At 74.3% G+C, this 56,690-nt stretch carries 47 protein-coding genes, 1 tRNA gene and 1 pseudogene (2 of these 49 only partly in view); 25 read left to right on the top strand and 24 right to left on the bottom strand.

The features are described 5' to 3' along the window. The 7 genes from ACLJT4_RS10655 to ACLJT4_RS10625 all read left to right on the top strand — a co-directional run. On the top strand, positions 1 to 194 hold the final stretch of the coding sequence (locus ACLJT4_RS10655; RefSeq protein WP_411122049.1) for an NAD(P)/FAD-dependent oxidoreductase. The gene continues 1,213 nt to the left of window position 1, outside the view; the window shows 194 of its 1,407 coding nt (coding positions 1,214-1,407); the start codon falls outside the window, past its left edge; it ends in the stop codon at positions 192 to 194. A 594-nt stretch (positions 195 to 788) separates the two neighbouring features. Beyond that, positions 789 to 2,000: an MBL fold metallo-hydrolase gene (locus ACLJT4_RS10650; RefSeq protein ID WP_411122048.1), complete on the top strand. Its 1,212-nt coding sequence runs from the start codon at positions 789 to 791 to the stop codon at positions 1,998 to 2,000. 213 nt (positions 2,001 to 2,213) lie between these two features. Continuing rightward, positions 2,214 to 4,163 (top strand): ATP-binding protein, encoded by a 1,950-nt coding sequence (locus ACLJT4_RS10645; protein WP_411122047.1) that lies wholly within the window; start codon positions 2,214 to 2,216, stop codon positions 4,161 to 4,163. Then, positions 4,153 to 4,602, top strand: a complete 450-nt coding sequence (locus ACLJT4_RS10640; RefSeq protein WP_411122046.1) for a roadblock/LC7 domain-containing protein — start codon at positions 4,153 to 4,155, stop codon at positions 4,600 to 4,602. Before ACLJT4_RS10645 ends, ACLJT4_RS10640 begins: the two co-directional genes overlap by 11 nt. Further along, positions 4,599 to 5,009 carry a DUF742 domain-containing protein gene (locus ACLJT4_RS10635; protein ID WP_411122045.1) on the top strand — a complete coding sequence of 137 codons (411 nt, stop codon included), beginning with the start codon at positions 4,599 to 4,601 and terminating at the stop codon, positions 5,007 to 5,009. Before ACLJT4_RS10640 ends, ACLJT4_RS10635 begins: the two co-directional genes overlap by 4 nt. Then, positions 4,987 to 5,607, top strand: a complete 621-nt coding sequence (locus ACLJT4_RS10630) for a GTP-binding protein (protein WP_411122044.1) — start codon at positions 4,987 to 4,989, stop codon at positions 5,605 to 5,607. The genes ACLJT4_RS10635 and ACLJT4_RS10630 overlap by 23 nt, the downstream gene beginning before the upstream one ends. After that, positions 5,604 to 6,263 (top strand): GAF domain-containing protein, encoded by a 660-nt coding sequence (locus tag ACLJT4_RS10625; RefSeq protein WP_411122043.1) that lies wholly within the window; start codon positions 5,604 to 5,606, stop codon positions 6,261 to 6,263. Before ACLJT4_RS10630 ends, ACLJT4_RS10625 begins: the two co-directional genes overlap by 4 nt. A gap of 91 nt (positions 6,264 to 6,354) precedes the next feature. Here ACLJT4_RS10625 and ACLJT4_RS10620 read toward each other — a convergent pair whose 3' ends face one another. Continuing rightward, the gene (locus ACLJT4_RS10620; protein ID WP_411122042.1) at positions 6,355 to 7,608 is read right to left on the bottom strand and encodes an acyl-CoA dehydrogenase family protein; all 1,254 of its coding nucleotides are present in this window, start codon (positions 7,606 to 7,608) and stop codon (positions 6,355 to 6,357) included. Positions 7,609 to 7,882: 274 nt separating this feature from the next. Beyond that, on the bottom strand, positions 7,883 to 11,098 hold the full coding sequence (locus tag ACLJT4_RS10615; protein WP_411122041.1) for an amidohydrolase family protein: 3,216 nt from the start codon (positions 11,096 to 11,098) through the stop codon (positions 7,883 to 7,885). A gap of 169 nt (positions 11,099 to 11,267) precedes the next feature. On the opposite strand from ACLJT4_RS10615, the gene ACLJT4_RS10610 reads away from it, so the two are divergent. Beyond that, positions 11,268 to 12,182 (top strand): alpha/beta fold hydrolase, encoded by a 915-nt coding sequence (locus ACLJT4_RS10610; protein WP_411122040.1) that lies wholly within the window; start codon positions 11,268 to 11,270, stop codon positions 12,180 to 12,182. 94 nt (positions 12,183 to 12,276) lie between these two features. Here the strand turns inward: ACLJT4_RS10610 and ACLJT4_RS10605 are convergent, their stop codons facing one another. Then, positions 12,277 to 12,570, bottom strand: a complete 294-nt coding sequence (locus ACLJT4_RS10605; RefSeq protein WP_411122039.1) for a YiaA/YiaB family inner membrane protein — start codon at positions 12,568 to 12,570, stop codon at positions 12,277 to 12,279. A 174-nt stretch (positions 12,571 to 12,744) separates the two neighbouring features. On the opposite strand from ACLJT4_RS10605, the gene ACLJT4_RS10600 reads away from it, so the two are divergent. The 6 genes from ACLJT4_RS10600 to ACLJT4_RS10575 all read left to right on the top strand — a co-directional run bounded on the left by ACLJT4_RS10600 (position 12,745) and on the right by ACLJT4_RS10575 (position 18,057). Then, positions 12,745 to 12,818 (top strand) — tRNA-Pro (locus tag ACLJT4_RS10600). Between the two features lie 374 nt (positions 12,819 to 13,192). After that, on the top strand, positions 13,193 to 13,699 hold the full coding sequence (locus ACLJT4_RS10595; protein ID WP_275461847.1) for a helix-turn-helix domain-containing protein: 507 nt from the start codon (positions 13,193 to 13,195) through the stop codon (positions 13,697 to 13,699). A gap of 61 nt (positions 13,700 to 13,760) precedes the next feature. Next, entirely contained in the window at positions 13,761 to 14,333 is a 573-nt protein-coding gene (locus ACLJT4_RS10590) for a hypothetical protein (protein ID WP_411122354.1), read from the top strand. Further along, positions 14,326 to 15,546, top strand: a complete 1,221-nt coding sequence (locus ACLJT4_RS10585) for an MAB_1171c family putative transporter (protein ID WP_411122038.1) — start codon at positions 14,326 to 14,328, stop codon at positions 15,544 to 15,546. The genes ACLJT4_RS10590 and ACLJT4_RS10585 overlap by 8 nt, the downstream gene beginning before the upstream one ends. Positions 15,547 to 15,671: 125 nt before the next feature. Beyond that, positions 15,672 to 16,895 (top strand): cytochrome P450 family protein, encoded by a 1,224-nt coding sequence (locus ACLJT4_RS10580; protein ID WP_411122037.1) that lies wholly within the window; start codon positions 15,672 to 15,674, stop codon positions 16,893 to 16,895. Positions 16,896 to 17,103: 208 nt separating this feature from the next. Continuing rightward, positions 17,104 to 18,057, top strand: coding sequence for a D-alanyl-D-alanine carboxypeptidase family protein (locus tag ACLJT4_RS10575; RefSeq protein WP_275461845.1), 954 nt, complete (start codon positions 17,104 to 17,106; stop codon positions 18,055 to 18,057). Positions 18,058 to 18,109: 52 nt separating this feature from the next. On the opposite strand, the gene ACLJT4_RS10570 is transcribed toward ACLJT4_RS10575, so the two are convergent. From ACLJT4_RS10570 to ACLJT4_RS10535, 8 genes and pseudogenes are all read right to left on the bottom strand, one after another. Then, on the bottom strand, positions 18,110 to 18,664 hold the full coding sequence (locus tag ACLJT4_RS10570) for a DUF309 domain-containing protein (RefSeq protein WP_411122036.1): 555 nt from the start codon (positions 18,662 to 18,664) through the stop codon (positions 18,110 to 18,112). Positions 18,665 to 18,718: 54 nt separating this feature from the next. After that, the gene (locus ACLJT4_RS10565) at positions 18,719 to 18,877 is read right to left on the bottom strand and encodes a hypothetical protein (protein WP_411122035.1); all 159 of its coding nucleotides are present in this window, start codon (positions 18,875 to 18,877) and stop codon (positions 18,719 to 18,721) included. Between the two features lie 612 nt (positions 18,878 to 19,489). Further along, positions 19,490 to 19,822 (bottom strand): DUF427 domain-containing protein, encoded by a 333-nt coding sequence (locus ACLJT4_RS10560; RefSeq protein ID WP_411122034.1) that lies wholly within the window; start codon positions 19,820 to 19,822, stop codon positions 19,490 to 19,492. A gap of 393 nt (positions 19,823 to 20,215) precedes the next feature. Then, positions 20,216 to 20,329: pseudogene (locus ACLJT4_RS10555) on the bottom strand (GNAT family N-acetyltransferase); the annotation flags it as partial. 146 nt (positions 20,330 to 20,475) lie between these two features. Then, positions 20,476 to 20,991, bottom strand: a complete 516-nt coding sequence (locus ACLJT4_RS10550) for a thioesterase family protein (RefSeq protein ID WP_411122033.1) — start codon at positions 20,989 to 20,991, stop codon at positions 20,476 to 20,478. Beyond that, positions 20,991 to 22,016, bottom strand: coding sequence for a 3-hydroxyacyl-CoA dehydrogenase NAD-binding domain-containing protein (locus ACLJT4_RS10545; RefSeq protein WP_411122032.1), 1,026 nt, complete (start codon positions 22,014 to 22,016; stop codon positions 20,991 to 20,993). Before ACLJT4_RS10545 ends, ACLJT4_RS10550 begins: the two co-directional genes overlap by 1 nt. An 83-nt stretch (positions 22,017 to 22,099) precedes the next feature. Continuing rightward, on the bottom strand, positions 22,100 to 22,996 hold the full coding sequence (locus ACLJT4_RS10540) for a 3-keto-5-aminohexanoate cleavage protein (protein ID WP_038523433.1): 897 nt from the start codon (positions 22,994 to 22,996) through the stop codon (positions 22,100 to 22,102). Between the two features lie 124 nt (positions 22,997 to 23,120). Further along, positions 23,121 to 23,987 carry a TetR family transcriptional regulator C-terminal domain-containing protein gene (locus ACLJT4_RS10535; RefSeq protein ID WP_411122031.1) on the bottom strand — a complete coding sequence of 289 codons (867 nt, stop codon included), beginning with the start codon at positions 23,985 to 23,987 and terminating at the stop codon, positions 23,121 to 23,123. A 260-nt stretch (positions 23,988 to 24,247) separates the two neighbouring features. On the opposite strand from ACLJT4_RS10535, the gene ACLJT4_RS10530 reads away from it, so the two are divergent. The 5 genes from ACLJT4_RS10530 to ACLJT4_RS10510 all read left to right on the top strand — a co-directional run bounded on the left by ACLJT4_RS10530 (position 24,248) and on the right by ACLJT4_RS10510 (position 32,227). After that, positions 24,248 to 26,311, top strand: coding sequence for a SpoIIE family protein phosphatase (locus tag ACLJT4_RS10530; RefSeq protein ID WP_411122030.1), 2,064 nt, complete (start codon positions 24,248 to 24,250; stop codon positions 26,309 to 26,311). A gap of 79 nt (positions 26,312 to 26,390) precedes the next feature. Further along, positions 26,391 to 27,773 carry a glutamine synthetase family protein gene (locus tag ACLJT4_RS10525; protein ID WP_411122029.1) on the top strand — a complete coding sequence of 461 codons (1,383 nt, stop codon included), beginning with the start codon at positions 26,391 to 26,393 and terminating at the stop codon, positions 27,771 to 27,773. Between the two features lie 68 nt (positions 27,774 to 27,841). Next, positions 27,842 to 28,987, top strand: a complete 1,146-nt coding sequence (locus ACLJT4_RS10520) for an amidohydrolase family protein (protein WP_411122353.1) — start codon at positions 27,842 to 27,844, stop codon at positions 28,985 to 28,987. Positions 28,988 to 29,045: 58 nt separating this feature from the next. Next, a complete protein-coding gene (locus tag ACLJT4_RS10515; protein WP_411122028.1) occupies positions 29,046 to 30,353 on the top strand; it encodes an MFS transporter in 1,308 nt (435 codons plus the stop codon). Positions 30,354 to 30,829: 476 nt separating this feature from the next. Next, positions 30,830 to 32,227 carry an NADP-dependent succinic semialdehyde dehydrogenase gene (locus ACLJT4_RS10510; protein WP_411122027.1) on the top strand — a complete coding sequence of 466 codons (1,398 nt, stop codon included), beginning with the start codon at positions 30,830 to 30,832 and terminating at the stop codon, positions 32,225 to 32,227. Between the two features lie 37 nt (positions 32,228 to 32,264). Here ACLJT4_RS10510 and ACLJT4_RS10505 read toward each other — a convergent pair whose 3' ends face one another. The 5 genes from ACLJT4_RS10505 to ACLJT4_RS10485 form a co-directional block, all read right to left on the bottom strand. Next, complete coding sequence (locus ACLJT4_RS10505) at positions 32,265 to 33,830, bottom strand: caspase, EACC1-associated type (RefSeq protein WP_411122026.1); 1,566 nt, start codon at positions 33,828 to 33,830, stop codon at positions 32,265 to 32,267. A 129-nt stretch (positions 33,831 to 33,959) separates the two neighbouring features. Next, on the bottom strand, positions 33,960 to 36,107 hold the full coding sequence (locus ACLJT4_RS10500; protein ID WP_411122025.1) for a SpoIIE family protein phosphatase: 2,148 nt from the start codon (positions 36,105 to 36,107) through the stop codon (positions 33,960 to 33,962). Positions 36,108 to 36,250: 143 nt separating this feature from the next. Further along, positions 36,251 to 37,480 (bottom strand): metallophosphoesterase, encoded by a 1,230-nt coding sequence (locus ACLJT4_RS10495; protein WP_411122024.1) that lies wholly within the window; start codon positions 37,478 to 37,480, stop codon positions 36,251 to 36,253. 71 nt (positions 37,481 to 37,551) lie between these two features. Beyond that, positions 37,552 to 38,337, bottom strand: a complete 786-nt coding sequence (locus tag ACLJT4_RS10490; protein ID WP_411122023.1) for a crotonase/enoyl-CoA hydratase family protein — start codon at positions 38,335 to 38,337, stop codon at positions 37,552 to 37,554. Further along, positions 38,337 to 39,986, bottom strand: coding sequence for an acyl-CoA dehydrogenase family protein (locus ACLJT4_RS10485; RefSeq protein ID WP_411122022.1), 1,650 nt, complete (start codon positions 39,984 to 39,986; stop codon positions 38,337 to 38,339). The genes ACLJT4_RS10490 and ACLJT4_RS10485 overlap by 1 nt, the downstream gene beginning before the upstream one ends. Before the next feature lie 128 nt (positions 39,987 to 40,114). Here ACLJT4_RS10485 and ACLJT4_RS10480 point away from each other — a divergent pair, with 128 nt between their 5' ends. Both ACLJT4_RS10480 and ACLJT4_RS10475 read left to right on the top strand, forming a co-directional pair. Beyond that, positions 40,115 to 40,864: a PaaX family transcriptional regulator C-terminal domain-containing protein gene (locus tag ACLJT4_RS10480; protein WP_411122021.1), complete on the top strand. Its 750-nt coding sequence runs from the start codon at positions 40,115 to 40,117 to the stop codon at positions 40,862 to 40,864. A gap of 691 nt (positions 40,865 to 41,555) precedes the next feature. Next, positions 41,556 to 42,296 (top strand): transglycosylase family protein, encoded by a 741-nt coding sequence (locus ACLJT4_RS10475; RefSeq protein WP_411122020.1) that lies wholly within the window; start codon positions 41,556 to 41,558, stop codon positions 42,294 to 42,296. Positions 42,297 to 42,515: 219 nt separating this feature from the next. On the opposite strand, the gene ACLJT4_RS10470 is transcribed toward ACLJT4_RS10475, so the two are convergent. Together ACLJT4_RS10470 and ACLJT4_RS10465 are read right to left on the bottom strand one after the other, a co-directional pair. Next, entirely contained in the window at positions 42,516 to 43,952 is a 1,437-nt protein-coding gene (locus ACLJT4_RS10470; RefSeq protein ID WP_411122019.1) for an amino acid permease, read from the bottom strand. 90 nt (positions 43,953 to 44,042) lie between these two features. Beyond that, positions 44,043 to 45,233, bottom strand: a complete 1,191-nt coding sequence (locus ACLJT4_RS10465) for a lactonase family protein (protein WP_411122018.1) — start codon at positions 45,231 to 45,233, stop codon at positions 44,043 to 44,045. Between the two features lie 254 nt (positions 45,234 to 45,487). On the opposite strand from ACLJT4_RS10465, the gene ACLJT4_RS10460 reads away from it, so the two are divergent. After that, positions 45,488 to 46,576, top strand: coding sequence for a tetratricopeptide repeat protein (locus ACLJT4_RS10460; protein ID WP_411122017.1), 1,089 nt, complete (start codon positions 45,488 to 45,490; stop codon positions 46,574 to 46,576). Here the strand turns inward: ACLJT4_RS10460 and ACLJT4_RS10455 are convergent. After that, positions 46,470 to 47,894, bottom strand: a complete 1,425-nt coding sequence (locus tag ACLJT4_RS10455; protein WP_411122016.1) for a lipase maturation factor family protein — start codon at positions 47,892 to 47,894, stop codon at positions 46,470 to 46,472. The two genes, ACLJT4_RS10460 and ACLJT4_RS10455, sit on opposite strands and share 107 nt — an antisense overlap. A 425-nt stretch (positions 47,895 to 48,319) precedes the next feature. On the opposite strand from ACLJT4_RS10455, the gene ACLJT4_RS10450 reads away from it, so the two are divergent. Next, positions 48,320 to 48,490, top strand: a complete 171-nt coding sequence (locus tag ACLJT4_RS10450) for a hypothetical protein (RefSeq protein WP_157846778.1) — start codon at positions 48,320 to 48,322, stop codon at positions 48,488 to 48,490. 75 nt (positions 48,491 to 48,565) lie between these two features. Here the strand turns inward: ACLJT4_RS10450 and ACLJT4_RS10445 are convergent, their stop codons facing one another. Continuing rightward, the gene (locus tag ACLJT4_RS10445; RefSeq protein ID WP_411122015.1) at positions 48,566 to 49,141 is read right to left on the bottom strand and encodes a TIGR03086 family metal-binding protein; all 576 of its coding nucleotides are present in this window, start codon (positions 49,139 to 49,141) and stop codon (positions 48,566 to 48,568) included. 172 nt (positions 49,142 to 49,313) lie between these two features. On the opposite strand from ACLJT4_RS10445, the gene ACLJT4_RS10440 reads away from it, so the two are divergent. Further along, positions 49,314 to 50,876 carry an AMP-binding protein gene (locus ACLJT4_RS10440; protein ID WP_411122014.1) on the top strand — a complete coding sequence of 521 codons (1,563 nt, stop codon included), beginning with the start codon at positions 49,314 to 49,316 and terminating at the stop codon, positions 50,874 to 50,876. 21 nt (positions 50,877 to 50,897) lie between these two features. Here ACLJT4_RS10440 and ACLJT4_RS10435 read toward each other — a convergent pair whose 3' ends face one another. The 4 genes from ACLJT4_RS10435 to ACLJT4_RS10420 all read right to left on the bottom strand — a co-directional run bounded on the left by ACLJT4_RS10435 (position 50,898) and on the right by ACLJT4_RS10420 (position 54,935). After that, positions 50,898 to 51,737 carry a nitroreductase/quinone reductase family protein gene (locus tag ACLJT4_RS10435; protein ID WP_411122013.1) on the bottom strand — a complete coding sequence of 280 codons (840 nt, stop codon included), beginning with the start codon at positions 51,735 to 51,737 and terminating at the stop codon, positions 50,898 to 50,900. Positions 51,738 to 52,553: 816 nt separating this feature from the next. Beyond that, positions 52,554 to 53,567: a zinc-dependent alcohol dehydrogenase family protein gene (locus tag ACLJT4_RS10430; protein WP_411122012.1), complete on the bottom strand. Its 1,014-nt coding sequence runs from the start codon at positions 53,565 to 53,567 to the stop codon at positions 52,554 to 52,556. Between the two features lie 61 nt (positions 53,568 to 53,628). Next, positions 53,629 to 54,090 (bottom strand): RpiB/LacA/LacB family sugar-phosphate isomerase, encoded by a 462-nt coding sequence (locus tag ACLJT4_RS10425; protein WP_037634123.1) that lies wholly within the window; start codon positions 54,088 to 54,090, stop codon positions 53,629 to 53,631. A 53-nt stretch (positions 54,091 to 54,143) separates the two neighbouring features. Continuing rightward, positions 54,144 to 54,935 (bottom strand): triose-phosphate isomerase family protein, encoded by a 792-nt coding sequence (locus ACLJT4_RS10420; RefSeq protein ID WP_411122011.1) that lies wholly within the window; start codon positions 54,933 to 54,935, stop codon positions 54,144 to 54,146. Between the two features lie 255 nt (positions 54,936 to 55,190). Here ACLJT4_RS10420 and ACLJT4_RS10415 point away from each other — a divergent pair, with 255 nt between their 5' ends. Further along, positions 55,191 to 56,690: the 5' portion of a restriction endonuclease gene (locus tag ACLJT4_RS10415; RefSeq protein WP_411122010.1), read on the top strand. 585 nt of this gene lie beyond the right edge of the window; 1,500 of the gene's 2,085 nt are visible here — the first part of the coding sequence; its start codon is at positions 55,191 to 55,193; its stop codon lies off the right edge, out of view.

The following is a 56,690-nucleotide window of genomic DNA, read 5'->3' as shown; positions in this document are numbered from 1 at the left end:
TGACGACGTGGTACCTCGACCGCCTCGCCGCCCGGGCCGCCGTCGACCGCATCGTCGGCGCCGCCTTCCGGGACGTCTTCTGCCTCACCGCCCCGCCCTCCCGGCTGATGGCCCCGCGCGTGGTCCTGCGGACCGTCCTCCTGCCCCGCCTGCCGGGCCTGTCCCGGCCGCCGACCGCGGTGGAGCCGATCTGACCGCACGTCAGCCCGAGGTCCGAGGCCCCGCCCCGCGCCCCCGACCGACCGGGGCCCGGTGCCCCCGTGGCCGTCCTTGCGCAAGCCTCCGGCTCCCGGCGTCGTCGCGGGCCCCTCTTCACGGTCCTCGCGCGACGGACCCCGCGCATCCGACGGCGAATGCCGCTCCACCGGCGGATCGGCTGCCGGCCGGTCGGGGCCACCCGCGTCGTCGGGCTTGGCGCGGGGCGAGGTTTCGTGACGGGTGGGTCGGAGGAGAAAGCAGGGGCGGAAGGAGGCGCGGTGCCGGGGCGCGGGCCGGAGCACGCCGTGCGACGGACGTCCTGCGCCGCACGGCCGCGGCAGCTTCCGATTCACTCGAACGGATGCTTTCGGCTGGCGCGGCCGTTCACCCGGGCGTAGGGGCCCGCCCCCTGCCGTCACCGGCCGGTGCACCTGCCCGTCACCCGCACCGGGAATGCACCGACGGGCTGCGCCGTTGCCCCGAAGAGTGCCCGGTGCTGGTCCGTGTCGCCGCCCGGCGGCCCGGCGGTACCGGAACCCAGCGTTCGCGCGGTCCGTTCACTTCGCGACTGCCCCGACCATGGAGGTGCCGTGACCGCATCCCGTCCCCGTCCCACGCCCCTGTCCGCGCTGCGCCCCGCGGCGTTCGGCGCCGAGCCGACCGGGGAGCGACTGGTGCGGATGCGCAGATCCCCGCAGTTCGTCGACGGGCAGTTCCGCAATCCGGCACCCACCCGGCAACTGCTCCGGGGCGCGGCCCTGCCGATGGCTCGCACGCAGCTCAGCCGCGAGGGGCGTCTGCGGCGGGCGCCGGTGGGACGGATCCCGGTGCACCGCCCGACCGGCGAGGACTGGGGGCGCCCGCCGGCTTCCGGACTGCGGATCACCTGGATGGGACATTCCAGCGTGCTCGCCGAGATCGACGGGCAGCGGGTGCTCTTCGACCCGGTCTGGGGCGAGCGCTGCTCACCGTTCAGCTGGGCCGGGCCGAAGCGGATGCACCCGGTGCCGGTGGAGCTCGCGGACCTGGCCCCGGTCGACGTCGTGGTGATCTCGCACGACCACTACGACCACCTCGACATGCCCACCGTCAAGGGTCTGATGAGCTCCGGCGCGCGCTTCGTGGTGCCGCTCGGCATCGGCGCCGACCTGGAGTTCTGGGGCGTGCCCGCGGCCCGGATCACCGAACTGGACTGGCACGAGTCGACCCAGGTCGGCGGGCTCACCCTCACCGCGACGCCGGCCCAGCACTTCTGCGGCCGGGGGCTGCGCGGTGCCCAGCACACGCTCTGGGCCTCCTGGGTCGTCGCCGGACCCGAGCACCGCATCTACCACAGCGGTGACACCGGCTACTTCTCCGGATTCGCCGAGATCGGCGCGGCCCACGGCCCGTTCGACGCGACGATGGTCCAGATAGGGGCGTACTCCGACTTCTGGCCTGACATCCACATGACCCCGGAGGAGGGGATGCGGGCTCACCTGGACCTCCAGGGCGGGGAGCCGCGCGGGGTGCTGCTGCCGATCCACTGGGGGACCTTCAACCTTGCACCGCACCCGTGGGCCGAGCCCGCGGAGCGCACCGTCGCGGCAGCGCACCGGGCCGGCGCGGAGGTGGCGGTGCCGCCGCCGGGCCGGCCTTTCGAGCCCGCCGACGCGCAGGTCGTGGAGCCGTGGTGGCGGGCGGTGGCGGTGCCGCCGGTGCAGGGGTGGCCGAGCTGGCCGCCGGCGGGCCCGGAGGTGGCGCGGTCCGGTGCGGTCGTGGAAGGGGTGGCGGCCGCGGTCCCGGTCGAACTGCCGGAGTGAGGCGGGACCGGTGGTGCCGCTGAGGCGGCCGAGGCCGCCCCAACGGCGCTTTCCTGTACGGAGGTTCGGATCTTTTCGCACCTCCGTACGGGGCGTGCCTACCCACGGAGGTGGCGCGGGGTAGCGAAACCCCGAAGGGGGTCCGAACCCCACCCCCGCAACAACTAGCGTGCGTGCTCCGCGAACTGCCAACGGCCGATCCGGAGGGCGCCGATGCCTACCGCAACCCCGCCGAGGACCGAGACGTCCCTGGAGGCTCCCAGGTCCCATGGCGGCCGGCGCGGCCGGGCGGTTCCCTCGGAGCCGGTCACCGACGCCGCCATACGGTCCCGCCTGGTCCGGCTGGCCGCCGTCCCCGCTCTGCTGACGGCGGTGGTCTGCGCGGGCGTCACCGCGTTCGTGGTGCGCAGCGGCGGCGCCAGGCTCACCGGCCGCGAGTGGCCGGTGCTGGCCGGCGGCCTCGTCGCGGTCTGCGCCGTCGTCCTGGTCGGTGGCCTGGTCGCGAACGCCGAGGCGCGGGCCCTGGCACACCGCTGCGCGCGGCTGCGCCAGGTGTGCGCCCGCGCGCAGGCCGACATCGCCGACCTGCTCGACCGGGTGCGCAACGACGCATGGCTGCACGCGCGTGAGGAACGGGAGCCGTTCCCCGGGCCCGGCGGTGACCCGCTCGGGCAGCTCGCGCGGGAGGTCGCCGCCACCGGCCGGGCCGCCGAGGCCGCGCTCATCGAGGCGGTGGGGATCGTCCGCAGCGACGCCACCGGCAACGAGCAGAAGCTGGAGGTCTTCGTCAACCTGGCGCGGCGCCTGCAGTCCCTCGTGCACCGTCAGATCCTGACCCTCGACGAGATGGAGCACCAGGTCGAGGACCCGGACCTGCTCAAGGGCCTGTTCGTGATCGACCACCTGGCCACCCGGATCCGCCGGCACGCCGAGAACCTCGCCGTGCTCGGCGGTGCCATCACCCGCCGCCAGTGGACCCGTCCGATCACCCTGACCGAGGTGGTGCGTTCCTCGACCGCAGAGGTCGAGCAGTACACCCGGATCAAGCTGGTGTCGCCCTTCGAGGGCACCCTGCGCGGGCACGCGGTCGCCGACGTCGTGCACCTGCTCGCCGAACTCGTCGAGAACGCCACCGAGTTCTCCGACCCGGAGACCCCGGTCACGGTGCGGGCCCGGCACGTCACCGCCGGGCTCGCGGTGGAGATCGAGGACCGCGGTCTGGGCATGCCGGCGGAAGAGCAGGAGCAGATGAACCGGCTGCTCACCGACCCCGCACGGATCGACCTCACCCAACTGCTCGACGACGGCCGGATCGGCCTCTACGTGGTCTCCTCGCTCGCCCAGCGGCACGGCCTCGTGGTCCGGCTCCAGAGCAGCATCTACGGCGGCGTCCAGGCCGTCGTGATCGTGCCGCCGGAACTGCTCGGCGACGACTCCGCCGAGACCCGGGAGGAGTTCTCGGACGGCATGGAGGAGGACGAGGGGGCCCCACCGGTCCCGGCTGGCGGCCAACGGGCCTACGGCCACCGCCTCGACGGGCCCGCGGGGCGCCGCGCACCGGCCGCCGCCCCCCTCGCCGCCGCCGACGACCGTCTGGCCCGCGCGCTGCCGCCCGCCCCCGGGCGCACCGCCGGACCCGACGAGCCGCCGGCCCGCCGGCGCATCGTGCGCACCCCCGCCGCGACCACCATCGCCAGCGTCGAGGCCGCGGCGCTGACCCCGCAACACGGCGGCGGCGCACCTGACGGCCCGTCCGCCGGCGTGCCGTTCGGCGGGCATCCCGCCGACCCCGGTCCGGTGCTTCTGCCGCCCCCGCCGCCGCCTCTCGACGACGCCAGCCGCCCCCGACTGCCGCGCCGCGTCAAGCAGGCACACATCGCCCCGCAACTGCGCGACGTGCCGGCCCACCCGCCTCAGCGCACCGGCCCCGAACGCCTCCATGACCCGAACCTGATGGCCGCCTACCAGCGCGGTTTCAGCCGTGGCGACCCCAGCTACGCGGCCGGCCTCACCGCCGCCGGCCACCCCACCACCGCGCCTGCCACCACCCCGGGCCAGGACCGCGCACCCGGCAGCCGGCAAGACCCCGAACTGCTCCTTGCCCCCGATCACGACGCCCCGATGGCCCGCCCCCAAGGAGACGACCCCGACCATGGTGAGTGATGTGCGCGCGCAGACGACCGCGGAGTTCAGCGGCACCCAGCACACCGACCTTTCCTGGCTGCTGACCGGACTCGTCCAGCGAGTGCCGCACACCCGCAGCGCCGTCCTGCTCTCCGCCGACGGCCTCGTCAAGGCCGCGCACGGCTTCGAACCGGACGTCGCCGACCACATGGCGGCGCTCTCCTCCGGCCTGTACTCCCTGGCCCGCAGCGCCGGTTCCCGGTTCGGGGAGGGCAGCGACATCCTCCAGGTCGTCGTCGAGATGGAGCAGACCTTCCTGTTCGTCGCCGCCGCCGGTTCCGGCGCCTGCCTGGCCGTGCTGGCCGGCCGCGAGGCCGACGCGGGGGTGCTCGGCTACGAGATGGGGATGCTGGTCAAGAGCGTCCGGCCGTACGTGTCGACGCCTGCGCGCCATCACGTCCCGGCGGGTGGCCGTTGACCGTGGCCCTGCCGCGCCGGCAGCGGTCGTGCGGGCCGGACGCGCCGTGGATCGACGAGGTGGCGGGCCGGCTGGTCCGCCCCTTCACCGTCAGCAGGGGCCGTACCCGGCCCACGGCCGACTTCGACCTGATGACCATGGTGCGGGCGACCGGCCGGCGACCCGCCGGCCTCCAAGGCCCCGACTACGACCGGGTCCTGGGGCTGTGCGGCGGGCCCGTCCCGGTCGCCGAGGTCGCCGCGCACCTCAGGCAGCCCGCCGCGGTGACCAAGGTGCTCCTCGCCGACCTCGTCGACTGCGGGGCGCTCACCGCGCGGACCCCTCCGGCCCTCTCGGCCGGGTCCGCACCCCGTACCGACCGTGCCCTGCTGGAGGCCGTGCTGCATGGACTTCGTCAACGACTCTGACGCCCGGCTCCCGGAGCGTCCCGCGCCCGACTCCTTCCCGATCGCGCTGAAGGTCCTGGTCGCGGGCGGCTTCGGCGTCGGCAAGACCACCTTCGTCGGTGCGGTCAGCGAGATCGCACCGCTCAGCACCGAGGAGCTCATCACCCAGCTCAGTGCCGGCACCGACGACCTGGCGGGTGTGGAGGACAAGACGACCACGACCGTCGCCCTGGACTTCGGCCGGATCACGCTCGGTCCGGAGCACGTCCTCTACCTCTTCGGGACGCCCGGGCAGCACCGCTTCTGGTTCCTGTGGGACGAGTTGTCCCGCGGCGCGCTGGGCGCGGTGGTGCTCGCCGACACCCGACGGCTGGACCAGTGCTTCGCCGCGGTCGACTTCTTCGAGGGGCGGGGCATCCAGTTCGTCGTCGCGGTCAACGAGTTCGACGGCGGACACCGCTACGCGGTCGCGGAGGTCCGCGCCGCCCTTGACCTCGCCCCGCGGGTCCCGGTCGTGCTCTGCGACGCCCGCCGGTGCGCCTCCGGCACCCAGGTCCTGGTGTCCCTCGTCGAACACCTGCTCAGCCCCGTCCGCACCGCCTCCCCGGAGCCGTCATGAACGTCCCCTCCGTCCGCTTCCCGTTCCCCTTCCGCCATCCGTCCTGGCGCTATCCGCAGTCCGAACTCCCGCACCTGACAGACGCCTTGACGCGTCGCCTGGTGATCACTCCGGAGGACCACGAGGCGCCGGCGCGGGTGGCCCGACTGCGCGAGCTGGGCATCGGCAAGAACCCGCTGCCCGCGTTCGACGACTTCGCCCGCAAGCTCGCCCGGACCACCAACACCCCTTTCGCGATGGTGAACTTCATCGACGAGCGCGAGCAGTACTTCGCCGGGCTCTACGCCCCCGACCTCGACACCTCCGTCGAACTGGGTCCGGCGCCGCCCAGTGGCCGCCCGGAGCGCGTCATGGCCCGGGACCACGGCTACTGCCCGTATGTCGTGGTGCGGCGCAAGGCCCTGGTGCTGGAGGACGTTTGCGACTATCCGCGGTTCGCCGGCAACCCCGTCGTCGACGGACTCGGCATCCGCACCTACCTCGGCGCTCCGCTGATCGACCGCACCGGCACGACCCTGGGCACCGTCTGCGTCGTCGACCGCGAGCCCCGGCCCTGGGGGCGCGAGGGGCTGCACACCATCAAGGCGTTCGCCGCCGAACTCGTCGAGCAGGTGCACGAGATGGAACGGCGGCAGCAGGAGGTCGACGCCTCCTGACGGGCACGCCCGTCCATGGTGGAGCCCCGTGCGGCCCGTACGACCGAGCGGGGCTCCCCTGCGGACGGGTGCGCACGCCGGCACCGACCGCTCAGGACACCCGGGCCAGCGCCTCGCGCCCGCCCGGCAGCGCCGCCTCCTCCTCCGGCCGTTCCACCGGGGCGGGGCGCAACAGCGCCGCCAACCGCTCCGACCACTCGCCCTTGCCCTGCCCCAGCGCGAGTTCGCCCAGCCGCAGCAGTTGCACGTCGGAGGTGCCGGCCGGCGCGAAGACGTGGTGCGCGTCGCGCAGGAAGCGCTCCACCGGACGGTCGGTGAACAACCCGCAGGCGGCGTGGACGTCCATCGCGTCCTGCGCGGACTCCAGTGCCGACTCCACGTTCACCAACTTGGCGTTCATCAGCTCCGCGTCGCACGGCAGCCCCTGGTCCAGCAGCTGCACCGCGTGGTACGCGGACAGCCGGGCGAGCAGCAGACGGGACTGGATCCGGCCCAACTTGAGCTTGACCGTGGGGAGTTCCGCGAGCGGCTCGCCGTAGCGCCGCCGCTCGGTGCAGAACGCCGTGGTCTCGTCCAGGACCGCCTGGTGGATGCCGAGCGAGACCGCGGTCAGGTTGGGCCGGCCGTAGAGCACGCTGGAGGAGTACGCCACGGACAGCCCGTCGCCCTCGCGGCCCAGCAGGTGCGTCGCCGGCACCCGGCAGTCGTCGAAGAACAGCTCGCCGAAGCCGAAGCCGTGCAGGCCCATCGCGGGCCGCTGCGGACCGACCCGGAGGCCGGGCGTGCCGGACTCGACGAGGAAGGCCGACAGGCCCCCCGAGCCCTCGCCGGTGCGGACCACCACCCCGTGCAGGTCGCCGATGTGGCTGTTGCCGACGTAGGTCTTGCGGCCGTTGAGGACGTAGTCGTCGCCGTCGCGCACGGCGGTGGAGGTCATGCCGAGCACGTGGCCGCCGGACTGCGGCTCGGTGACCGCGATGGTCGGGAGGCAGTCGCCCGAGGCGATCGCCGGCAGCCAGGTCTTCTTCTGCTCCTCGCTGCCGAAGTGGACGATCTTCGCGACGCCGAGCTGGGACGCCTGCACCATGGCGCCCATCGCGGCACTGACCCGGGACAGTTCCTCGATGATGACGGTCTTGGCGACGTGGCCGGCGCCCATCCCGCCGAGCGCGCGGTCCACCGTCGCGCCGATCCACCCCTGCCGGGCGATCAGCCGCGAGAGGTCGGGGCGGACGGTGCGGCTCGCCTCCATCTCGGCGATCCGGGGGCGGACCTCGTGCTCGGCGAAGTCCCGCACCCGACGTCGGAGTGCTTCATGCCGCTGGTCGATGAAGTAGCGATGCAAGACGGGCCCTCCTCCGCGAACCCCCGCGTGCCGACCGCTCCTTGCCTCGGGGCGACACGTGCGGTGCCGCCGAGATCGTATCGGAAATGATCTTGAACCTACCGCGTGCAATACCCGTTGGCATACCAGGTGCGGGTCGCGCAAAACGTCGACCAGGCGCATCCATACGCGCACTTGGAGTGCGTGAACGCGCCGCACAACCCCCGCTCGCGGAATGCCGGAACGCGCGGTTCCGGAGCGTCCCGGAACCGCGCCACCCCGCGCCTCCCGTCCCTCAGCGCCCGGTGTCGCAGCAGGACTCGCGGCGCTGCTGCCGGCCCACCGCCAACCAGTCGGTGCCCGCCGCCGCGCGGAGCGCCGGCCCGCCCGGCGCCGGGAACGACTCCACCAGCGCCCGCTGTTCGAACAGCCGCCCGCCCTTGAGCACCGCCGAGGTCCGCACCAGCGCACCGAGGTCGTGGAACGGATCGCCGTCCACCAGCACCATGTCGGCGAGCTTGCCCACCTCCAGCGTCCCGAGGTCCCGCTCGGCACCGAACACCCGGGCCGGCAGCACGGTCGCGGTGCGCAGCGCCTCGACGACGCTCAACCCGCCCCGGTGCAGCGCCCGCAGCGACAGGTGGAGCGAGAGGCCGACCGGCACCAGCGGCTGGTCGGTGCCCAGCGCCACCCACCCGCCGCCGTCCAGGATCCTTCGGTACACCCCCACCTCGGTGGCGATGTCCGCCAACTGCGCGGGCGTCGGCCGGCGCGCGGCGCCCTCCCGCACCACCGCACCGTCCCACGGCGGCATCAGCCGGCTCACCCGCACGTCCTCGGCCAGCGCCGGATCCTCGCCGATCAGCGGCGCCGACGAGAACGGCGTGGCCAGCATGTGCATCCCGCCGGCCGTGTAGACGTCCTCGACGTCCTGGTACGCGTGCCCCGAAGCCGACACCGCGTGCCCGAACTCCAGCCGTTGGGTGGCCTGGAGGTGGGTGGTCAGGTCCTGGCCCAACTGGACGCCGGGGCTGAGCAGATGGCTCCCCGAGCGCACCCCCAGCTCACCGTGGGCGAAGCGGGCCGCCTCCGCCATCACCCAACCCGGCGCCCGGACATAGGTCTTGACGAAGTCCCAGTCCAACGCCGCGCCCCGGGCCAGTGACCGGCGCAGCCCCGCCGCGGTGCGGTGCGCCCGACCCATGCTGTACGCCACCCGCCCGCCGTCCAGCAGCTCGCCGCAGGTCAGCAGCCGCGGACCGGCCAGCACCCCGGCGGCCAGCGCCTCCCGCAGCCGCGCCTGCTCGTACGAGAAGCCGCCGCAGGACACCGTGGTGGTGATGCCGTACGCCAGCTGCAACGCGGTCTGCCGCCCGCCGTACGTCGTCTGCCAGGGGTGGGTGTGCGCGTCCCACAGCCCCGGCAGCACGGTCCGTTCCGCGGCGTCCACCCGGCGGGCGGTGCCGGCGCGGGACGTCCGGTGCGGCTCGACGGCCGTGATCCGCCCGTCGCGGACCAGCACGTCGACGTCCTCCCGCACGGTGTCGCCGGTGCCGTCCCAGAACCGGCCGGCGTGCACCACGGTGTCCCGGGCGCGCGCCGGCCGCCGCTCCAGGGCGACCGGCACGGTCCGGGCCGGACCGCCGGACACCGGGACCAGTCGCAGCGTGCCCGCCGAGAGGTACAGCAGCGTCGTGGCGTCCCCGGACCACGACGGGTGGTCCGCGGCCTCCTCGGTCAACTGCCGTGCCGCACCGTCCGGCGTCCCGTCCGGCCGCACCGGCAGCACCCACAGCGCCGACTCGGCGATCAGCGCCAGCCACTTCCCGTCCGGCGACCACACCGGCCCCGAGTCGTAGCGGTCCGCGATCGAGACGTGCTCGGCCACCTGGTGGAGCCGGTCCTTCCCGGTCTCCGCGTCGACGATCCGGATGACGTTGTAGCCCTCGCGGAACCGGCGGTTGAGCCGGTTGCGGTCGCACAGCGCCAGGTACCTGCCGTCCGGCGACCAGCTGGGCCGCCCCGGCAGGCCGCCCGCCCCCATCGGCGCGGCCAGCGCCTTCTCCGCGCCGTCCGCCAGGTTCCGCACGACGAGGTTGCCCATCATGTCCAGCGCCGCCAGCCGCGAGCCGTCCGGCGACAGCGCCGGCTGCACCCGCCCGCCGGAGGCCAGCACCGTCTCCGCACCCGAGTCCAGCTCCCGCCGGCGCACCGCGAACAGCCCGTCCCGGTCGTCGGCGTACACCAGCGCCCGGCCGTCCCGCGACCAACTCGGTGCGAGCACGTAGCGGGTGGGTGCGGCGGCGGTGATCCGGCGCGGTGCGCCGCCACCGGAAGTGGGCGCCAGCCACAGGGAGTTGAGCGCCGCGAAGGCGACCCGGCGACCGTCCGGGGAGAGCGCCGGCAGGTGGATGCCGCGGACCGGCCCGCCGGCGGTCCGCTCGAAGCCGTAGTCCTTGACGCGGTACCGTGGACGGTCCAGGGGCAGCCGCGCGGCGAACGGGATGGTCTCGACCCGCTGCGGGGCGTCGGGCCGGACGATCCGGAACTGGCCCCCGACCGTCACCAGCAGCGCGTCCCGCGACACCCAGCGCGGTGGCACCGGCTCCACGTCCCCGTCCACCGCCACCGCCGCGCCGTCCACCACCAGCGTGCAGGTCGGTCCGGGCGCCTCGGTGGTCCGCAGGTACGCCAACCGCCCCGCGGGGGACAGCGCGGGCACCATCACCTGCGCCACGGCGGTCTCGGTGTGCTCGGTGCGCACCGCGCCCCGCCCGTCGGCCGGCACCGACGCCACCGTCCGCGAGACCAGCGCCGTGCTGTCCAGCCGGCCGCGCACGAACACGATCCGGGCGCCGTCCGGCGACCAGCAGGGGTCGAAGTCCTCCCAGGCGCCGGTCTGGTGGGGGCCGTCCTGATCGGGGAGCCCGGTCACCCGGGTGAGCCGCCCGGACGCCACCTCCAGGACCCATAACCGGTACGGGCTGCCGGTCACCGGGTCGCCGCCGCGCTCCGAGGCGAACGCGAGCCGGGTCCCGTCGGGCGACCAGGCCGGCCCCTGGTCGTCCCACGGGCCGTCGGTGACCTGCGTCAGGCCCGAGCCGTCCGGGGCCAGCGTCCACAGGTGGAAGTTCCCGCCCCGGTAGGCGCAGACCGCGATCCGGCGGCCGTCGGGGGAGTGCACCGGACGGGTGGGCTCCAGGTCGGGCGGGGTCAGCGCCCGCGCGTCGCCACCGGCCCGGGGCAGCGACCACAGGACGTTCTGCACCTCGGCGACCAGCCGGTCGCCGGACGGTGCGAGGGAGGCGGCGCCGTTGGTGGCGGCGGTGAAGGACAGCGCCGCGGGCGTACCGGCCGCGACGCCCGGCAGGGGCGCGGCCGTGGCGGGCGATGCGGCCACGCCCGCCAGGCCGGCCGCGGCGGCGGCCGAGGCGGTGCCCTGGAGGAACCTGCGGCGGGAGAGCGGCGAACGGGGGGACGGAACGTGCTCGGGGCGGTCTGCGGTGTCCAACGTTCCTCCTGCGAAAGGGGGTTGCGGCACAGTGCCGGCACAGAACCGACCGATCGTGTCACGCCGGGCCGGCCGCGGACCATCTCCACCACGCGCGCCCCGTGGCCAACCACTGCCCCACGGTTCAGAGTGGGCGCGACCGACGATCCGTCAGCCCCGGGAGAGCACCATGCAGCAGGACGTCCACCAGGCCCCCGACGGCGCCCGCATCGCCACCTACACCTGGCTACCGGAGAGCGGCACCCCGCGCGCCCTGGTCCAGATCGCCCACGGGGCCGCCGAACACGCCCGCCGCTACGCCCGCTTCGCCCGCTTCCTGACCGGTCACGGCTACGCTGTCGTCGCCTCCGACCACCGCGGCCACGGCGCCACCGCCGCCTCCACCGGCGGCCGCGGGGTCACCGGCGAGGACGCCTGGCGGGCCACCGTCGGCGACCTCAAGGGCATCGGCGACCGCGCGGCCGCCGCCCACCCGGGCCTGCCCCTCGTCCTCCTCGGCCACAGCATGGGGGCGATGCTGGCCCGCGACTACGCCCAGGAGTACGGCGCCGACCTCGCCGGACTCCTCCTCACCGGCGTCTTCCGCACCCTGCCCGGCCTCGACGTCGACACCGCCGCGGCCGCACTGGAGGCGGAGATCGCCGCGGACGGCCGGGCCCACCTCTCCCCGTTCCTGCCGCGCGTCTTCGGCTCCTTCAACGACGCGTTCACGCACCGCACCGGCTACGAATGGCTCTCCCGCGACACCGCCGAGGTCGACCGGTACGTCGCCGACGCGGACTGCGGCTTCCCGTTCGGCGCCGGCCTGGCCCTGGACTGGGTCCGCGCCGTCCGGAAGGTCAACGACCCCGCCCACCTGGCGCGCATCCCCCGCGGCCTGCCGATCCACGTCGCGGTCGGCGACCAGGACCCCTGCCACCAACGGATGACCCTGGTCCACGAACTCCTGGAGGACTTCCGCTACCTCGGGATCCGCGACCTGACCTGGCGCGGCTACCCGGGCGCCCGCCACGAGATCCTCAACGAGACCAACCGCGACGAGGTCCAGGGCGATCTGCTGGCCTGGCTCGACGCGCACCTCTGACCGCCGGGTGCGCACCAGCTGCGGAAGGCGCCGGTCCGGGCCCGCAGGCTCCGCGGGGCCCGGACCGGCGACCCGGGTCCGCGGCGGCCGGACCTCAGACCTGGCCCGGCTTGAAGGCGTCCTGCTCGATGAGGAGCTTGTCGATCCGGGCCTTGTCCACCCGGTTGGTCACCTCCGTGGCCTCCTGCTTGTCGCGGACGCACTTGGCCAGGGTGAACGCCGACGAGACCACGAAGACCAGCCCCAGCCCGAGGAACCCGCGCTCCCAGGCGCCCACCGGGAGCTTGAGGATCCCGATCACCAGGGCCACCAGCGACAGGCCGAACGAGAGCGCGGCCTGCACGAAGAAAGCCGTGGTCGTCGGCCGCTGAATCGTTGGAGTACTCATGCGCGTAGCGTGGCGGCACGGTGACGCCGCCGCATGAGTACGGGTACTCATCCCGGCCACGCCCGCCGCCCGCTCCGTCGCCCACCCCGGCCGGAAATGGCGACGCGCACCCTCTGACTTGGGGTATTGTTCTCGTGCACGACCACTCGGGGAGATCCCCGCAGGATCGGGCAACGGGACGTGGCGCAGCTTGGTAGCGCACTTGACTGGGGGTCAAGGGGTCGCAGGTTCAAATCCTGTCGTCCCGACTTACGGAAACGTGAGTCAGAGGCCGTGTCGGATTCACCGACACGGCCTCTTCTCGTTGTTCCCCGGCGTTCGCGGCATCCCCGGCGTCTCTGGCATCCCTGGCGTTCGCGGGTCGTTTCCCGCGCTCCGGGGTGCCTCCGGAGTCCGCCCTCTGTGCGTCCGCTCCCTCCCGCCCCCGCCTGCTGCCCCCTCTCGCCCCAGACGCCCCGACCGTTGCACGCACAGTTGTTTTCTCCTCACTCAACTCGCGGTTAAGTTCGACCTTCCTCACTGTCCGTATGTGGACTGGTGCGGCCTGTTCCCTGCGTGTCAGGATGGGGACGTAACTTCGACGGCCTTAACTGCGCGTTGGGCCGGCCTGACGGACGGGGGAATGGCAGTGGGGGGCGACAGCCGGCCCAAGGGGGAGGGCAGCGTGCTCGCGGAGCGGCTCAACCACCTCTTCGCGCACATGCACCCACCGGGCGCTCCGTACACCAACGCCCACGTCGCGGACGAGATCAGCCGCGGGGTGGCGGAGTACGGCGGCGTCAAGGTCACCGAGCAGTACCTGTCGATGCTGCGCAACGGGCGGCGGACCAACCCGGGTCCCGAACTCCTGCGCGCACTGGCGAAGTTCTTCGCCGTACCGGTCGGGTACCTACTGGGGGACCTCTCCCAGCCGCAGGCCGCGCGGGTGGAGGAGGAGGTCCGGTTCCTCGCCGCCATGCGGGACCAGCGGGTGCGCGCCATCGCGCTGCGCTCGGTCGGGCTGCCCCCGGAAGTGCAGGACAGCCTGACGACGATCATCTCCCAGTTCCGCCGGCAGATGAACCTGCCGGACGGCCCGCCGGAGCAGGGTGGTGATCGGCGTGGCGCACGGCCCGATACGGACCGCTGAGCGCGACCGGATCTTCACTACCTGGCGGCGGGCCGGACACGAGGACGGGACGAGCATGCGAGTGGGGCAGATGCGCAGGCGGTGCAAGCAACTCATCAAGGAGTTGCAGTTGCCCGCCTCGACCGATCTGCGGGGGATCTGCGACGTCGTCGCGGCGCGGGTGGCACGGCCCGTCCACCTCGTGCCGATGAGCCTGGGCGGCGTGGTCTCCGGGATGACCGCCACCACCGACGACGGCTACTGGGTCTTCTACGAACTCAAGACCTCCCCCTGGCACCAGATCCACATCGTGCTGCACGAACTCAGCCACCTCCTCCTCGGGCACGCCCAGGACCCGGCCGTCACCGAGGACGCGCTGCGGATCTGGACCCCCTCCGTCGACGTCGCCACCGCCATGCAGCGGATGGGCCTGACCATGGGCTTCGCCCGCCACCACGGCTACGACAACCTCGCCGAGCGGGAGACCGAGGTGCTCGGGACGCTCCTGATGGAGCACGTGGTGCCCGCCGCCGCGGAACGGGAACTCCCGCTGGAGGGACCCGCCGCCGAGGTCGCGGCCGCGCTGGGCCCCGCGCTCCAGCACATCCGCCGCCAACAGGAGGCGGCCGGACCCGCGGGAGGCCCCGGTGTTTGACGTCGTCTACCTCTGCTTCGCGGCCGCCGCCTGGGCGTTGGTGGCCTACAAGGCGGTCGCGTGGTTCCGGGACCGCCGCAACACCGACCTGGGTCTCGCCTGCCTGATGACCGGCGGCGTGGCCACCGTCTTCCTCTTCTCCGCGCCCAGCCTCTACCGGGGATTCGACCGGCTGGTCGGCGTCGCCAACCTCGCCATGGTCTTCCTCTACTCCTCCGTCATGGTCTTCGCCGCCGGGGCGCTGGTGCTGCTGCTCCGCTGGACGACCGGTGAGGGCGAGGCGGCCCGGGCCAGGGCGCGGAGCAGGGCGCGGGCCGTGGTCGCCGCGGTGGCGTTCCTGTGGGCGGTGGCCGTCACCGGCTTCGCCGTCGGCCGCCCGGACGCCGTCGAACACCCCCGCGACTTCAGCACCGCGTACGCCGACGCCCCCGGCGTGATGGTCTTCCTGGTGCTGTATCTGGCCATCTTCGGGGCGAGCCTGGCGGGGCTGGGGACGCTCTGTCCGCGCTACGCCGCCCGGGTCGGCGCCTCGTGGCTGGCCCGCGGGCTGCGGGTGCTGGCCGCGGGCTGTTGGCTCGGCCTGCTCTATTGCGCCTGCAAGGTCATCGGCTTCGTGCTGTCGTGGACCGGGCACCCCGCGCCCTGGCTCTCCAACGGCGTCGCCCCGCTCAGCGCCTCGGTCGCCGCGATCCTGGTACTCGTGGGCTTCAGCCTGCCCGCGGCCGGCCCGCGCGCCGCGGCCTGGCGCCGATTGCGCCGCCTGACGCCGCTCTGGCGGACCGTCACCGCACAGGCCCCGGAGGTCACCATGGACGGTTCGCGGTGGACCGGCCGCTGGCCCTTCGCCGACCTGGAATGGCGCGCCAACCGCCAGATGGCCGAGATCCGCGACGTGCAGCGCGGCCTGCGCCGGCACGTCGAGTCCGACGCCATCGACATCGTCCTCGAACGCGCCCGTGCCGTCTCGCTGGACGACCGGCAACTGGCCGCGGTCGCCGAGGCGGCGGCCCTGCGGCGCGGCCTGGAGAACCGCGCGGTCGGTCACGTCCCGGATCACGGCGCCGACAGCGTGGTGGTCGCCGAAGGTCGACAGGCCGCCCGACTCTCCTCCGAATACGAGCACTTGGCGCTGGTCGCGGACGTCTACCGCTCGCCGCTGATCGAGACCGTGCTCACCGAGTTGCGACAGCGCAGCGCCACCGCGCACAGCTGATCGCAACACCACAGACGGGTGGCCCGGTACGGGGGTCCGGGCCTCCCGCACCGCGCACGGCGGCACCGGCCCATGTGGCCGGTGCCGCCCGGCGCCCCGTCCCCGGTGATCTAGGCTCGGGCGCCATGCAGAACACCGCCGAGACCGGCCCCGTAGCACCCCTCGACACCACCGCCCTCCTGGACGACCCGTACGCCGCCTACGCCGCGCTCCGCGAAGCGGGCCCGGTGCACCGGATCACCGGCACCGACGGGCAGCCCGCCTGGCTGGTCACCCGCTACGACGACGTCCGCAGCGCGCTGGCCGACCCCCGGCTCTCGCTCGACAGGCGGCACGCCACACCGGGCAACTACCGCGGTTTCTCACTGCCGCCCGCCCTCGACGCGAACCTGCTCAACATGGATCCGCCGGACCACACCCGGATCCGCCGGCTGGTCGTCAAGGCGTTCACCCCGGGCCGCATCGAGGCGCTCCGGGCTCCCGTGCAGCGCATCGCCGACGATCTGCTGGACGCCATGGCCGCACGGGGCCGCGCGGAACTCGTCACCGACTACGCCGGACCGCTGCCGATCACCGTCATCTGCGATCTGCTCGGCATCCCCGTCGAGCGCCGGCGCGACTTCCTGGCCTGGTCGGACGCGCTGATCACGCCCGACCCCAGCCGTCCCCAGGCGATGAAGGAGGCGATCGGCGCGATGCTGGAGTTCTACACCGGGCTGATCGCCGCCAAGCGCGCCGAGCCCGGTGACGACCTGCTCTCGGACCTGATCGCGGTCCGCGACGACACCGCGGACGAGCCGGCCGGCGACCGCCTCAGCGAGGACGAACTGACCTCGCTCGCCTTCCTGATCCTCTTCGCCGGCTACGAGAACACCGTCCAGCTCATCGGCAACGCCGTCCTCGCCCTCCTCGACCACCCCGAGAGGCTCGCTGCGTTGCGCCGAAATCCGGCCGAACTGGCGCCCGCCGTCGAGGAGTTCCTGCGGTACGACACCCCGGCCTCCCTGGCCATCCGCCGCTTCCCCGTCGAGGACCTGGACATCGGTGGCGTCCGCATCCCGGCCGGCGAGAGCGTGCTGCTCTCGATCGCTTCCGCGAACCGCGACCCCGAGCGGTTCCCCGACCCGGACCGGTTGGACCCGACCCGCGAGCTCTCCGGCCACCTCGCCCTGGGACACGGTATCCACTACTGCCTGGGCGCACCGCTGGCCCGCATGGAGGCGGAGATCGCCATCGGCACCCTCATCAGCCGCTTTCCCGAGCTGCGCCTCGACGTGGCCCGGGACGAAGTACGGCACCGTCGGACCATCCGGGCGCGTGGCCTGATTTCGCTGCCCGTGGCCTGGTAATCCGGGAACGCACAAGTTTTTGATGCGTAACCGTTCAGTCATGCGGTAGAAAAGTGCTGTGACCCGCCCGGTGTGCATCCCCCGTCGCACCGGGCGGGTCCTTCTTTGCGAGTGCGCACATCGGCGACACGCCGGGCGCAGCACCCTTCGGTGGCCCGTCTGGCGCATCCGCGCTGCGCCCGCCGCCGCCCCTCCTTAGCGTGACCCCATGGCATTTGACGCGCTTGTGTCCAAGAAGGCCGGTGCGCTGGCACTCATCGCCGCCGCCGGAGTGTCCCTGAGCCCGATACCGGCCGATGCCCGTCCCGCAGCACCGACGGGACGTCAGGCCGCGGCCCCCGCCCGGAAACTGCCCGGCGGCCTCAGCGCCCTCGCCTGGATGGTCGCCGACGCCGACACCGGCAAGGTGCTGGCCGGCCGGAACCAGCACCGCAGACTCGCCCCCGCCAGCACCCTGAAGACCCTCTTCGCCGTCACGGTGCTGCCCAAGTTCTCGTCCGGCAAGGTGCGCCAGGTCAGCGCCGGCGACCTCGCCGGACTCGGCTCCGGCAGCAGCGTCGTCGGCGTCCGCCAGGGCCAGCGCTACACCGTCGCCGACCTGTGGCGCGGTGTCTTCCTGCGCTCCGGCAACGACGCGGTGCACGTCCTCGCCGCCATGAACGGCGGCTGGTCGGCCACCGCCCAGGAGATGCAGCAGACCGCCCGCCGGCTCGGCGCCCGCGACACCACGGTCAAGTCGCCGGACGGCTACGACACCCCCGGGCAGGTGTCCTCCGCGTTCGACCTGACGGTCTTCGCCCGCGCCGGCCTCGCCAACGCGGACTTCGCCCGCTACTGCTCCACCACCCGCGCCGGGTTCCCGGCGGCCGGCGGGGGCACCCTGCAGATCGAGAACACCAACCGGATGCTGGTCGGCTCGCACGGCCTGCCCCGGTACCCCGGCATCATCGGCGTGAAGAACGGCTACACCAGCAAAGCCGGCAACACCCTGATCGCCGCCGCCCGCCGCCACGGCCACACCCTGATCGCCACCGTGCTCAACCCCCAGTCGGGCGAGGCCAACGGCGTCTACAAGGAGGCGAGCGCCCTGCTGGACTGGGGCTTCAACACCGTGACGGGCCCCGAACCGGTCAGCCGCAGCGAGTCCGACGACGAGGAGTGACGCCGCTCCCCGCCGCCGGCCCGCCACACCGGCGGGCTCCCCGGCCGAGCGCCTACCGGGCGCGCAGTCGGGGAGCCTCCCCGGTGGCCGAGACCGGACCGGCCGCCCCGTCCTGGGGAGTTCCGGCCAGCCGACCGATCAGCTCCCGTGCCCAGGCCGTCAGCCCGTCGACGTCGATGCCGTACGGGGCGGCACCGGCGTACCGGGCCAGCGCCGCCGCACCCCGCCCCAGCAACGCCGCACCCCCGGTGGCGTTGCCGCGTGCCGCGTGCGTGAGCCCCACGGCCAGCTGCGCCAGACCGCGCCACAGTTCCCGCTCGGACTCCGGCGCGGCCTTCCATGTGTCCTCCAGGACCTCGTGGGCGTGGAACGGCATCCCGGCGTCCAACAGTCGCTGCGCCTCGGCCAGCGCTGCGTCGGGCGTGCGGTCCACCCCCTCGGGCTGCCGGGCGACGCCCGGTGCCCCATAGGGCAGCGGACGGCCCAGGCCGTCCCGGGGGCGGGCGTTGCGGGCCCGGCCCTGTTCGTCGCGGTCGCGGGCGCGGGAGGCCGGGGCGCCGCCCTCCTCGTGCCGGGTGGGGTCTGGGTGGTCCTCTGGGGCGTTCACCCTTCGATTGTGCGTCGTGGGTCGTCGTGCCGTCGCCGCGGGGCCGCGGCGGGGTCAGGGTGCGAGGACCGGGGACGACGCGTCCGGCACGCGCAGCGACGGCGTGCCGGAGCCGTCCGCCGGGACGGTCCAGACGTCGCTCGGCCGCCCGTCCCGACCGGGCAGCGCGTACGCCAGGGTGTGGTCGTCGAGCCAGGCGGCCTGGTCGTCCACGCTGCGGGTCTCGGCGACCGGATGTTCGTGCCGGGTGCGCAGGTCCAGGACGGACAGCCGCCACGGATCGGGACGGACGTGCGGGTGGAGGACGACGTGGTGGCGTAGGAGTCGCCGGTGGCGAACATCGTCCAGGCCGGCATCCGTCCGGAGGCCGAGACCCGGGCCCGGTTGGGGATGCCGGTGAGGGCGATCCGGCGTCGTTCGCGGAGCCGGTCGTCCAGGACGACCGCGTACGACCTGGGCGGGATGCCGGGCCGCCGCTGGAGGCAGAGGCCGGTGCCGCCGGCCGCGTGGCAGCGCTCGCACGCGGGCCCGCCGGTCGCCCGCCGGTCGTCGCCCGGCGCCGTGCCGCGCCCGCCCGGTGTCCGGGCCGGCACACTGGCCACCCGACCGGCGCCGGCGCCCGTGCTGCGGAAGTAGAGCCGCCCGTGGTCGAGGCCGAACGCCGAGACGGTGTCGGTCGGTTGGGTGCGCCGGGTGGCGGCGACGGTGTAGCCGACGGCGACGGTGGCCAGCAGCGCGCCGGCGACCGTCACGGCGAGGGCCCGGTGCGGCATTAATTGTCAGGAACTTTCCTCACGTGGCCGTGCGCGGTCCCGGCGGTGGCCCTCACTCCCCCAACTGCACCTCGTAGAAGCAGAGATGATCCTTGATCTCCGCCACCCCGGCGTGCGGCTCGGGGTAGGCCCACACGAGGTCCTCGGGGCCCTGTTCGAGCGACCAGTAGGAAGCGGTGCCCTTGAACGGGCAGACGGTGTGGGTCGCGGACGGCGTCAGCAGGTCGGTGCGGACGTCCTCCGGCGGCAGGTAGTACCGCACCGGACAGCCGGTCTCCAGGAGCAGCAGCGGTCGCCGGCTCTCGGCGAGCAACTGCCCGTTCACCACGACCCGGACGTGTGCGGTGCCCTGCTTGATCTCGATGCGGTGGCCTTGCGTGGACATGACCTTGATCTCCGTTCGCGTGTCGGACGGCTACCCGCTCAGGGTCGCATCCGGGACGGGTTCAGGGTGATCCCTGAGGCCGGCGCGCCCCGAGAGCGGCACAGCGGCGACCTCCTGCCGTCCGCGTTCCCGCGCCGCAGCATCACCCACCTGCTGAACCACACCAGCGGCCTGCCCGACGAGGCGCGCGACGGCGCTCCGGACCTCTCCACCCCGAGGGCATCGCTCGGCACCGCTACGACAGCGCCACGACAGATGGACCCCGCGGCAACTGGTGTCCCTGGTCTCGCACGGCCCGATGACGTTCGCCCCCGGCAGCAAGCAGGAGTACCGCGGGATCAACTACGTGCTCCTCGCGCTGCTGATCGAGCGCCTGACCGGCCGTCACCACAAGGTGTCGTCGGCGAGGCCGCTGTCCGCGACGAGGAGGTCGGCGGTCTCGGTGACGGCCGCGTCCGGGAGATTCCGGTGCAGATGGCAGGCGTGCTCGGCCAGGTTCCGTTCGATCCTGGCCGGCAGCTCGCGCGGGTGGCGAAGAGAGGGGTGCACATGACGCATGATCAGTGACCAGAACACCGCCGCGGCCGAGGGGCAATGCCATTTCGGGCCGGTGCCCGGCCGCGCGGGCCGGGCACCGACCCGTGGGCCGACGGTCAGGTGCCGACCGGGCGGATCCCGCGGCCGGCCCAGTCCGGCGCCGGGGTGGTGAGGGCGGCCAGCTGGTCGCGGGCGGCGTCGGGGAACGGGACGGCGGACCCCTGTTGCTGGTCGACGTGGAGCAGGAAGAGCTCCTCGGTGGCCACCGGGGCGCCGTTGGGAGCGCCCGCGGGATCGCAGCGGTACATCTCGTGGACCACGCGGAGCTTCTTGGCGGCCGCGCCGAGCACCGTGGTGCGGACGGCCAGTTGGCTGCCGCGGGGGACCTCGTCGAGATAGCGGACGTGGGCCTCGACGGTGTAGAGCGAGCAGCCCGTGCGCTCCCGGTACGCGGCGTCGAGACCGCACGCGTCCATCAGGGCGTCGGTGGCGAAGCCGAAGACCAGGACGTAGTACGCCTCGCTGAGGTGGCCGTTGTAGTCGATCCAGTCCTCCTGGACGACCTGGCGGAAGAGGGGGAGGGGGAGGGGAGCGGGGCCCCCGGCCGGCGGCGTGGACGGAGCGGGGGCCATCAGGCGGCGCTCCCGGGCGCGTGGGGGCGCTGGCCGGGGACGGCCGGGTCCGGGGCGGCGGCCCGCTCGCTCCGGGGGAGGCGGCCGGTGGCGCGGAGGACGTCGATGACGCCCTGATCGCGTTCGGCCACCAGGTCGGCGTAGGTGCGGTCCCCGGCGGCGGTCGCGCAGCCGTCGACCATGGCGTCCCGGAGCTCACGGTCCAGTTCGGGGGCCTCCAGGCGGGTCCAGGGGGACTTCAAGGAGGGGCCGAAGTGGTCGAGCATGTGGGCCATGCCGCCCTCGCCGCCGGCGAGGGCGAACGTCAGGCAGGGGCCCATGAACGCCCACCGCAGGCCCGGCCCTTCGGTGATCGAGGCGTCGATGTCCTCGACCGTGGCCTCGCCGTTGGCGACCATGTGCAGTGCCTCGCGCCATAGTGCCTCCTGGAGGCGGTTGGCGATGAAGCCGGGCAGTTCGCGGTCCATGGTGATGACCGACTTGCCGGCGACGTCGTAGAAGCGGGAGGCCCACGCCACCGCCGCGGCGTCGGTGTGCGTGCCGCCGACGACCTCGACGAGCGGGATGAGGTACGGCGGGTTGAAGGGGTGGCCGACGACCAGGCGGGACGGGTCGGCCGCCGTGGTCTGCATGTCGGTCATCGGGTAGCCGGAGGTGGAGGAGGCGATGACCACGCCGGGGCGCGCGGCGGCGTCCAGCTCGGCGAGGAGCGAACGCTTCAACTCCAGCTTCTCCGGGGCGCTCTCCTGCACGAAGTCGGCGTCGGCGACGGCCTCGGCGAGGGTCGGGGCGACCGTCAGCCGGTCCGGGGAGGCGCCGTCGGCGAGCCCCAGTTGTTCCAGGGCGGGCCAGGCGGCGGACACCAGGCGGCGGAGCTTGTCCTCGGCGTCGTCGGCGGGGTCCCAGGCGGTCACGTCGTAGCCGCGGGCGAGGAAGTGGGCGACCCAGCCGCCGCCTATGACGCCGGCGCCGATGCAGGCCACGCGGCGGACGGCCTCGGGGGTGGTGGAGGGGGTGAAGGGCATGGGGTGCTGCCTCCTGGGCGGGAGTTCGCGCAACGGATCGGGGCGGTTGCGGGGCGTCGGTGTGGCGGTTGCTCGTGGCGGTCTCAGCCGCGGGGCTTCAGGCCGAGGCGGGCGCGGGCCTGGTCCGGGGTGGCCACGGTGGAGCCGAGGAGTTCGGTGATCTGGACGGCGCGCTCGACGAGTTGGGCGTTGGTGGCCTTGACGCCGCGGCTCAGGTAGAGGTTGTCCTCCAGGCCGACGCGGACGTTGCCGCCGAGCAGGATGGACTGGGCGACCCAGGGCATCTGCATCCGGCCCAGCGCGAAGCTCGCCCACTGGGCGCCCTCGGGCAGCATGTTCACCATCGACTGCAGGACCCCGGGGTCGGCCGGGGCGCCCCACGGCACGCCCATGCAGAGCTGGAAGACGCTGGGGTCGTCCAGCAGGCCCTCGGCGAGCAGCTGCTTGGCGAACCACAGCTGGCCGGTGTCGAAGATCTCCAACTCCGGCCGGACGCCGAGCTCCTGGATCCGCTTGGCGCCGGCGCGCAGCATGTCAGGCGTGGAGACGTAGAGCGTGGAGCCGTCGCCGAAGTTGAGGGAACCGCAGTCCAGGGTGCAGATGTCGGGGAGCAGGTCCTCGACGTGCGGGAGCCGTTCCAGGCCGCTGACCAGGTCGGTGCCGGGCAGCTGGGTGAGCGGGCGCTCCGGGTCGATGACCAGGTCGCCGCCCATGCCGGCGGTGAGGTTGATGACGACGTCGGTGCCGGTCTGCTTGATGCGGTCGACGACCTCGGCGTACAGGCGGGGGTCGCGGGACGGGGCGCCGGTCTCGGGGTCGCGGACGTGGATGTGCACCACCGCGGCGCCCGCGGCGGCCGCCTCGACGGCGGACTGTGCGATCTGCTCGGGCGTCACGGGGACGTGCGGGGAGCGGCGGACGGTGTCACCGGCGCCGGTGAGCGCGCAGGTGATGATGACGTCGCTGGTGGGGGTGGTCATGGGGTCCCTTCGGGTCGGATGAGTGGACGTGCAGGGGCGGCGAGCGAACGGGGGACGGGGCACGCACCGTCGCGGGGCGCGCGGGGTCATCGGCAGGGGCGGTGGCCGCCCGGTCGCGCGGTCGTCAGGGGCGGTGCGCGTCGAGTTCGTTCTCCACGAACGTCAGCAGGGCGGCGTGCATGGTGTCGGGGCTGGTGCTGTCCGGGGCGGTGGCCAGCACCTGGGTGGCCAGGCCGTCGATGAGGGCGGTGAGCCTCAGGGCGGTCACGTCCGGGTCGACGGGACGGAAGACGCCCTGCTCGGTGCCGCGCCGGAGGACGTCGGCGACGGTGGTGCGCCACTGCCGGTAGTAGTGCTCGTGGAGTCGTCCCACGGCGGTGTCGCGGGCGGCCTGCGCCCACAGGTCCAGCCAGACCAGCCACTGCCGGCGCTGCTGCGCGGTGCGCGGCGTCTGCAGGGCGATCAGGTGCAGGAGTTCGGTGCGGGCGTCGGGGGCGGCGGCCAGTCCGGCCGCGCGGCGGTCGGTGTCCTCGTCCATGCACCAGCGGACGGCGGCTTCCAGGAGTTCGTCGCGGCCGGGGAAGTGGTAGTGGACGGCGGCCGGGCTGGTGCCGCAGGCGGCGGCGATGTCGGCGACCCGCACGGCGTGGAAGCCGTGCTCGGCGATCAGCCGGACGGTCTCCCGGACGATCTGGAGCGGCCGGCCGCCCTCGGGGACCGCGGCCGGCTCGCGCTCCGGCGGCGCCGCGGGGCGTTCCGGGGCGCCCAGCAGCCAGCCGGTGTCCACTCCGCCCAGGTCGGCGATGCGGACGATCTCGGCGAGGGCGAACCGTCGGGTGCCGCCCAGGGACCGGGAGAGCTTGGAGGGGTCCATCACGATCCGGCGGGCGAATTCCCGGTGGCTGCACCCGAGCCGTGCGATCACCTGCCGGACGCGGTCGGTGACGTGTCCGGCGTCGTCGGCGATCCGGTCCCCGGGGTCTGCGTTCATGGCCGGGGACGCTAACAGGGTGTTGAGAACATCGCAACGCCGTCAGTGGTCGATCGTAGGGAAAAGTCCTGTTCTGTGGGTATCTTCCGGGCGGTGTTGTGGGATTACTGAGCCTTGAGTCAGTGGTGTTGCGGAGGGGGTGGGTGGATCCGCCGGCAGGCGCGGGGCCGGTCGGTGCGGGGCGCGCCGGAAGCGGGAACCCAGGGAGGGTGGCGGTGCTGGACAAGCCGCAATACGGGTGAATGTGGCAAAGTGACGGCATGGCTGACCGGGGAGCGAAACGGCCCACCGTGTCGGTGCCGGACGACTGGCCCGCCCACCCGGACCTGACCCTGGCCCTCAACGGGATGGGCGGCTTCGACTGGGACCTCGACAGCGGGCTGATGCACCTGGATCCGCCCGCACTGGAGGTTTTCGACCTCCGGCCGGCGGAGTACGACGACCGCCCGGCGAGCCTCGGCTCCCGCGTGCCGGGCCACGAGGTGGCCCGGCTCGACGCCCTGGTGGCCCGCGCGCTCAAGGACGGCAGCCACTCCTACGGCGCCTACTTCCGGATCCGGCTGCGCGACGGCGCACTGCGCTGGACGCACGCCCAGGGCAGCATCCGCCGCGACCCCACCGGCCGGCCCCGCCGCGTCATCGGCGTGGTCCGCGACGCCAGCGACGAGTACGCCCAGGCCGCCGAACGGATCGCGGTCACCGAGGAGCGCCGCCGGCACACCAGCGTCGTCGAGCGCACCACCGCCGCCCTCGCCCACGCCCGCACCGTCGGCGAGGTCATCGGCGTGCTCGCCGACGAGCAGGGGCTGAGCCGGCTGGGCGCCGAGAACGTCATCCTCGGCCTGGTCGAGGCCGGACGGATCCGGCTGGTCTCCGAGGGCAAGGCCGGCAGCTTCGTCCCGGACCTGGAGTACACCCGGATCGGCGACGAGTTCCCGATGAGCGAGGTGGTGCGCACCCTCGCCCCGCGATTCGTCCACAGCCGGGAACAGTTCCGCACCCACTACCCGCGGCTGTGGCCGGCCATCGAGCCGCTCAACGTCAGCTCCGCCGCGTATCTGCCGCTGATCGCGCAGGGCCGCCCGATCGGGGTGATCGGGCTGTTCTTCGAGCGCGAGAGCGACTTCCGCGACCAGGAGCGCAACGTACTGCTCGCGCTGGGCAGCAGCATCGCGCAGAGCCTGGCCCGGGCGATGCTCTACGACCAGGAGCACGAGATCGCCGCCGGCCTCCAGCAGGCCATGCTGCCGCGCCGGATCCCCGGCTTCCCCGAGGCGCAGATCGCCGTCCGCTACCGCTCCGCGCGGATGGGCCGGGACATCGGCGGCGACTGGTACGACGTGATCCCGCTGCCGGACGGCCGCCTCGCCGCGGTGATCGGCGACGTCCAGGGCCACGACACCCAGGCCGCCGCCCTCATGGGACAGCTGCGGATCGTGCTGCGCGCCTACGCGGCCGAGGGGCACGCGCCGGCCACCGTGATGGCCCGGGCCTCCGCGTTCCTCAACGAGCTCGACACCGACCGCTTCGCCACCTGCACCTACGTCGACGCCGACCTGACCACCGGCGCCGCCCGGTTCGTCCGGGCCGGCCACCTCGACCCGATGGTGCGGCACGCCGAGGGCATCTGCCGGCGGCTCCCGGTGGCCGGCGGCCTGCCGCTCGGCATCTCCTCCGAGTTCCGGCTGCTGGACTACCCCGTCACCACCGTCCACCTCGCCCCCGGCGACACCCTGGTGCTGTGCACGGACGGGCTGGTCGAGGAGCCCGGCGCCGATCTGGACGCCGGGCTGCGGCACTTGGCGCGGGAGGTCCGGGACGGCCCGCAGGACGTCCAGCAACTCGCCGACCGGCTCTGCGAGTCGGCGGACGACCGGCGGGGCGAGGACGACATGGCGCTGCTCCTGCTGCGCCGCCTCGGCGCGCCCGAGCACGACACGGCCGGCCGCTTCCGGCAGCACATCGCCCCCTCCGACCCCGCGGGACTCTCCGCCGCCCGCCACATGATCCGCGCCGCGGTCCGCGCGTGGGGCGCCCGCGAACGCGCCGACGAGATCGAACTGGTCGCCGACGAGCTGATCACCAACGCCCTGTTGCACACCGACGGCGAGGCCGTGGTCAACATCCGGATGCCGCACGGCGCCGAACGCCGACTGCGGCTGGAGGTCGAGGACGGGTCCAGCAGCCTGCCGCGCCGCCGGGAACCGGGCGAGGCCGGGGTCTCCGGCCGCGGTCTGCTGCTCGTCGATCGGCTGGCCGATGTCTGGGGAGTGGAACCGCGCGGCGGCGGAAAGTGCGTATGGTGCGAGTTCAACTGCCCCTGACCGGGAAGGCCCTGGCCGACCCCGGCACTCAGCGGGAACGAGCGCCGAGGGATCGGCACGGCCAAGTGAGGACTGCACTATGGGATCGCGGGCGGAACAACGCGACAGCGCCCGCCAGTTGGCGGCGCGCCTCGACGCGGAAGGCGTCGGCAACGTGGCGCTGACCTGGGTGGACAATGCGGGCATCACCCGCGTCAAGTCGGTTCCGGCGCCCCGACTGGCCGACGTCGTCACCCGCGGTGTCGGCATGTCACCCGTCTTCGACGTCTTCACCTCCGACGACGCCATCGCGGTGTCCGACCACCTCGGCGGCCCCGACGGCGACCTGCGGCTCTTCCCCGACCTGGACCGGCTCACCACACTCGCCGCGCAGCCCGGCTGGGCCTGGGCGCCCGTCGACCGCTACGACCAGCTGGGCCAGCCGCACCCCGCCTGTCAGCGGCTCTTCGCCCGCCGGATGGTCGACCGGGCGGCCGCCGCCGGCCTGGAGCTGCGGATGGGCTTCGAAACGGAATGGGTGGTCACCCGCACCCCGCAGGGCCCAACCGACGCCGCCGCGCTCGACTACCCCTGCCCCGGCCCCGCCTACGGCATGACCCGGGTCGTCGCGCTCTCCGACTACCTCCGCGACGTCACCGAGGCCCTCACCGTCCAGGGCGTCGAGGTGCTCCAGCTCCACCCCGAGTACGCGCCGGGCCAGTTCGAGGTCAGCACCGCCGCCGGCGACCCGCTGCGCGCCGCCGACGACGTCGTCCTGGTCCGCGAGACGATCCGCGCGGTCTCCGCCCGGCACGGTCTGCGCGCCGGATTCGCCCCGTCCGTGGTCGCCGGCGAGGTCGGCAACGGCTGCCACCTCCACCTCAGCCTGCACCGCGCGGGGACGAGCCTGCACCGGAGCGCCGGCGCCGACTGGGGCCTGGCGCCCGAGGCGGTCTCGTTCCTCGCCGGAGTCCTGGACGCGCTGCCCGCCCTGCTCGCCGTCGGCTGCCCCTCGCCCGCCAGTTACCTGCGCCTGCAGCCCTCCCACTGGGCCGGGGTCTACCAGTGCTGGGGCGTGGAGAACCGCGAGGCGGCGCTCCGCCTGGTCACCGGCGCCCCCGACGACCCCGACGGCGGCCACGCCGAGGTCAAGACCTTCGACGCCGCCGCCAACCCCTACCTCGTGGTCGGCGCGGTGATCGCCGCCGGGCTGCACGGCATCGACACCGCGGCCCACCTGCCCGCCCCGCAGGCCGGCGACCCGGGCCTCCTCGGCGTCCGCGAGCGGGCCCGGCGCGGCATCGTGCGGCTGCCCGCCACGCTCACCGAGGCCGCCGACCGGTTCGAGAAGGCGACGCCGCTGCGCGAGGCGCTGGGCGACGTGCTGCACGGCGCGGTCCTCGCGGTCCGACGGGCCGAGGAGGCGCACTTCGCGGAGCAGGAGCCGGAAGAGATCGCCGCGGCCACCCGCTGGCGCTGGTGAGGGCCACCCGCGCGGCGGGGCCCGGCGCCCCGGCCCCGCCGCAGTACGGGCCCGACGCCGCCGCGGTGCTGGACGGACTGCCGCCGCTGGTGGACCACCACTGCCACGGCGTGCTCCGCCACGAACCGGACCCCGCGACGTTCGCCGCGTTCCTCACCGAAGCGGACCGGCCGCCCGCGGCCGGCACCACCCACTTCGACACCCAGACCGGCTTCGCGGTCCGCCGCTGGTGCCCCCCGCTGCTCGACCTGCCCGCGCACTGCCCGCCCGAGCGCTACCTCGCCCGACGCCGCGAACTCGGCCCGGACGAGAACCGGCGGCGCCTGCTGTCCGCCACCGGGATCGGCGCCTACCTCGTCGACACCGGACTCCCCGGCGACCTGACCGGACCGGACGAGACGGCCGCCGCGGGCGGCGCCACCGGGCACGAGGTGGTGCGGTTGGAGGCGCTGGCCGAACGGACCGCGACCGACCACCGCGGGCCCGGCACGGCGGACGCCGCCGAGGCGTTCCTCGCCGCCCTGGCCCGCGCCGTGCGGACGGCCGCCGAGAGTGCTGTCGCCTTCAAGTCCGTGGCCGCCTACCGACACGGCCTCGCCCTGGACCCCGCGCCGCCCGGACCCGACGCGGTGCGCCCGGCCGCCCGCGCCTGGCTCGCCGCCGGCGCACCCCGGCTCACCGACCCGGTCCTGCTGCGCCACCTCGTCTGGCTCGCGGTCGCCACCGGCCGCCCGCTCCAACTCCACACCGGCTTCGGCGACCCCGACCTGCGGCTGGACCACGCCGATCCGGCGCTGCTCACCGACCTCGTACGGGCCACCGCGGACACCGGCACCGACCTGGTGCTGCTGCACTGCTATCCGTACCACCGGCAGGCCGCCTACCTGGCCGCGGTCTTCCCGCACGTCCACGCCGACGTCGGACTGACCCTCACCCACGTCGGGCCGCGGGCCACCGCGGTGCTCGCCGAGTTCCTGGAACTGGCCCCGTTCGGCAAGCTGCTGTTCTCCACCGACGCCTACGGCCTGCCGGAGCTGTACGCGGTGGGCAGCGCGCTGTTCCGGACCGCGCTGGGGGAGGTGTTGGGCGGCTGGGCGGCGTCCGGCGCCTGGTCGACGGCGGACGCCCGGCGGGTCGCGGCGATGATCGCCGCCGGGAACGCGCGCCGGGTGTACGGGCTGGCGGACGACGGCCCGACGGAGCCCGTCGGGTAAGGGGCGCTCGGCCCCTACGCCTATTCCCCAGCGGCCCGGCGACGTGGTTTACTGCCGCGTGCCACGTACAACGACCTCCGACGAGCCCGCCGATGACCAGGCCGGAAAGTCCGACGAGCCCCGGATACCGGCCCGCGGCCGGATATTCGCCGACCTGACCCCGCTGCGCACCTCGCCCGACTACCGCCGCCTGTGGTGCGGCAACACCGTCTCCTGGATGGGCCAGCAGATGACCGCGCTGGCGGTCTCCCTCCAGGTCTACGCCCTCACCCGCTCCACCTTCGCCGTCGGCCTGGTGGGCCTGTGCTCGCTGGTCCCGCTGGTCGTCTTCGGGCTCTACGGCGGCGCCATCGCCGACACCGTCGACCGCCGCAAGCTGGGCCTGTTCAGCGCCGCCGGCGCCACCACGATGTCCGTGGTGCTGGCCACCGCGGCACTGCTCGGCTACCACCGGGTCTGGTTGCTCTACACCGTCGTCGCCCTCCAGGCCGTCTGCTTCGCGATGAACTCCCCGGCCCGTTCGTCGATGATCCCCCGCCTGCTGCCCACCGAGCAGCTGCCGGCCGCCAACGCCCTGCAGTCCCTCACCTCCAACCTCGGCCTGATGGGCGGACCGATGCTCGGCGGCGTGATCGTCGGCATGTGGGGCTACCAGGCGGCCTACCTCATCGACGTGGTGGCCTTCACCGCCTCGCTCTACGCGATGTGGCGGCTGCCCGCCATGCGGCCCGAACAGCGCGACGGCCCGACCCGCCGCGCCTCCGTCCTGGACGGCCTGCGGTTCCTCGCCACCCGCCCCAACCTGCGGATGACGTTCTTCTCCGACCTCGCCGCGATGGTGCTGGCCCAGCCGCGGGCCCTGTTCCCCGCGGTCGCCGCGCTCTGGTTCGGCGGCGACGCCAAGACCGTCGGCCTGCTGGTCGCCGCGCCCGCGGTCGGCGCCGTCCTGGGCGGCCTGTTCTCCGGCTGGCTCGGCGGCATCCGGCGGCACGGCCTGGCCATCCTCATCGCGGTGGCGGCCTGGGGCGCCGCCGTCGCCGCCTTCGGCCTCTCCCGGCACCTGTGGCTCGGCCTGTTCTTCCTGGCCGTCGCCGGCTGCGCGGACACCGTCTCCATGGTCTTCCGCAGCACCATGCTCCAGGCCGCCACCCCGGACGAGATGCGCGGCCGCCTCCAGGGCGTCTTCATCGTCGTGGTCGCCGGCGGGCCCCGGCTCGGCGACTTCCTGGCCGGCTCCGCGGCCGACCTGACCTCGCCCGCCACCGCGGTGATCGGCGGCGGCCTGGCCTGCGTCCTGGTCGTCACCGCACTCGGGCTGGGCCGCCGCGCCTTCGCCCGGTACGACGCCCGGAACCCGCAGCCGTGACCTCCGGGGCCGGGCCGGCCCGTCACGGGGCCCGGCCCGGCGTCGCGATCCGCAGTGCGGGCCGGCCATAGACGGGCGAGACTCGGGTACGGGGGCCTGTAAGCCACCCGTCGTCCCACCCCGGAGGCCCGTCGTGCAGCGGCAATCGCCCGTCCGCCGTCACCGCACACCCGACTGCGACCGGCAGCCCCCACCGATCCCGCCGGACCCCGGAGGCCCGCCGCCCGGTCCGGTCCCGGAGCCCCCGCCCGGCCCCGTGCCGCCCGAGCCGCTGCCCGGGCCGCCCCAACCGCCGGCGCCGCCGGACCCGATCCCCCCGGACCCCTCGCCGGTGCCGCGCCCGCCCGGACCCGATCCGGTCCCGGAGCCGTCCCCGGCCCCCGGACCGCTCTCCCAGGCGTCACCCGGACACTCCTAGCGCCCGGCCCCGGCGTTCCCGCCCAGCCACCGCAGCACACCGCAAGGAGGTGTCGAACATGGCCATCGCCACGGTCAACCCGGCCACCGGCGAGACCCTCAAGACCTTCGACGCGCTCAACGCGGGCGAGATCGAAGACCGCCTGGTCCGCGCCGACCAGGCGTTCCAGGACCACCGCCGCACGTCCTTCGCCCACCGCGCCGAACTCCTGCACCGCGCCGCCGACCTGCTCGAAGCCGACCAGGACGGCATCGCCCGCACCGTCACCACCGAAATGGGCAAACCGCTGGCCCAGGCCCGCGCCGAGGCCGCCAAGTGCGTCAAGGCGATGCGCTGGTACGCCGACCGCGCCGAGGCGCTCCTCGCCGACGAGCAGCCCGATCCCGCCGACGTCCGGGACTCCGGCGCGGCCCGCGCGGTGGTGCGCTACCGCCCGATCGGCACCGTCCTCGCGGTGATGCCCTGGAACTTCCCGCTCTGGCAGGTCGTCCGGTTCGCCGCACCCGCCCTGATGGCCGGCAACACCGGTCTGCTCAAGCACGCCTCCAACGTCCCGCAGACCGCGCTCTACTTGGAGGAGCTGTTCCGCCGTGCCGGCTACCCCGACGGCTGCTTCCAGACCCTGCTGATCGGCTCCGCCGCGGTCGAGGAGGTCCTGCGCGACCCCCGGGTCGCCGCCGCCACCCTGACCGGCAGCGAACCCGCCGGCCGCGCGGTCGCCGCCGTCGCCGGTGACGAGATCAAGAAGACCGTCCTGGAACTCGGTGGCAGCGACCCCTACGTCGTCCTGCCGTCGGCCGACCTCGACAAGGCCGCCCGGATCGCGGTCACCGCCCGCGTCCAGAACAACGGCCAGTCCTGCATCGCCGCCAAACGCTTCATCGTCCACGCCGACGTGCACGACGCCTTCGCCGAACGGTTCACCGCCCGGATGGCCGCGCTGACCGTCGGCGACCCGATGGACGAGGCCACCGACGTCGGCCCGCTCGCCAGCGAACAGGGCCGCTCCGACCTGGAGGAACTGGTCGACGACGCGGTCCACCAGGGCGCCCGGGCGCAGTGCGGCGGCCGCCGCCCGCCCGACCGGCACGCCGGCTGGTTCTACGAGCCGACCGTGCTCACCGGCATCACCCCGAGCATGCGGATCCACCAGGAGGAGGCGTTCGGCCCGGTCGCCACGCTCTACCGCGTCGCCGACCTGGACGAGGCGATCGTGCTCGCCAACGACACGCCGTTCGGCCTGAGTTCCAACGCCTGGACCCGGGACGCCGCCGAACAGGACCGCCTGGCCCGGGACCTCCAGGCCGGCGGGGTGTACTTCAACGGCATGACCGCCTCCCACCCCGGCCTGCCCTTCGGCGGCGCCAAGCGCTCCGGCTACGGCCGGGAGCTCTCCGGCCACGGCATGCGCGAGTTCTGCAACATGACGACGGTGTGGTTCGGACCGGAGGAGTGAGCCCGCGGGCCCCGACCCGGCCGGTCCGTCCGGCGGGTCAGGGCGCCGCCCACAGGGTCACGGACAGGCGGAAGGTCGGGTTGTCCGCGCTGGCGCCGCTGCTGCCGTCCTCCGCGTCCACTTTGGTGAAGGTCACCTTCGCCACCTGGTTCCGTCCGGTCACCACGCACCACACCGTCCCGACCGGGATCTTCCCGGCGTTGGTGTACGTGCCCAGCGGGCTCCTCTCGGCGGCCGTGCGGCAGGCCGCGGCGGTGTCGGTTCCGGCGTCGGCGACGCCCGCCCGGATCGGGCTGCCGAAGCTGCTGTTGACCGTGATGACCGCCTGGGCGCCGTTCAGGCCGTTCTGGCAGCCGACGTAGGTGAGTTCGGTGCCGTTGGACGAGTCCATCAGGCCGGCGGTGACCGTGGGCGTGTCGAGGTCCAGTGCCTGGAAGACGCTGCCCAGGCAACTGGCCGCGCGCCAGACCAACGTCCGGTCGCGGAAGACGACCTTGGCCGGCGCCGTGCGGTCGCCGGCCTCCGGGGAGGGCGTGCGGGCGGACGGCGGGGGCGCGCCGCCGGGAGTGCCCCCGGCCGCCCCGCCGGAAGCGGTTCGGCCGCCGGCCGTGGGCCCGTCAGCGGCCCGCCCGCCGCTTGTGTCGTCACCCGAGAACACCCCCCGGACCAGCGGCGACGTCAGCAGCAGGGCCACCACCCCGCCGACCGCCGCCGCCACCAGCAGCGGGCGGTGGCGGCGGGCGGAGCGCGGCGGCGGGACCGGCCCGCCGAGGTCGAACGGCGGTGGGCCGCCGGGCGGCGGGGTGCGCGGCGGGGGCGGCACCGGGCCCGCGGTGCGGGCGGCACCCGCCGTACCCGGTATCCCCGACGGCCCCCGCAGCAGCACCAGGGACCCCGCCGCCCCCGCCGACCGGCGCTGCGGTCGCGGCAGCCCCCGGGCGTGCAGCGCCCGGTCGACCTCCGCGTGCACCTCGTCGAGGGTGAGCGGGACGGGGGCGGCCAGCGCGTCCAGCAGCGCGCCGGTGAAGGCGGTGCAGGTCTCCCCGGCGGGCGCGTGGGCCGGCGCGGTCCGCGTGGTGGACGTCAGGGTGTAGGTGCCGGCCAGATCGAGTTGGCCGACGGCCAGGCCGGCCGGCTCGGCCATCGCGGAGACCGCCCGGCCCGAGAAGCAGCAGTCCACGACCAGCACCCGGGCCCGCGCCCGGGCCTCGCCGACGTGCCGCTTCACCAACTCGATCGGGACGGCGGTGAAGCCCACCTGGTCGAGGTCGGTGTGCACCAGCCCCAGGTGCAGCAGCCCGGTGTCGTCGAGGATCCCGTGCCCCGCGTAGTAGACCAGGAGCAGTTCCTCGGCCTCCCGCACGGCCCAGGCCAGCGCCGCACCGACGGCGGACTGGTCGGTGGGGTCGGCCACCACCCGACAGTGCTCCGGGGCCAGCAGCCCCTGCACCGGGTGGGTCAGGGCCGCCCACAGCGCCCGGAGGTTGCCCGGGACCGACGGGATGCCCGGCAGGTCGGGACTGGTGAAGCGACCGGTCCCGATCAGTACGGCGCGACTGCCGGGCCCGTACGGGAACCACCGGCCGGCGGCTCTCCCACTCATCGATGCCCTCCCCCTGCATGACGAACGGTTCCCGTCATCCTGGCACGATCACCCCGGGCGCGGACCCGGTTCGGCGGGACGGACGTGCACCGTGCGCCGCGGGGCATCTCCCGTGGACAGTAGGGGAGTTCAGGTTCCGCTTCCGGGCGGGGCGTCCGGCACCACGAACTCGCACCACAGGGCCTTGCCGGACCCCCGCGGCTCGGCGCCCCACCGGTCCGCCAACGCCTCCACCAGGAGCAGCCCCCGCCCGGAGGTCGCCGTCTCGCCGGGCCGCCGGCGCCGCGGCCACTGGCTGGACCGGTCCTCGACCTCCAGCCGGATCCGGCGCGGCGCACCCGGCAGCAGCTCCACCGCGACCAGCGCGCCGCTCTCGGTGTGGGTGAGCGCGTTGGCGATGAGTTCCGAGGCGGCCACCTCCACGTCGTGGGTGACGGCGCCCGCCCGCCACTGGTCGAGCGTGCGGCGCAGCGCCGAGCGGACCTCCGCGGTGCCCGCCGGGTCGGCCTGGTGGACGTGCAGGCGCAGCCGGGGCGTGGCGGCCTCCCCGGGGATCGCGCTCCGGTGCAGCAGCAGGAGCGCCATGTCGTCGTCCGAGCCGGGCTCGGCCCACAGGTGGTTGGAGAGCCGGTCGGCGAGCGCGTCCAGTGCGGCGGGCCCTGAGCGGACCGCCGCGGAGAGCGCGTCGATCCCGGCCGAGATGTCCTGGCCGGGCTGCTCGACCAGGCCGTCGGTGCACAGCAGCAGCGTCGACCCGGGCTCCAGGAACAGCTGGGTCTCCGGGAAGTGGTCCTGCCCGAAGGCGGTGGCCAGCCCCAACGGCAGCCCGCCGCGGACCTCCGGCCAGTCGATGTGCCGGGAACTGTTGCAGATCAGCGGGCCCAGATGGCCGGCCCGGGCCAGGTGCAGCGCCCCGGACTCCAGGTCTGCCTGGATGTAGGTGCAGGTCGCGAACCGCTCGGTCTCCAGCTCCGCCAGGAAGCGGGAGGCCCGCACCAGCACCGTCTCCGGCGGGTGGCCCTCGCTGGCGTAGGCGCGCAGCGCGATCCGCAGTTGCCCCATGACCGCGGCGGCGTGTGTGTCGTGCCCCTGGACGTCGCCGACCACCAGGCCGGTGCGGCCCTGCGGCAGTGCGATCACGTCGTACCAGTCGCCGCCGACGTCCCGGCCGACGCTCGCCGGGTGGTAGCGGACGGTGACCTCGCCGCCGGCGATCGGCGGCAGCCGGCGCGGCAGCATCGCCGCCTGGAGACCGGTCGCGAACTCCCGCTCCTGGTCGAAGAGGGTGGCCCGCTGCAGGGACTGCGCCACCACGCCGGCCAGCGCCAACGCCAGGTTCCGGGCCTCCGCCGACTGCACCGCCGGCTCGTGGTTGAACAGCCCCAGCGCCCCGAGGACGGTGTCCTGCGCGATCAGCGGCAGGAAGGCGGCGCTGCCGGTCGGCAGCACGTCCACGTACGGGCGCAGCCGCGGGTAGCGGGCGATCAGCTCACCGCGGGTGCTCAGGAAGCTGGGCCGCCGGGAGCGCACCGCCTCGGACAGCGGCAGGGTGTCGTCCAGCCACGAGTTCATCATGTCGGTGGGCACCTCGCCGTCCAGCCCGGCGGTGGCGATCACCTCGAACCGGTCGTTCGTGACCAGGCCGAGGACCAGCGCGTCCGCGCCGAACCGGCGGGCGCCGCCGGCGCCGGTCAGCACCCGCGTCACGTCCTTCACCGACAGGGCGCGGGCCAACGCCGCGGTGGTCTGCTGCACCATCACGGTCTGCCGCTGCCGCTCCTGCTGGAGCGAGCGCAGCAGCGCGGAGTCGGCGAGTTCGCTGGTCGCCTCCCGGACGATGCCGATGATCCGGTACGCCACGCCCCGGGCGTCGTGCAGGATCCGGCCCTGGGAGTGCGTCCAGCGCCGCGTCCCGTCCCGGCACTGGATCCGGAAGTACGCGCCGTAGGAGGAGGTGCCGTCCTGGAGGGCCTGCGAGACCGCCGCGTCCAGGCGCAGGCCCTCCTCCGGCGGCACCCGGGAGATCAGGGACATCGGCGCGCCGTCGTACTCGCCGGGGCGCAGGTCGAAGACCTCCATGGCTCCGGGGTCCAGGTCCATGAACCCGCTGTCCAGGTCCCAGTCGAAGGTGCCCATGCGGTTCAGCGACAGCCGCTCGCGCAGGCCGATCGGCTCGTGGTGGGACACCCCGGGTGCCTCCTCCTCGACGCGGGGCGTGGCCCGGTCGGCACGGGGGTCGTAGCCCTCCGCGGAGGGGTCGGGGGGCCGCTCGGCCATGCGAACACCTTAGGCGGGGCCCACGGGCCCCGCATTCTCGGCGGCCGTGACCCGCGGTGTGGGGTGTTGCCGCACGTCACGGCCGGGGTGCGGGCGACGGCCCGGGCGGCCGGTCGGGCCGCCTGCCGCGCCGGGGGCGGATGCTAGGCGGTCGCCGCGGTCCGTGCCGCCGCGGCGACCGGCCGGGTGCTGTGCGTCCGGTGCGCCAGTGTGGCCCGCCGGGTCGGCACGTCGACGGTGTAGGCGTCGACGGTCAGCCGGGCGGCGGACGCCTTGAGGACCATGAAGCCGTGCGCGGCGAAGTCCTGCCAGGCGGCCGGGTGGTCGAAGTGCGCCTTGCCGTCGCCGGTCTTCGCCGACGCCCCGCACACCACCTGCCGGGTGCCGCCGGTCCGGGCCGTCGGCTGAAGCACCTGGAGCGTGTGGTCGTGGCCGGACAGGATCAGGTCGGTCCGCCCGCAGACCACCTGCTCGTAGAGGTCCTTGAGGTGGACGCCGCTGGTGTAGTTGCCGACGGTGAACCCGTCGTAGGCGCCGGCGCTGCCGTGCTTGCCGTTGTTGAGGTACGGGTGGTGGCTGAGGACGACCTTCCAGCGGGCCCGGGACGCCCGCAGCGCGCCGTCCAACCAGGCCCGCTGTTCGCGCATGTACGGCCCGTCCCAGTGGTAGTACGGGTCGAGCTGCACGACGTACGACGACCAGGGGATGGTGTCGAGGACGAAGAACTCCACCAGCGGGCGGGCGGCCGGCAGCGGCACGCTGTAGTAGCGGGCGGGCATGTACCAGCGCCGCGACCGGTTGGCGTACAGCACCTCCCGGTCACCGCGGGACGGGTCGCCGCCGCTGCCCGGTATCAGCCCTGAGCAGTCGTGGTTGCCCAGCACCATCAGCCACGGCACGTCGATGCCGGCGTTGGGCTTTTCGAACTTGTCCTGGAACTCCGCGTCGTGGTCCGACTCCGGGCCGTTCTCGTAGAGGTTGTCGCCCAGGCCGACCGCCAGTCCGACGCCCTCGGTCCGGCAGACGTCCCGGGCGGCGGCCGCCACCGCGTACTGGGCGTCGTCGCCGGTGCCCGCGTCCCCGGTGATCAGGACGGCGAACTCGCCCTTTCCGTTGGGGTGTTCGGGGAACGGGAAGGAGTCGACCGGACCGCCGGAGCGGGGCGCGGCGGCGGCCGTCCCGGCGCCGGTGGGCAGCACCGCCAGCGCCGCGCCGGCCATCGCCGTGCCCAGCAGCGCCCGGCGCCCCAGGTATCCGGGGACCCGGCCGGTGGTCCGCGGCGGCGGTCCGCCGGCGGGTGCCTGAGGGCCGGTGCGCAGCCACTCCTGCTCCGTCAAGTCCGCCCGGGGCGGGATCAGTTCGTCATCGCACATGGCTGGTTTTCTCTCACGGCGGGCCGGGCCGGTGGTGACGGAACGATGAAGCGCGCGTGGACGTATGGCGATCAGTGGGCGTCGTCCGCCGCCCCGTGCCGACCGGCGCCCGCCGCGAACCGCGCCGCACCGGCCAGGCCCTGGGCCAACACGGCCTGCCCGTGGCGGAGTTCGGCGGCCATCGCGCTCTCCTCGTCGCGGCCCTCCTGGTCCAGCAGCGACGCCCGGTCGCTGCGCAGGCATGCCTGCGGGAGCCGCGCCAGCTCCGCGGCCAGCCGCTCCGCCGCGGTGCGGGCGGTGCCGGTGGGCACCACCCGGTTGACCAGCCCGATGTCGAGGGCCTCCGCGGCCGGGACCGGGCGACCGGTCAGCACCAGGTCCCTGGCCCGGCCGACGCCGATCAGCCGGGGCAGCCGGACCGTGCCGCCGTCGATCAGCGGGACGCCCCACCGCCGGCAGAACACGCCGAAGACCGCGTCCTCCTCGGCCACCCGCAGGTCGCACCAGAGGGCCAGCTCCAGCCCGCCGGCCACCGCGTGCCCGGCGACCGCCGCGATCACCGGTTTGCCGAGCCGCATCCGGGTCGGGCCCATCGGCCCGTCGCCGTCCGGCGCGACGCGGTTGCCGTGCGCGGTGCCGACCGACTTGAGGTCGGCACCGGCGCAGAACGTGCCGCCCGCGCCCCACAGCACCGCCACCCGCGCCTCCTCGTCGGCGTCGAACGCGCGGAAGGCATCGGCGAGTCGGCGTGCCGTCGGGCCGTCCACGGCGTTGCGGGCGGCGGGCCGGGACAGCACCACCGTGGTCACCGGCCCGGCCCGCTCGACCCGCACCGCGCCGTCGTCCTCCTGCGGCATCAGCCGGCGTCCCGGCCGGTCCGGGCGCCCCCGAGGATCCCGTCGAGGTCGGCGTCGGGCGGCAGGGTGCCGAAGGCGTGGCCCCACTCGCCGTCCAGCCGGGAGGCGCAGAACGCGTCGGCCACCGCCGGGGTGCCGTGCCGCACCAGCAGCGACCCCTGGAGGACCAGCGCCAGCCGTTCGGCCAGCGAACGGGCCATCAGCTGCGCCCGCTCCGGGTCGCCGAGCGCGGCGAGCATCTTGCGCAGGCCGGCCACCGCCGCGTCCAGCCGGCGGTCGGCACCGGACGCGGCCTCGACCTCGGTGAAGTAGGCGTCCAGCGCGGCCGGTTCGCGGGTCAGGGCGCGCAGCACGTCGAGGGCGGCGACGTTGCCCGAGCCCTCCCAGATCGACAGCAGCGGCGCCTCCCGGTACAGCCGGGGCATCCCCGAGTCCTCGACGTAACCGTTGCCGCCCAGGCATTCCAGGGCCTCCGCCGCGTGCGTACTGCCCCGTTTGCACACCCAGTACTTCCCGGCCGCCAGCGCCAGCCGGCGCAGCGCCGACTCCCCGGCGTCGCCGGCCTGCGACCGGTCCACCGCGGCCGCCAACCGCATCCCCAGCACGGTCGCCGCCTCCGACTCGACCGCCAGGTCGGCCAGGACCGACCGCATCAGCGGCTGCCGGTCCAACTCCCGCCCGAACGCCCGCCGGTGGGCGGTGTGGTGCAGTGCCTGTCGCAGCCCCGCCCGCATCCCGGCCGCCGAGCCCAGCACGCAGTCCAGCCGGGTCACGTTCACCATCTCGACGATGGTCCGCACCCCGCGGCCCGGCTCGCCGACCGGCCAGGCGACGGCGTCCTCGTACTCGATCTCGGACGAGGCGTTGGAGCGGTTGCCGAGCTTGTCCTTGAGCCGCATCAGCCGCATGCCGTTGCGGGTGCCGTCCGGCAGCACCCGCGGCACCAGGAAGCAGCTCAGCCCCTCGTCGGTCTGCGCCAGGGCCAGGAACACGTCGCTCATCGGGGCCGAGGTGAACCACTTGTGGCCGGTGAGGCGGTAGCCGCCGTCCCCGGCCGGCACCGCCCGGGTGGTGTTCGCCCGGACGTCGGAGCCGCCCTGCTTCTCCGTCATCGACATGCCGGCGATCAGACCGTGCTTGGTGAGCGGGGCGCGCAGGCCGAAGTCGTAGGTGCGGGCGGCGAGCAACGGCTCGTACTGCGCGGCGAGTTCGGGCGCCGCGCGCAGGGCGGGCACCGCGGCGTAGGTCATCGAGACGGGGCAGCCGTGGCCCGGCTCGGCCTGCGACCAGACGTAGAACTTGGCGGCGCGCACCAGGTGCGCCCCCGGCCGGGCGTCGGTCCACGGCGCGGCGTGCAGACCATGCTCCACGGCGGTGGCCATCAGCTGGTGCCAGGCGGGGTGGAACTCCACCTCGTCCACCCGGTGGCCGTACCGGTCGTGGGTGTGCAGCCGGGGCGGCTGCTCCTCCGCCCAGCGGGCCTGGTCCTGCACCGCGGCGGAACCGGCCAGCGCGCCCAGTTCGAGCACCTCGGGCTCGCCCCACGCGCCGCCGTCCCGCCGCAGCGCCGCCAGAAGCGCCGGATCGTCCGCGGCGCTGAAACCCGTCAGCGGCGGGGCCTGGTTGGTTACTTCATGAGTGGCGGTCATGGTTCGACGTTACAGATTCCCTACGACCGACGGAAGACCGTAAGACCGGGCGCGGCGCCGGACCACCACCGCCCCAGTCACCTCCCGCCCCAGCCGCCTCGCGCGTACGACTTAGACTTCCCGGACCCATGAACGACGCCCCGCTCGCCCTCCGCCCGTTGACCGCGCGCTCCGTCGTGCTGAGCACCCTCCTCGGCCACCACCCGCCCCGACTGCCGGTGCGTGCGCTGGTGCGGGTCGGCGAGCTCTTCGGCATCGCCGAGGGCACCGTCCGGGTTGCGCTCTCCCGGATGGTCGCCGCCGGTGACCTGCGACAACAGGACGGCGGCTACGCACTGACCGCGCGCCTGCTCGCCCGCCAGGCCCGACAGGACGAGAGCCGGACGCCGCGGACCCGGCCGTGGCACGGTGCGTGGGAGATCGCCGTGGTCACCGCGGACGGCAGCCGCCCGCCCGCCGAACGCACCGCGCTGCGCCAGGCGATGGCCGGGCTCCGGCTCGGCGAACTGCGCGAGGGCAGCTGGCTGCGCCCCGCCAACCTCGACCGGCCCCGACCGGCGGTGACCACCGCGCAGTGCACCTGGTTCACCGGTGCCCCCGACGGCGACCCGGCCGCGCTGGCCCGGGGCCTGTGGGACCTGGCCGGCTGGGCGGCGCACGCCCGGGACCTGCTGGCCGCGCTGGACCGCGCCGCGACGCCCGCCGAGCGCTTCACCGTCGCGGCGGCCGTCCTGCGCCACCTCCTCACCGACCCGCTACTACCGGAACCCCTGCTGCCGGACACCTGGCCGGGGGCCGGGCTCCGCTCCCGCTACGACGCCTTCGAGGCCGAATTCCGGGGCCACCTCACGCACTTCCTCGCCCCCACCGACGGGTAGTGCGCTTGCCCCGCGCACGTGCCACCCCACGGGCGCGGCGCTCCCCGCCCCCCGCGGACGGCGGGTCGGCGGGGCGGAGGGGCGCACGGGCGGCGCGGTGACGCGCGCGGATGCGGAGCGCACCGGCACGGCCGGGGGCGCACGGGGCGGGCCACCCCGGGCCGGGCCGGTGCGCCGGGCCGGCCCGGTCCGCGCGCCCGGCCGCTGCGGGCCGCACGACCTGCCGCCTTCCGGTGAAACCCGGGCCGGAGCACCGTCCCGCCGGCCGTGCGCGGTGTGTGCGGCCCCCGCCGCGCGCATGCCCCGAGGCCGGCGGACGCACTGGGCGTGACCCCGCGGAGTCGAACGCGGGGGCGATCGCCGTCCGACCGGGCCCCCGGGGCACGCGGGGTGCGCCCCTACCCGTCGGGTCCCCGCGCCATGCGGAGGATTTCGTCCCCCTTCCGGCGGCGAGGGGGCAGACCGGCCGCCGAAAGCGCTACCGCGCGCTCTGCCGGTGGCGACGCGGCCCGTGGTTGTCTCTTCCTCGTCGAATTCGACCGGCCCGGAGAAAACCAACCGACGATCCAGATTCCCAAAACTCGCCGAAAACGCTGACATCTCTGCGCGCCCACCGAAATACCGGAACCTCCGGCATTCGAAAGTGAGCGACACACCAGTACGCACAGCAACAAGCGACGGGAGCACGCACATGGAAACTCAGCAGGTACCGGAAACGCACGAATCGCCGGAACCGCAGGACTGCCGGGCGGCGGAAGCGCGCCAGCCGGCGGACCGGGCCGTCCGCGGCGAGGCACTGCGCGGCCGGGGGGCCCGGGGCGTCACCGCGGCCGCCGTCCTGCTGGCCGCCGGCGCGCTGGGCGCGGTGTCCGAAGAGCCGGCCGAAGCCGTCAGCAGTGGCACCTGGGACCGCCTGGCCCAGTGCGAAAGCGGCGGCAACTGGCGGATCGACACCGGCAACGGCTTCTCCGGAGGGCTCCAGTTCGGCCACTCGACCTGGCGGTCCTACGGCGGCGGGAGCTACGCGCAGCGCGCCTCCCGGGCCTCTCGCACCCAGCAGATCCAGGTCGCCGAACGCGTACTCGCCCGCCAGGGCTGGGGCGCCTGGCCCGCCTGCTCGGCCTCGCTGGGGCTGCGCGGCGTTCCCCGCGGCGGCGGTGCGCACACCCTGCCGGCTCCCAAGGCGGCCGGGCCCAAGCGCACCCACGGCCGGTACCCCACCCACCAGGAAAAGCCCTACAAGAAGGAGCGGCATCGTCCTTCCGGGGGCACCGTGGTGGTCAATGCGGGGGACACTCTGAGCGGCATCGCCGACGTTCACGGAAAACCCTGGCGGGAAATCTACCGGCAGAACCGGCAGGTCATCGGTGGCGATCCGAACCTCATCTACCCGGGCACCCGACTTCAGGTTCACGCGACCGGTACGAGGTGATCTGAGACGGCTGACGAGCCGTCTCGGTAATTTCTCGAACGGGTAAGCACGACGGGCTCGAAGAGTGAAATCAGAGGGGCATCACGGATCGTCCAGCGGTCCTGTGAACGGAATGTCCTGGGGGATTTCGGGGGGAATGCTGGGGGAATTTCGGGAGTCGATGTCCGAGCGGGAGGCAGGCCGTCCGTGGCGCCGCGGACGGCCTGTCCACCTGCGGATCTAGGGGCGCCGGACCCGCCGCCGGATTTCGTAGGCGGCCAGGACGACACCCAGCGTGAGCAGGCTCAGCCAGAACTGCGCCCGGCTGTCCGGCAGCACCGCCATCGCCCCGATCACCAGCGCCATCAGCGCCACGGTCAACCGGCTGAGCCACGGGAAACCCCACATCCGCAGGGTCAGCCGCGCCGGATCGTCACGTTCCAGTGCGCGCCGCATCCGCAGCTGCGCCACCGCGATCGCCAGATAGACGAACAGGGCAATGGCGCCATAGGAGTTGATGAGGAACGTGAAGACGACATCGGGCGAGATCCACGCCGCGATCACCGACAGATATCCGACCGAGGTGCCGGCCAGCAGCGCCCGCCGCGGCACCCCGCTCGCACTGAGCTTCGTGAAGCCGCGCGGCGCATCGCCGTTCCGGGTGAGCGCGAAGAGCATCCGGGACGAGGTGTAGAGCGCGGAATTCAAGCAGGAGAGCACCGCGACCAACACGATCGCGTTCATCACCGTGCCGGCCGCCGGCACCGCCAACCGGTCCAGCACCGCCGCGTACGGGCTGACCTCGATCGCCTTCGACGTCCACGGCACCACCGCGACCACCAGGAAGATCGACAGCACGTAGAACGCCACCACCCGCAGCACGATCGACCGGATCGCGTCGGCCACCGCCCGCTCCGGTTCGACGGACTCGGCGGCGGCGATGGTGACGATCTCGGCACCGGTGAAGAACCCCACGCAGGGCACCACGGCGGCCAGTACCGCGCCGACGCCCGCCGGGGCGAAGCCGCCGTGCGCGGTGAGCAGCGCCAGCCCGCCGGTCGAGTCGGGCCACAGTCCGCACACGTAGAGCGCGCCGAGGAAGAGGAACACCACGATCGCCACGACCTTGATCGAGGAGAACCAGTACTCGAACTCGCCGTAGGAGCGCGCCGACACCATGTTCGTCGCCGTCAGCAGTGCCATCAGCACCAGGCTGACCGCCCACAGCGGGGCGCCGGGCAGCCACAGCCGGATGATCCGGCCGCCGGCCACCGCCTCCACCGCGACCACGATCACGAAGAAGTACCAGTACAGCCAGCCCACGGCGAACCCGGCCCGGTGGCCGAGGGTCTCCCGGACGTGCGCGTAGAAGGAGCCCAGCGCCGGGCGGGCCACCGTCATCTCGGCGAGCATCCGCATGATCAGCACGGTCAGGCCGCCGGCCGCCAGAAAGGACACCACCGCGGCCGGCCCCGTGGACCGGACCACCACCCCGCTGCCGACGAACAACCCGGCCCCGATGACCCCGCCCAGCGCGATCAGCTGCATGTGCCGGCGCTTGAGCCCCTGCCGGAGCCCGGCGCCGGCGGCGTCCGCGCCCGGGGCGGTCGGCTCCGGAGGGCGTGCTGGGGCGTCGGAGGCGGTGCCGGCGCCGGATGCGGTGGATCCCGTACTCATGGGGCGCGACGCTAACGCGCCAATCCTGCGGGCCTGTTGCCGCAGTGTTTCGGCGTGTCGGTGGTGCGGAGCCCCCGCCGGGGTCCCGGGTCAGCGTGGCAGTGCGCAGACCGCCACCGGCGCCGCGAACGGCTCGCCGACCCGCACCAGCGCCCCGGTCCGGTCGTCCACCGCGAACACCGTCACCGACCCCGACTTCTGGTTCGCGGCGAACAACCACCGCTGGTCCGGCGAGAACGCGATCTGCCGGGGGAAGTCGCCGCCCACCGGCACCGTGTCCAGCAGCCGCAGCCGGCCCCCGCCCGCCGTCACGGCGTACCGGGTGAGGCTGTTGTGACCACGGTTGGCGAGGAAGGCGAACCGGCCGTCCCGGGTCACCAGGATCTGCGCCGGGTAGCTGACGCCCGGGCCGGTCCCGGTGGACTGCGGCTCCCCGGGCACCACCCGACCGCTGCCCGGGTCGTATCCGCACACCACCACGGTGTTGTCGACCTCGTTCGCCAGATAGGCGTACCGCCCCGACGGGTGGAAGGTCAGGTGGCGGGGACCGGCGCCGGGTCGCAGCGCCGCGGCCGCCACCTGCGCCAGCTTCCCGGCCCGCGGGTCGAGCCGGTAGGTGTAGACGGTGTCGTTGCCGAGGTCCACGGCCAGCACGTACCGGCCGTCCGGCGCGGTGACGACCTGGTGCGCGTGCGGTCCACTCTGCCCGGGGCCGGGCGGCGGAGCGTCGTGCACGACCAGGTCGGTGCGCGGGCCCAGCGCACCGCTGCCGGCGTCGATCGGGTGCACGGCCACGCTCCCCGACAGGTAGTTGGCGCTCAGCAGCCACCGCCCGCCGGGGTGCACCGACAGGTGGCACGGCCCGGCCCCGCCGGTGGGCCGACTGCCCAGCACCACCGGTGCGCGGCCGTCCCCCGGCAGGGCGACCGCGGTCACCGCGCCGTCCTGCTGCTCGTCGACCGCGTAGAGCGTGCGGCCGTCCGGCGCCAGCGCCAGGTACGACGGATCGGCGACGCCCGGGATCACGCCCGTGGCGGTCAGCGCACCGGTGTCGGGGTCGTAGCCGGCGAGTCCGATGCCGCTGCCGCCGCCCGGCTGCGAGGTGTACGTCCCCAGGAACAGCGGGTGCAGCCGCCGCGGGCCCGACCGGGCCCACGCGCGGTCCCGGCCCGGCCCGGCCACGGGCCCGACCGCACCCCACGTGCCCGCCCCGAGCGCCCCGAGTGCCCCGACGAAACGCCGCCGGCCGACGCCGTCGCGCGCTCCGACCGTCTCCTCCATGCCACACCTCCGGTGTCGTGCCCGCCAGGGTGACCCGCCCCACACCACCCCGCAAGGGCCCCGTACATGACGGCTCGTCAGGGCGGATCCCTACCCCCAACCCCGAGAACCACGTACATCCCGGTGATGACCCCCACCCCCACGCGTAGCACTCCAGTCGTACGCGACAACCCATACGCGGACGGATTCGCCGCACCCCCCGCCTTCCGTACGTTCGTGGACAGGCAAACGCATGATCGAAAGGCCACGGATCGATGTACGGCAAGGCATTCGCCCCGGAGTACCAGGGTGAACTGGGCTCGGCGCTGAGCGTGAACTCCTCCTACGAGGAGGTACTGGCCACCGCACACCGCACACTCGCCGCAGCGGACACCGCGCTGGACCGCTCCAGAGCCCAGCTCGCCGTCGCCGAGGCCAACCGGAGACTGGGACGGGTGGACGCGGCGGGCACCGCCTGGCGCGCCGCCTACCGCAGCGGCCGGACCGCCGGCGATCCGGCCGCCATGGCCTGGGCCCTGTGGAGCGGCGGCACCCTCGCCCGCCAGTGCGGCACCCTGGCGCTGGCCCGGCGGCTGCTCACCCACGCGGTGGCGTTGGCACAGACCGGCGGCGACCGCCTCGCGCACGGCTACTCCCTCGCCGGCCTCGCCGAGACCGGCCGCATCCAGGGCGACTACGCCGCCGTCGCCGAACTGCACGAACAACTCCTGGAACAGGCCCGGGCGCACGGCGAGGCCCGGCACATGGTCTGGGCGATGTCCGGCATAGCCCAGATGCACCGCAACACCGGCGACCACCGCAAGGCGCTGGAACTCTTCGAGGAGTCCGCCCGGATCGCCGCCGCCGCGGACGACTTCCGCGGCCGGGCCTGGTCGCTCCGCGGGGTGGCCGACGTGCTCTCCGCCCGCGGCGAGCCGGACCGGGCGCTGACCCTGCTGTCCGAGGCGGAGGCCATCTGCCGCACCATGGACCTGGCCGGTGCGCTCGCCTACAACCACAAGATGCGCGGCAACGTCCTCTACCGCGCCGGCCGCTACGCCGAGGCCCGCGACACCTACACCCTCGCCCTGGACGAGTTCCGCGCGATGCAGGAGCCGCGCGGCGAGGCGCTCTCCCGGCTGGGCCTGGCCAAGTCCCGCGCCCGACTGGGCCGCGCACCCGCCGGCACCCTCGCCGAACTCGACGTACTGGAAAGCGACTTCAAGCGGATCGGACTGCGTCACGCCCGCGAGATGGTCATCGCCTTCCGGACAGAGTTGACCGCGACACCGGCGGCAGGAACTCCCGCTCCGCGCTCCGGTGCCACCACTCGCCGGTCTCCCGCAGTTCCCGCCAGGACGTGAAGCGGTAGCGGAAGACCCGGGCCCGCACCCGGGCCGGCGGCAGGTCGGGGAAGGGGTTGCGGCGCAGCAGCCGCAGGGTGTCCCGGTCGTTCTCCAGCAGTCGCGCCGCGAACGGCACGAACCAGGAACGCGCGTAGGCCGGCGAGAGCGCCGCGAACCACATCAACCAGTCGAGCCGCAGGTGGTAGGGGGCGAACTGGCGTGGCAGGCGCCCCGGTTCACCGGGCTTGCCGTGGAACTCGTAGGCGTACCACGTCGTTTCGGGCCCGGACACGGCGTCCGCGGTGCCCTCGACGACGATCTCCCGGCGCACCCGGGTGATGCTGCCGAACGCGCCGTAGGAGTTGACCAGGTGCAGCGGCTCGTACGAGGTGTTCATCAGCTGGCCCCGGGACAGCAGGTTGCGGGCCGGGCGGTAGCTGAGCGCGAGCACGCCGACGGCGGCCGCGGTCACCACCACCACGAACCACACCGGCGGCGCACCCGGCGCCGGCGGGGGGCCGGCCCACAGCGGGGCGGCGACGGACAGCGCCAGCGCGATGGTGACCCAGTTCAACCAGGCGAAGTTGCCGGACAGCACCAGCCACAGCTGGGTGGCGGCCATCCCCAGGGCCGCCCACCCGGCCACCGGTTGTGGCGTGAACAGCAGTACCGGCAGGACGAGTTGGGCGACGTGGTTGGCGGCCGTCTCGACCCGGTGCAGCGGTTTCGGCAGGTGGTGGAAGAACCAGCTGAGCGGGCCCGGCATCGGCTGGGTCTCGTGGTGGTAGTAGAGGCAGGTCAGATCGCGCCAGCAGCGGTCCCCACGCATCTTGATCAGCCCGGCGCCGAACTCCACCCGGAAGAGCAGCCAGCGCAGCAGCCACATGACCAGCACCGGGGGAGCGGTGTCGGCGTTGCCGAGGAACACCGCCAGCGCCCCCGCCTCCAGCAGCAGCGTCTCCCAACCGAACCCGTACCAGGTCTGCCCGACGTTGACGATCGACAGGTACATCGCCCACAGCACGGCCCACAGCACCATCGCCGCCCACAGCGGCACCGCGTCCGCCGCCCCCGCCGCGACCGCCGCCGCCAGCGCCGCCCCGCCGCCGGACCAGAGCGCGAAGAAGCGGTCCGAGTAGTGCAGCTGGAAGACCGAGGGGGACAGCCGGAACGGCACCCGCGCGGTGAACACCGGGATCGGCAGCATGCCGCGGGCCCCCAGGAGCGCCCGGAACTGGCGGGCCGCGGCGAGGAACGCGAACAGGTAGAGCACCGCGAGCAGCCGCTGGAAGACCAGCCGCCCCAGCCATGAGCCCGGATCCGAGAACCATTCCACCCGCCCATGGGTAGCACCGCGGCCGCCGCCGCGGGGACGCGGCGCGCGGACGGGCACCCGGCGGGGATCGGGACGACCTTTCCACGCTACGGAAGGGGCGGCGCCCGGCAACCGGTGTCCCGCGAACGCGGCGCGGAAGGGGGGTTGACGGCCGTTCGGGTGAATGACGATGCGTGTTCGTGCGCCCCGGCGCGGGCCCTGGCGCCGGGCGGCCGGTCCGTGTCCCCGAGACCTGCCGTTATCGCCGCAAAAAGTCGAGCGGCACTCCCGCGGCGTCGATATTCTGGAAGGCGACGGACGACCCTCCTGGGAGACGCCAACACCATTGGCCCGTCGCGGGAACGCCACACACCCTGGCCGACCTCCCGGTCTGTGAAGCAAGGCGCCACCGCGTCGGAACCAATACCTCGATGAAGGAGTGCGTGGTGGCAGTGCACAAGGCTCAACACAAGCAGCCCCGTCTGAAGCAGGGCGAGCGCCCCGGGCGTATCAAGGAAGTCCGCAACCTCGAAGCCTGGGACCGCTGCGCTCCGGTGCGCCTGGCCGGCTGCGAGGAGGATCCCGTCGAGACGCACATCGTCCGCGGCATCGACTGACCCCGCCGCGGACGGCCCGCCGGCCTCGGCCCCACCTGGGGCCGAGGCCGGCGAGCGTCGCCGGGGATCCGCCGATCAGGGCCGACGGCCGAGCAGGCAGAGCAGCCGGGTCAGGTCGTCCGCGTCCGCCGGGGGTTCCACCGGCGCGGCGAACAACCCCGACCCGGCCAGCGCCTCCGCGTACGGCTCCACCTCGCGCAGCGCCGCGGTCACCAGGTGCGCCGGCACCCGCTCGTCGGCACCGATCGCCCGGGACAGGTCCCAGGCGTGCACCACGGCGTCGGCGGTCAGTTGGGTGCAGTACGCGTCCGCCGGCGTGGTGCCGTAGGACAGGTGGACCGAACGGTGCAGGGCCCCCGGCGCGGCGAACGCCGACCGGGCCGCGGCCGAGGCCCGGTCCCACGCGCCGACCGGGTCCTCGCCGAGCTGGTCCCCGTCGAAGTCCCCGTCCACCTCGGCGATGGTCGCCCCGTCCCGCACCAGGCGCGGCACCCACAGCTGCTCCGCCGTGAGGTGGTTGACCAGGTCGAACACCGACCATTGGGTGCATGGGGTGGGCGCCTCCCACTGGTCGTCCCGGACGGCGTGGACGCGGGCGCCGAACAGCGTCAACGCCTCGTCGTGGGTGCGCAGGACGTCATTGTTGGCCATGGTCCCGAGGATAGGAGCGGCCACCGGCGACGGCGCCCGGTGCGGGGCGATCGGAGCACCGCGCCGACCGCGCGGGGATGGCGCGGTGCGCTCTGGTGGGCACCCGGCGGGTGGCTGTTCAATGGGCCGGACCGGTGTGCGCCGGTCCTGGCCGCTCCCTGCTGGAGGCACCATGGAAACCGTCGCACCGTCCGCCGCCCGCGCCCCCGCCATCCGCTGCGCGGGCCACGAACGCGGCTACCCGGAGTTCTTCGACCGCGCCGCACGGATCGCAACGGGCCTGGCGGAGCTGGGAGTCGGGCCCGGCGACCGGGTCGCCGTGGTCCTCCGCAACGAGCCCGCCCACCTGGAGATCACCACCGCCGCCGCCCAGCTCGGCGCCTGCGCCGTCCCCGTCAACTGGCACTTCCGCGCGGACGACCTGCGCCACGTGCTGGCCGACAGCGGCAGTGCGGTGGTCTTCGCCCACACCGACCTGCTCGACGCGGTGGGCGCGGTCCTGCCCGACGGGGTGCAGGTCGTCGAGGTCGCGGTGCCGCCCGGGGTGGCGGCCGCCTGCGGGACCACCGCCCCGCCCGTCACCGGCCGGCATCCCGTCCTCGACGACTGGCTGGTCGGGCGGGCGCCGCTGGCCCGGCCCGTCGCGGCCCGACCGCCCACCGTCATCTACAGCTCCGGAACGACCGGCCGCCCCAAGGGCGTCCTGCGGGAACCGGTCGGCCCGGAACGGCTCGCCGAAGCGGTCGCGAGCTTCTTGGAGTACTTCGCGGTCGCCCCCGGGGGCCGGACCCTGATCCCGGCACCGCTCTACCACGCCTCGCCCAGCCAGCACGCGGTCCTCGCGCTCGCCGCCGGCCTGGACGTCACGCTGATGCCGCGGTTCGACGCGGAGGAGTTCCTGCGGCTGGTGGAACGGCACCGCATCGAGCAGGCCCAGATGGTGCCCACCATGTTCGTCCGGCTGCTGCGGCTGCCCAAGGAGGTCCGGGAGCGCTACGACCTGTCCTCCCTCACCTCGGTGGTGCACGCCGCCGCGCCCTGCCCGCCGCACATCAAACACGCCATGATCGACTGGCTGGGACCGGTGCTGCGCGAGTACTACGGCGGCAGCGAGACCGGCGCGGTGACCTGGTGCGACAGCGCGGAGTGGCTCGCCCACCCCGGAACCGTCGGCCGCGCCCAGGGCACCTGCGAGGTCCTCGTCCTCGGACCCGACGGGGAGCCGCTGCCACCCGGCGCCACCGGCGAGATCTACGTCCGGCCCGCCGAGAACTGGCCCCGCTTCAGCTACCTCGGCGACCCGGACCGGCGGGCCGCCATGGAGGCGCCCGGCCGGCCCGAGCACGTCAGCATCGGCGACATCGGCCACCTCGACGAGGACGGTTTCCTCTACCTCAGCGACCGCCGCAACGACCTGGTCATCTCCGGCGGCGTCAACATCTACCCGGCGGAGATCGAGGGGTGCCTGCTCGCGCTCGACGGGGTGCGGGACGCGGCGGTGTTCGGCATCCCCGACGAGGAGTTCGGCGAGGCCCTCGCCGCGCACCTGGAGACCGAGGCCGGGGTGCTGCTGACCGCCGCGGAGGTCCGGGCGCACGTCGCCGACCGGCTCGCCGCGTACAAGGTGCCCCGGGCGGTGGTGTTCGAGGAACTGCTGCCGCGCGACGAGTCCGGCAAGCTCTTCAAGCGGCAGCTGCGGGACCCCTACTGGGAGGGGCACGGCCGCCGGATTTGACCCGGCGGCCGCCGCCCGCGCTCAGCCCGCCATCGCGTCGAGCACCGGGACCAACTGCTCCTCCTCGTAGGTGAGATGGACCTCCAGTTCGTCCGTGAGGCGCTCGACCTCGGCGCGGACGTCGCCCGGGGCCGCGGACGGCTCGGCCAGCACCCGTTGCAGTGCGTCCAGGAGCGCCGCGAGGGCCCGGTGCTCCTCGTCCAGCCGGTCCAGCACCGGGGCGAGGTCCGGCCGGTGCCGGCGGAGCGCGGGGAACATCCCGCGGTCCTCGCCGGTGTGGTGGTTGTGCAACCCCTGGCACAGGGTCAGGCAGTTGATCCGCAGTTGGGCGCCGAGCACGCTGCCCGAGGCGGCGAACTCCTTGCGGAGGGTGGCGATTTCGCGGCGGAAGGCGTCGTGGACGAGGGCGATGGTCTGACCCGGCGTCGCGCCGGCGAAGCGCGGCGGACCGGCCTCGACCGGCGTCAGGGCCACCACCGGGATGGTGCGTCGGGTCTTCGCCTGGTAGTCGGCCCAGCCCGGGTTGGCGTCCACGGCGCGGGCGAAGACCCGGTCGTGTTCCTCACCGGCCAGCACCTCGGCCGCCGCCTCGTAGGTGAAGACCCCGGTCTCGACGGTGACGCGGGGGTGGGCGCGGAGGTTGTGGAACCAGTCCGGGTGGTGCGGTGCACCGCCGGCCGAGGCGATCACGAGGATCCGTTCGCCGTCGGGGAGGTACCCGACCGGGGTGGTGTGCCGGGTGCCGCTCCGGGCGCCGGTGGTGGTCAGCAGGATCAGCCGACCGCCCTCGAAGGGGCCGCCGACCCGGCCGGCGTTGGCCCGGAACTCGTCGATGACCTGCTGGTTGAAGTCATGGGGCATGAAGGGTCCGTCTCCAGGAATGAGGTGCCCGGCGCAGGGGCGCCAGGGCAGGGGGAAGCGCCCACGCGACGGCGGCGGCGCGGCGCGGCAGGGCGCGGCGCGGCGGCAGGCGTGGTGCGGTGAACAGAAGGCTGCGCGGAGCGTTCTCGCGCAGTGAAGGAAATGGCGCGCCGTGCGCGCGGGGGAGAGGCAATCGGGGGCGGGCGGGTCTCGCACCCGCCGCGCGGTCACGTAGTGACCGGGTGCCTCACTCGCTCATGGCCCATGGCCGACCCGGTAGTCACGCCGCTAACCGTACGGGCACGCACGTGCGAAGGCAATTCCCGAGCCGCCCGCATCGCTCGGCCCCACGGCCCTCCGCCTCTTCCGCCGGCGGGAGTTGGCTGCCTCGCCCGGCACGCCGACGACCAGTACGCCGGCCGGGTCTACCTCGGCGTGTACGCGCCGGACCCGACGCCCGACCCGGCGAAGCCCGCCGCCCTGGAGGAGTCCGTGCGGCGGATGGTCGACACCGCGGCGCAGCGGCCCGACGACTGGTGGTGGGACGACGCGCCGCACATGGCGATGCCGGTGTTCGCCCGGCTCGGGGCGCCGCGCGCCGAACGCGCGTACGGGGACGCGGTGCACGCCTTCTCCGCGCACACCCGGGATGCCGAGGACGGGCCGGGCCTGCGCGGCTCCACCGCCGAGTTCGGGGTGGGGGCGTGCCTGCTGGCCGGCACCGAACTGGCCGCACTGCGCGGTCAGTTCGGTGCCGGCCGGTCCGTCCGCCCGTTCCTCCGTGCGCGCGGCGGCGCAGGTCGGACGCCGGGGCCGTCAGTCCGTCGGGCCGTTCGGGACGATCTGGAGCTTGCGGCCGGTGCCCTGTCGGAAGGTCTCCAGGGCGGTGGCGTACCCGTCCAGCCCGAACCGGTGCGTGATCATGGTCTCGGCGTCGATGACGCCCTTGCCGAGCAGTTCCACCGCGCGGCCGTAGCTGTGCAGGATCGCCATGCTGCCGACGATCCGGATCTCGTCGTTGTAGATCCGGAACGGCGAGAACCGCGCGCTCTCCTGGTCGGGCGCGCAGCCGAACTGCTGGAAGGTGCCGCCGCGGGCCGGCCGGGTCAGGCCGTCCTCGATGGCGCGGATGTTGCCGGTGCAGTCGGTGACCACCTCCCAGCCGCGCGGGTGCGCGTCGGCCAGCGCGTCGGCGTGGGTGGCGACGGCGTCCGCGCCGAGCTTGCGGGCCACCGCGAGCCGGTCCTCGTTGACGTCCACGACCGAGACCGAGGCGGCGCCGGAGCGCTGGGCGACCTGGAGGTAGAGCAGGCCCATGGTGCCGGCGCCGTAGATGAGGAAGTTGTCGCCGAGCTTGGGGGCCACGAGGTCGAAGCCGCGCACGATCGTCGACAGCGGTTCGATCAGCGGCGCGTGCGCCAGCGACACGCCCTCCGGCAGCCGGTAGCAGTTGCGGACCGGCACCGCGACGTACTCCGCGCAGGCGCCGTCCTGGGTGATGCCGATGGTGCCCCAGCGCTCGCAGAGGTTGCCGCGGCCGATGGCGCAGAAGTGACACGCGCCGCAGTAGATCGCCGGATCGGCCGCGACGGCGTCGCCCTGGGCGAACTCCGTGACGTCCGCGCCGACCGCGACCACCTCACCGGCGAACTCGTGCCCGGGGATCACCGGATAGCGGGTCGGCCCGAACTCGCCCGCCAGCATGTGCACGTCGGTCCCGCACAGCCCCGCCGCCGCGACCTTGACGACGACCTCGCCGGGGCCGGGCGTCGGGTCCGGGACGGTGGTGACGTCGAGCCGGTGCGGTTCCTCGATGACTACTGCGCGCATGGCCGTGGCCGCCTTTCGGGAGGGAGGAGGGTGGGGGAGCGGGGGAGCGCGGGCGTCGGACTCAGGCCGCGCGCAGGTTGCGCGATTCGACCTGCTTGATCTTCTCCACCTTGGGGGCCGAGCGGCCACCGGCGAAGTCGGAGTCCAGCCAGTGCCGCAGGCAGACCAGCGCCGCCTCGACGCCCATGGTGCGGCTGCCGAAGCAGGCGATCTGCGCGTCGTTGGACTTGCGGGCCCGTTCGGCGCTGTAGCTGTCGGGGATTTGGGCGGCGCGGATGCCGGGGACCTTGTTGGCGGCGATCGCCATGCCGATGCCGGTGCCGCAGATCAGCACCGCGCGCTCGTGCTCGCCGCGGGCCACGCTCCGTGCGACGCGCTCGGCGACGTCGGGGTAGTCCTCGGTGGCGTCGGCGCTCAGGTCGGTGACCGAGTGGCCGTGCGCGGTGAGGTACGCGGCCATGGTGTCCTTCATGGCGGTGCCGGCGTCGTCGGCGCCGATCGCGATCGGGTACGTACGGGACATGTCGGGCTCCAATTCGGGCTCCACTGTGGGTTCCTGAGGCGGTGGGACGCGGGTCAGCCGCGGGCGATCTCGTCGAGGACCGCCCGCAGGCCCGCGGTGTCGTGGGCGAGCCGGCCCAGGAACAGCCCGTCGACGGCACCGGCCAGCTCGCGGTAGGTGCCGGGGCCCGCGGTCCCGCCGTAGATCAGCCGACCGCGCACGTCGTGTGCCCGCAACGCGCCGCGCAGCGCCGTGGCGACCGCGCGGACGTGCCGGGCGGGTGCCGGTGCGCCGGCTCCGATCGCCCAGACCGGTTCGTAGGCGACGATCACCTCGCTGCCCGGGGCGGCGCCGGCCAGGGCGGCCCGGACCTGGGTCAGCGTCTCCTCGGCGGCCGCCGCCGGGTCCGCCGCGTGCCGCTCGCCCGCGCAGATCACCGGGATCAGGCCGGCCGCGGTGGCGGCCCGGGTCTTGGCGGCCACGATCTGGTCGGTCTCCCCGAAGTGGCGGCGGCGCTCCGCGTGGCCGACCTCGACGTAGCGGGCGCCGGTCTCGGCGAGCATCCCGGCCGAGACCTCGCCGGTCCACGCGCCCCGGTCGGCCCAGTGCACGTCCTGGGCGCCGTAGCCGACGCCGGTGCCGGTCAGCAGTTCCCGGGCGTCCGCCAGTGCGGGGAAGGACGGCAGCACGAAGAGGTCGACGGGGCGCGGCAGGCCGGCCAGCGCCTCGCCGAGGGCGGCGACCTCGGCGAGCCAGGCCCGGGTCTGCGCCAGGCCGAAGTACAGCTTCAGCGAGACGCCGACCAGTGGGCGGGGTGCCGCGTGGACCGCGGTGCCCGTCGCGTTCTCAGGAATCACGTCGCTCATGATGCATCCAACAGAATCACATGTGAAGTTCTCAATTCAAGACGTGAACTTCACGAGATGTCTGTGATTTTTGCGCGCTTCCGGGGAACGCACGCCAGCCGCCGCCCCGGCACCGACCAGGGCCGGTCACCCCCTGATCGCCGCCACCCGCCCCCCGCTAAAGTCGCCTCACCACGACAGACCAGGGCAGACCGGCGCGGACGCCGCCGCCACGGGTTCCGGGGGCGCCGCCCCGGGGGGAGGACGAACCGCGAGATGAGCCGCCGTTCCCAGGGATTACTCGGCATGTGGGCCGAGGCACAGCGCCAGCAGCAACGCCGGGCGGAGGTCGCCCACCGCGCGCAAGTGCAGCAGCAGCGGGAACAGGAGCGACAGGCCCGCGCCGCCGAACGCGCCATGGCCCGGATGCACCGCGAGCGGCAGACGGCCTACCGCCGGCAGCGCGAGTCCGACGCCCGCCGCCGCACCGAGGAGCTCGACGCCCGGGTCGCCGCCCTCACCGAATTGCTCGCCGCCGGCTGCCGGGCCCCCGCCTTCACCGCCGCCGCCCTGCTGCGCCCCGAACGCATCGAACCGTTCGCCCCCGGTGCGTTGGCCACCCCGGTGGTCATGCCCGACCCGGCCCGCTACCAGGTGCCCACCGGCGGCCTGCGGTCCGGCGCCCGCCGCGACCGCGACCAGCAGGAGGCCCGCGCCCGCTACGAACAGGACTGGTACGCGGCCCAGTCCGCCGATTCCCGACGGCAGGCCCAACTGGCCGCCTACCGCCAGCAGTACGACCAGTGGGCGGCCGGCGCCCTGGACGGCATCCGCCGGCACAACGCCGGCGTCCGGGAACTGGTCGCCGGCCTGCGCGCCGGTGCCGCGGACGCCGTCGTCGAGTACTTCTCCGCCGCCCTGTACTCCGGCACCTCCTGGCCCGAGGGCTTCCCCCGCCAACTCAGCGCCGGCTACGACACCGCCGCCCGCCAGCTCGTCCTGGACTGGGAACTGCCCGGCTACGACGTGGTCCCCGCCGTCAAGGCCGTCCGCTACCTGCCGACCGCCGACGAGGAGCGGGAGACCGCCCGCCCGACGGCCCAGTGCCGGGCGCTCTACCGCGACGTGCTCGCCCAGAGCGTGCTGCTGGTCCTGCGCGACCTGTTCGCCGCCGACACCTACGGCGCCCTGGACTCGGTGGTGCTCAACGGCTTCGTCGACGACGTGGACCCGGTCACCGGACGCCCCGCCACGCTCTTCCTCGCCACCGTCCTGGCACCCCGCAGCGCCGTCGAGTCCTACCACCTGTCCCAGGTCAGCGCCCTCGACTGCCTCACCGACGGGCTCCGCGGCCAACTCTCGGCCCGCCCCGACCAGCGCGCCCCGATCCGTCCCGGGCGGCGGCCGGACGACATCGCCGGCGGTGCGGTGGTCTCGCACGGCACCCACGGCGATCCGGACCTGCACGAGATGGACCCGCTCGCCTTCGAGCAGTTGATCGCCGAGCTGTTCCGCGCGATGGGGATGGGGGCGGTCACCACCGAACGGTCCGGCGACGGCGGCATCGACGTGGACGCCCTGGACCCCGACCCGATCCGCGGCGGCAAGATCGTCGTGCAGGTCAAGCGCTACCGCAACACCGTCCCGCCGACCGCGGTCCGCGACCTGTACGGCACCGTCCAGTCCGAGGGCGCCAACAAGGGCGTGCTGGTGACGACGTCCCAGTTCGGGCCGGGCGCCCACCGCTTCGCCCAGGGCAAGCCGCTCACCCTCATC

The organism is Streptomyces sp. x-19 (assembly GCF_046549115.1).
GTDB lineage: Bacteria > Actinomycetota > Actinomycetes > Streptomycetales > Streptomycetaceae > Streptomyces > Streptomyces albulus_C.
Note: the sequence above shows the minus strand (reverse complement) of the source record. Positions and strands in the feature narration are given on the sequence as shown.

What these genes read in the sequence shown, in the direction of transcription:
- ACLJT4_RS10530 (WP_411122030.1), top strand. Translation starts at nt 24,248, where the DNA reads ATGGCTGACCGGGGAGCGAAACGGCCCACCGTGTCGGTGCCGGACGAC.
- ACLJT4_RS10460 (WP_411122017.1), top strand. Translation starts at nt 45,488, where the DNA reads ATGTACGGCAAGGCATTCGCCCCGGAGTACCAGGGTGAACTGGGCTCG.
- ACLJT4_RS10580 (WP_411122037.1), top strand. Translation starts at nt 15,672, where the DNA reads ATGCAGAACACCGCCGAGACCGGCCCCGTAGCACCCCTCGACACCACC.
- ACLJT4_RS10550 (WP_411122033.1), bottom strand. Translation starts at nt 20,991, where the DNA reads ATGGCCCCCGCTCCGTCCACGCCGCCGGCCGGGGGCCCCGCTCCCCTC.
- ACLJT4_RS10505 (WP_411122026.1), bottom strand. Translation starts at nt 33,830, where the DNA reads ATGAGTGGGAGAGCCGCCGGCCGGTGGTTCCCGTACGGGCCCGGCAGT.
- ACLJT4_RS10560 (WP_411122034.1), bottom strand. Translation starts at nt 19,822, where the DNA reads ATGTCCACGCAAGGCCACCGCATCGAGATCAAGCAGGGCACCGCACAC.
- ACLJT4_RS10435 (WP_411122013.1), bottom strand. Translation starts at nt 51,737, where the DNA reads ATGCCCCATGACTTCAACCAGCAGGTCATCGACGAGTTCCGGGCCAAC.
- ACLJT4_RS10465 (WP_411122018.1), bottom strand. Translation starts at nt 45,233, where the DNA reads ATGGAGGAGACGGTCGGAGCGCGCGACGGCGTCGGCCGGCGGCGTTTC.
- ACLJT4_RS10605 (WP_411122039.1), bottom strand. Translation starts at nt 12,570, where the DNA reads ATGAGTACTCCAACGATTCAGCGGCCGACGACCACGGCTTTCTTCGTG.
- ACLJT4_RS10525 (WP_411122029.1), top strand. Translation starts at nt 26,391, where the DNA reads ATGGGATCGCGGGCGGAACAACGCGACAGCGCCCGCCAGTTGGCGGCG.
- ACLJT4_RS10545 (WP_411122032.1), bottom strand. Translation starts at nt 22,016, where the DNA reads ATGCCCTTCACCCCCTCCACCACCCCCGAGGCCGTCCGCCGCGTGGCC.
- ACLJT4_RS10610 (WP_411122040.1), top strand. Translation starts at nt 11,268, where the DNA reads ATGCAGCAGGACGTCCACCAGGCCCCCGACGGCGCCCGCATCGCCACC.
- ACLJT4_RS10535 (WP_411122031.1), bottom strand. Translation starts at nt 23,987, where the DNA reads ATGAACGCAGACCCCGGGGACCGGATCGCCGACGACGCCGGACACGTC.
- ACLJT4_RS10485 (WP_411122022.1), bottom strand. Translation starts at nt 39,986, where the DNA reads ATGACCGCCACTCATGAAGTAACCAACCAGGCCCCGCCGCTGACGGGT.
- ACLJT4_RS10625 (WP_411122043.1), top strand. Translation starts at nt 5,604, where the DNA reads ATGAACGTCCCCTCCGTCCGCTTCCCGTTCCCCTTCCGCCATCCGTCC.
- ACLJT4_RS10575 (WP_275461845.1), top strand. Translation starts at nt 17,104, where the DNA reads ATGGCATTTGACGCGCTTGTGTCCAAGAAGGCCGGTGCGCTGGCACTC.
- ACLJT4_RS10480 (WP_411122021.1), top strand. Translation starts at nt 40,115, where the DNA reads ATGAACGACGCCCCGCTCGCCCTCCGCCCGTTGACCGCGCGCTCCGTC.
- ACLJT4_RS10470 (WP_411122019.1), bottom strand. Translation starts at nt 43,952, where the DNA reads ATGAGTACGGGATCCACCGCATCCGGCGCCGGCACCGCCTCCGACGCC.
- ACLJT4_RS10425 (WP_037634123.1), bottom strand. Translation starts at nt 54,090, where the DNA reads ATGTCCCGTACGTACCCGATCGCGATCGGCGCCGACGACGCCGGCACC.
- ACLJT4_RS10630 (WP_411122044.1), top strand. Translation starts at nt 4,987, where the DNA reads ATGGACTTCGTCAACGACTCTGACGCCCGGCTCCCGGAGCGTCCCGCG.
- ACLJT4_RS10540 (WP_038523433.1), bottom strand. Translation starts at nt 22,996, where the DNA reads ATGACCACCCCCACCAGCGACGTCATCATCACCTGCGCGCTCACCGGC.
- ACLJT4_RS10640 (WP_411122046.1), top strand. Translation starts at nt 4,153, where the DNA reads ATGGTGAGTGATGTGCGCGCGCAGACGACCGCGGAGTTCAGCGGCACC.
- ACLJT4_RS10440 (WP_411122014.1), top strand. Translation starts at nt 49,314, where the DNA reads ATGGAAACCGTCGCACCGTCCGCCGCCCGCGCCCCCGCCATCCGCTGC.
- ACLJT4_RS10500 (WP_411122025.1), bottom strand. Translation starts at nt 36,107, where the DNA reads ATGGCCGAGCGGCCCCCCGACCCCTCCGCGGAGGGCTACGACCCCCGT.
- ACLJT4_RS10495 (WP_411122024.1), bottom strand. Translation starts at nt 37,480, where the DNA reads ATGTGCGATGACGAACTGATCCCGCCCCGGGCGGACTTGACGGAGCAG.
- ACLJT4_RS10510 (WP_411122027.1), top strand. Translation starts at nt 30,830, where the DNA reads ATGGCCATCGCCACGGTCAACCCGGCCACCGGCGAGACCCTCAAGACC.
- ACLJT4_RS10595 (WP_275461847.1), top strand. Translation starts at nt 13,193, where the DNA reads ATGGCAGTGGGGGGCGACAGCCGGCCCAAGGGGGAGGGCAGCGTGCTC.
- ACLJT4_RS10490 (WP_411122023.1), bottom strand. Translation starts at nt 38,337, where the DNA reads ATGCCGCAGGAGGACGACGGCGCGGTGCGGGTCGAGCGGGCCGGGCCG.
- ACLJT4_RS10445 (WP_411122015.1), bottom strand. Translation starts at nt 49,141, where the DNA reads ATGGCCAACAATGACGTCCTGCGCACCCACGACGAGGCGTTGACGCTG.
- ACLJT4_RS10420 (WP_411122011.1), bottom strand. Translation starts at nt 54,935, where the DNA reads ATGAGCGACGTGATTCCTGAGAACGCGACGGGCACCGCGGTCCACGCG.
- ACLJT4_RS10430 (WP_411122012.1), bottom strand. Translation starts at nt 53,567, where the DNA reads ATGCGCGCAGTAGTCATCGAGGAACCGCACCGGCTCGACGTCACCACC.
- ACLJT4_RS10645 (WP_411122047.1), top strand. Translation starts at nt 2,214, where the DNA reads ATGCCTACCGCAACCCCGCCGAGGACCGAGACGTCCCTGGAGGCTCCC.
- ACLJT4_RS10475 (WP_411122020.1), top strand. Translation starts at nt 41,556, where the DNA reads ATGGAAACTCAGCAGGTACCGGAAACGCACGAATCGCCGGAACCGCAG.